This window comes from Candidatus Dormiibacterota bacterium (assembly GCA_035544955.1).
Classification (GTDB): Bacteria; Chloroflexota; Dormibacteria; order CF-121; family CF-121; genus CF-13.
In genome coordinates, this window is sequence record DASZZN010000014.1 from 56,316 (window position 1) to 113,505 (window position 57,190).

Sequence of the window (57,190 nt, forward strand, 5' to 3'; positions counted from 1 at the left end):
AATCCTGGAGCTGGTGGGGACCTCGAAGCAGAGTTGGAGCGACGCCGCGCGCGAGGCGGTAAACGAGGCAGCCAAGACGGTGCGCGGTATCGAGACGGTGGAGGTCGTGTCGTCGAAGGCGGTCGTCCAGAACAACCGCCTCACGGAGTATCACGTGCAGGTCCGGATCGGCTTCCGCATCGAGCGCGCAGCCGCCAGCACCTCGAAGAAAAAGGCGTAGGGCCTCCGCCGGCCATGCTGCGAAGCCTATTCGGCTCAAAGGCGCAGGCACGCGTCTTCATGCCTCCCGGCCTGACTCTGCCGGCCAGCACGGTCCAGGCCCACCAGCGACGGCATCCGGCAGCGCTGGGCCAGGCCAAGGCCGGGCAGACGCAAAATTTCATCGTCTTCTCTGATGGAACCGCGGATGGCGATGCCGCCGCGCAAGCGATGCTCGGCAGCGCCGAGGCCGACTACGCGGCGACCCAGGTGTGGTTCGGCGGGCTCACGCCACCGAGCCTGCCGTTTTATGTCTACGCCGATCCCAACGCCGGCGGTGCCTATCACATAACCTGTGCCGGCACGGATGTCCACGTGCTCTCAGACCCCGTGCGCGCGCCCGGCTTCCTGACGGCGGAGATCGTCGAGGTTTTCGAGGCGGCCATCAACAACGGCTGGGACTGCGCCGTGACCAACGGCGAATCGCTGTCGCGCGTGCTGGCATTCGAGCGCCATCCAGAGATCGCGGCGGAGTTCAATCCGACCGAACAGGACTGGTGGGCGCAGGGGCACCGCGATTACGTCAACGACAACTCCGCCGGCGACACCGACCAGATCGCGGCCGGCTGCGGTGACCTCTTCCTCTACTACCTGCACTCCCAGCTGACGTTCGATTGGACGTCCGTCTGCGGGTCGGGCGGCCCCACACTGGGTGCGACCTACCAGTCGTTGACCGGCTACGATCCGCAGCAGGGGTTCAACGACTTCATCGCCGCACTGACAAAGATCGACCAGGGCGGGACGCTCGGGCTGCCCCCCTCCGGGAACCCCTTTCCCATCAAGACCTAACTCAGTACGGCAGTTCGTCTTCGGCCATCCCGAAGTGGTGGCCGACCTCGTGCCGCATCGTTTCGCGCACCTCTTCCGCCAACTCCCGATCGTTGGTGACGACGTTCTCGTGATTGCGCTGGTAGAGCACGATCCGCTCTGGCAGGCCGTGTTCGAGCACGGTCGCGCCCTCGTAGAGGCCGACCAGGTCCGGATCTTCCCCCTCACGGACGGCGTCGATGTCGGGCAGATCATCGACCACGATCATGGTGTTGGACATCTGCGTCTGGAAGGTTTCCGGGATGCCGGCTAGCGCCTTCTCGGCGAGACGGGCAAAGTGGTCGCGCGAGACGCGGTGCGGAATCCCGTAATGTTGCGGACGCAGCGCCGCCGCGCGCGCAAAGGCCGTGCTGGCGTCGCCATCATCGAGCCAGACACGAATCCGCCCGAGGAGGTTCCAGGTCGCGGCGTCCTCCTCGCCCGCGAGCGCCTGCTGCGCGAAATCCGCTGCTTGGGGCATGTCGCCGGCGCGGTAGGCGAGGCGGGCGGCGAGCCGGAGCCAGTCCACGTCCACCCGCTCCCGCAGGGCGCGGAGCTCTTGGAGCGCGTCGGAAAACCTTTCGGCAATTGTTTCGATCGCGCCATCCGCGTCACCGTCGCGAGCCTGTTGTAGACCTTTCACCACCCGGTCTCGCAGGCTCGGCGCGCCGCCGCGGAACCAGCGGCTAAGCGGCATCTTTGTTACGGAGGGCAGCCTGCAAGCCTACCTTCGGGACCCCGTTACATCGGCAATGGGCCAGCAGACAACGATGAATGCCCACGACTTCGAGAACCATGTGCTCAAGCGCCTGACCGCGCTGCGCCCGGGTTGGACAGTCAAGAAGGGGCCGGAGCCGTTTCAGCTGACCATCCGCCGCGTTCGCGAAGGCGACCTGCGCTTCAACCTCGACAGCTTTTACCAGCAGTACCGCGAACAACCGAGCGCGCTCGACCGGCTCTTCGCGGCGCGCCTGCGCCGGCTCGACCAGGAGTGCGACAGCGAGGCGCTCTTCGGCGCTCCCCTGATCCTGCCGGTGCTGCGGCCCGCCAGTTTTCTCGAGTCGGCCGGCGGCCCGGTCGTCTACCGCAGGATGCTCAACGACATGGTCGTCACCTACGCCGCCCACTACGCACAGGGCATGCGCTACCTGCTGCCCCAGGACCTGGCGGCCTGGAACGTCGGCCGGGACCACGTCGAAGTCATCGCGCTGGGCAACCTGGCGCTCATGTTCCGCAACGGTATGAAGTTCACCGGCCTGGAAACCGACAAAGAGGGCCGTTCGAAGATGCTGATGTTGAGTTATGTCGACCCTCGGCCGTACGGGGCGGCGCTCATGCTCCTCCCGGAGGTCTGGGCGTGGTTGGAGGAGATGCTGGAAGATGTGCCGGTCGTCGGGGTGCCGGAGCGCGGGTCGCTGATCGCCGCCGGCCAGCAGGCGCAGTTGATGGGACGGCTCCGCCACGACGTCCAGGAACGTCACCGTGAAGCCGCCTTCCCGGTGTCCGACCACCTGTTCTGCGTCGAGAGCGGACGCATCCGGCAGTACGCCCGCTAGCGTGCTCGCGCGGCGCCGGCCGCCACTACGCATACCCCGGGAAGCCCGGGTGCGGATCGGGATGTTCCCGCGGCCGCAGCAGGACCGCCAGGATCAGTCCGCTGGCGAATCCACCGATATGGGCGAAGTAGGCTACGCCACCGCCGGTGACGCCGAGGCCCAGGAAAGCATCGAACAATTGCAGCGCGATCCAGTACCCGATGACGAGATAGGCGGAAATCGTTATGAAGAAAAAAGGCACGATGAACGTGAGGACGCGGGCCCGCGGGAAGTAGAGGACATAGGCCGCGAGGATGCCGGAGATCGCGCCGCTCGCACCCAGCATCGGCACGGTTGACGTCGGGGTGAGATAGACCTGCAGCAAGCTGCCGGCAATCCCCGAGGCGAAATAGATGACCAGGAACTTGATCTCGCCCAGCTTGTCTTCGACATTGTTGCCGAAGATCCACAGGAACAGCATGTTACCGCCCACGTGCAGCAGGCTGGCATGCAGAAACATCGACGTGATCAGCGTGCCAAGGTGCCGACCGGCGGTGATGTCGGCCGGGGTGACGGCGTACTGCGCAATCGCGTTCTCGTTCATCACCGGGTTTTGCGCAAGGTAGAAGTAGACCGCGAAATTGATCAGGATCAGTCCCCAGGTCAGCAGGGACGGCCGGCGGGTCGGGTTGTAGTCCCGGAGGGGGATCACGAGGCCAGCGCCCGCGGCATGAGCTTGGCGTCCTCCAGCAGGCGCCGGAGGGTCGGAAGCTCGGTCGTGGCCAGCGGGGGAAGCGGCACGCGCGGGTCGCCGTGGTCATATCCCAGCAGGCGCAGCGCGGCCTTCAGCCCGGGAACGCCGTAGCCGCCGCTCAATGCCTCGCCGAGCGGCGCGATGGTGCGCTGCAGCTGGCGTGCCTGGTCGATGTGGCGCTCGCGCCACGCCTTGCGGATGCCGGCGGAGGCGTGCGGGGCCAGGTTGGCGAGCGCGGCGATCGCGCCGTCCGCCCCCGCCTCGAGGGCGTCCAGCAGCTTCTCGCCCGCGCCGGCGAGCAGGATGAAATCGGGCCCGAGCTGCTCGCGCAGTCGGGGCAGTCGTGCGATGTCACCGGACGAGTCCTTGATCCCCGCAATGTTGGCGTGTCCGGCCAGCCTCACGATCCATTCGGCGCCGAGGTCGTAGCCCATGTGGACCGGAACGTTGTAGATCAGGATCGGGATCGGGCTCGCCTCGGCCACGGCGTGGTAGTGGGCGCGCAGCGCCTCCACCGTGAGCTGCCGCCGGAAGTAGCTAGGGGCAATCACGAGCGCGGCTTCCGCCCCTCCCGCGGCGGCCGCCCGAGTCCGTTCGATGGTCGCCCGCGTCGATTCCGCGCCCGTCCCGGCGATGAGGCGCAGCGGCGGCGGCAGGGCGCTGCGCACGTTTCCGATCGCCTGCAGCCGTTCGGCCTCGGTCAACTGCGCCGCCTCGCCGTTCGATCCTAGCGCGACCACGCCATCGAGGCCGCCGTCGTTCAGGAACTCCAGGAACCCGGCCGGCGGCGGCCGCAGCGCGCCGTCCGGCGCGAAGGCCGTGGCGATCGGTGGGAAGATGCCAGCAAGCCAGCGTGCGCCCATCTGGCGATTCTATGGACTGCGGGGCCCCAACCGTGGACGGCCGCTTGTTACGCAGCCGCGACGGCATTGTCGCTGCGCGCCGACCCGTCCCGACGGGCCTGTTAACAAACCGCTGATAGCCTCACGACAACGTGTTCGACACGCATGCCGTGGCGTCGCGCCGCTTGACACGTCGTTCCTTCCTCGACCGCGGGCTCCGCGTCGGCCTCGGCCTGACGGGTGGCCTCACGCTTGCGTCGGTGCTCGACGCCTGCGGGACCGGACCCGGGAGTACGGCCCCCACGCCGCCGCCTGGCGCGACGGTGATCCGGGCGCTGCTCTTCGACCAGGTCGGCTACGACGCGACCGTGCTGCAATCGCTGGCGAACAAGTTCCGGACCCTCCACGACAACAAGGTGTTCGTCTCGATCGAGACGGCGCATTACCGCGAGCTCTACGAGAGCATCCTCGCGGCCGGCTTGTCGAAGCCGGCTCCATACGATGTCGTCGGCCTCGACCAGGTCTGGGTACCGGAGTTTGCGAACCGCAAGCAACTCCTCAGCCTGAAGGACCAGATCCCGGATGATGCCCGCTCCGACATCATGCCCAGCCTGCTCGACGCCTTCTCCTTCAAGGGTGTGAACTGGGCGATGCCACACGTGCTCAACATCCAGAGCCTCTACTACAACAAGAGCCAGCTGCGCGCCGCGGGTTTCAACGACCCGCCCAAAACCCTGGAGGACTGGTACACGCAAATGACGGCGTTGCGCCACCGCGTCGTGCCCTACACGGACTCCTGGGCGCAGGATGAGGGCCTCGTCTCGGACTTCGTCCGGATCACGGCGCAGTTTGGCGGCGACCTCTTCGATGTCAGTGGAAAGCCGTTGTTGCTCCAGCAACCGGCGCAACGCGCCGCGGCCTTCATGCGGCAACTGATCGACGAACACCTGGTGCGCACCGACATCGCGGCCAGCAACGAACCGGACGCCATGCGAGCCTTCCTCTCTGGTGGGGTCGCCTTCACGACGAACTGGAACTTCGTGTGGGGGGCGATGAACGATCCGCTCTATTCGCAGATCGTCGGGCAAGGCTCGGTCGCGCCCATCCCCGCCGCCGCCTCAAGCGGACAGAGTGCCGCCTCGGTGAGTGGCTTCCTCGGCCTGTCGGTGCTGGCCAACAGCGCCCACCCCGACCTGGCGGTCGCCTGGATGCGCTATCTGACCAGCCCGGAAGTCCAGGCACAACAGACCGCCGAGCTGCCGATCTGGACCTCGCTGCAGAACTCCGCTGACCTGCGGAAAGCGAATCCGCAAATCGGCGTCTTCCTCACCAACCTGGCCAACGCCCGCCCGCGGCCGAAGCTGGGGCACTATGTCGAGGCGTCGTCGGTCCTGCAGCGCCACCTTCACGACCTGGTGCTCGGCAGCGCCAGCCCGACGACCGCCATGGCGCAGGCTCAGGCCGAGCTGCTCGCCCTGCAGGCCCGGTTCTCGAGCTAAGCCCCTCGCATCGGGCTACGATGGAACGCGCATGCCGCAGGACAGCGCCGTCTATCGGATCGGATTGATCGAAGCCATCATCCTGCTGCTGCTGCTCGTCCTCACCTTTGGCGCGATCACCATCATGGCTCGCGAGCGGTGGCTCGCGCTCGGCGTGGCGGAAGCGCTGCTGGCGCGCCTGGCCGTGTCGGCGGTGGTGGCCTCGATCGCGGTGACCGGGCTCAGCGGCGTGGTGCTCAACCTCGTCCAGGGCATCGCCCTCTCCGACCCGAACCTCGCGGTGTCCGCGGCGCGCAATCAGGCGGTGGTGGGTATCACGCTGGCGCTGGCCCTGACGGCCGCGAGCATCCTCCGGATCGAGATGTATCATCGGCGGCTCGCCAACCCACCCGTCCAGGAAGAGGACGCCGACTGGAAGGTCGAGCCACCCGACATCGCCGGCCGCCGCTAAAGGTCCCTCCCCCTCGGGGGGAGGGTAGGGTGGGGGCTACGAGCTGCTCGGGCTGGGCGTCACTACGATTTGCGAGGCCGGGATCTCTCCATCCAGCAGATTCCACCTGGTGAGGATCGTGCGATACGTCCCGTCCTTGTAGATGGCCATCATGGCCTGCTGCATCGCCTTGAGGAGTTCGCCGTTCTTGGGATCGATCGCGATCCCCTCCGGATTCGTCTTGAACGGCGCGCCGGCCTGCTCCAGCTGGTCGGGGGTCTGCTTGACGAAGTAGGCCGCCACTGGCGAATCATCGAGCGCGGCCTCCACCCCGTGCTGCTTGAGAATCAGCACCGCCTGGAGGTCGGTCGGGTACACCTGTTTGCTGATCTTGCTGTCCTTGCATACGCCACCATTCGCCTCGTCGATGGAGGTCTCCTCCGGGCTCTGCACCTGGACGGAGACTTTCTTGCCGCAGAGGTCACTCAGGCCGGTGATCGCCGAGGGGTTGCCCTTTCGCACCAGGATCGCCTGCCCGGCGCGGAAGTAGGCAACGAGGGCAACCTGCCGCTGGACATCGGGGGTGATCTGCAAGGCCGAGATGATGGCGTCGCCCTTCTTGGCCAGCAGGGCCGGGACGAGTTGCGGCGTATCGGTTGTCTGGATGGTGGCCGTCATCCCCATCCTGGCAGCGACGGCCTGCGCGATCTCGATGTCGAACCCGACCGCCTGTTGGGTGGAGGCATCGATCGATTCCTGCGGCGGGTAGGTGGTGTCCGAAAGAAACGTGATGGTGCCGGGCCGGACCAGGTTGGTCGGGGGCGTGATGGCGGGCGGCGTCGGACTGGCAATTGCCAGCGCCGTCGTCGAGGGCGACGCTTTGGCGACCCCAGGGCTGGGGAGACTGCAGGCACCGAGCGTCATGGCGAGGAATGCGCTCAGCGCGAGACGTCTCTGCAGCGCGGCCGTCATCTCCCCGCTCCTCGCCCGAACGGGGTTATTGTCCTGGCCAAAATTAGCGACCCAATTCTACGACCGCCGTCCCCGCCCGGCGCATCAGCCTTATGCTGAGCCCCTTGCCAGTCACACTCGACGGCCAGTCGCTGAGCCCTGCCGATGTGGTGGCGGTGGCTCGCCATGGCGAGCGTGTCAGCCTGGGGCCGCAGGCGAAGACCCGGCTCCAGCAAGCCCGACGGCTGGTCGATCGCCTGGTCGCCGAAGATCGGGTGGTTTACGGGCTGACCACGGGGGTGGGCGCGCTCAAGAACGTGCGCATCCCGCCGGCCGACAGCCGCCAGCTCCAGCGCAACCTGTTCATGAGCCACGCCGTCGGCGTCGGCCCGCCCCTACCCGAGGAGCTCGTCCGCGCTGGGATCCTGGTCCGGGTCAACCAGTTCTGCCAGGGGACCTCGGGGGTCAGCCCGGTGGTCGCCGAGCGGCTGGTGGATCTGCTGAACCACGACATCTGTCCCTGGGTGCCGGAGAAGGGGTCGCTGGGGGCCAGCGGCGATCTCGCCCCCTCGGCGCACGTCGGCCTGGTGCTGATCGGGGCGGGAGACGTTCTATGGAAAGGCGAGCGGCGCAGTGGTGGCGAGGCGCTCCGCGCGGCCGGCCTCGAGCCCGTTGAGCTGCACGCCAAGGACGCGCTGAGCGTCCTCAACGGCACCCACTTTATGACCGGAGCCGCCAGCCTGGTGCTGCACGATGCGCAGCGACTCCTCCTGACCGCCGACGTCGTGGCGGCGCTCAGTGTTGAGGCGCTGCGTGGTTCGCGCACCGCGTTCGATCCCCGCATCCACGCGGCGCGCCCACATCCCGGCCAGGTCGCGTCAGCCGCCCGCATCTTTGCCCTGACGGAAGGCAGTGGGATCGCCGAATCGCATGTCCTCTGCGACCGGGTTCAGGACGCCTACTCCTTGCGCTGCGCCGCCCAGGTGCACGGCGCCTGCCACGACGCGATCGACTACCTGAGCCGAGTCCTTACGGTTGAGCTCAATGCCGGCACCGACAATCCGCTTGTCTTCGCCGACGACGAGGCCGTGCTCTCCGGAGGCAACTTCCACGGGGAGCCGCTGGCGCTCGCGCTCGACACCACCAACCTCGGCTTGAGCGAGATCGGCAGTATCTCCGAGCGGCGCCTGTTCCGGATGCTCACCGGGTTCCTCTCCGAGTTGCCCCCGTTCCTCACCCGCCACTCCGGCCTCGACTCAGGCTACATGCTGCTGCAGTACACCGCCGCCGCGCTGGCCACCGACAATCAACTGCTCGCCACGCCGGCGAGCGTCCATTCCTTGCCGACGTCGGCCGACCAGGAAGACCACAACAGCATGGGCTGGCACAGTGCCCAGCGCGCGCGCCAGGTCGCGACCAACGTCGAGGCCATCCTCGGGCTCGAGGCGCTCGGCGCGGCGCAGGGCATCGACCTGCTGGCGCCCCTGAAACCCGGACGCCTGACGGGCGAGGCGCAGGCGGCGATCCGGGAGAAGGTGCCGACACTCGACCACGACCGCGTGCTCGAGCCCGAGATCCAGGCCGCCATCGGTCTGGTCCGCAGCGGCAAGCTGGCGGCAATCGCCAAAAGGGCATGAGCGTTTCCGCACCGATCCGCGCTGCGCGCGGCACCCTGTTGACTGCTCGCGGCTGGCAGCAGGAGGCGGCGCTGCGCATGCTGTGCAACAACCTGGACCCTGAGGTCGCCGAGCGCCCGGAAGACCTGGTCGTCTATGGCGGCACGGGCAAGGCGGCCCGCGACTGGCCGTCGTTCCACGCCATCGTCGCGGCCCTGCGCCGGCTCAAGGACGATGAGACGCTGCTTATCCAGTCCGGGAAAGCGGTGGGCATCTTTCGAACGCACGAGTACGCCCCGCGCGTGCTCCTCGCGAACAGCCTGCTGGTGCCGCGTTGGGCCACGTGGGAGCATTTCTGGGAGCTCGAGCGTCTCGGCCTGATCATGTACGGGCAGATGACCGCCGGCAGCTGGATCTACATCGGCAGCCAGGGGATCCTCCAGGGAACGTACGAAACCTTTGGCGCGCTGGCGGCCAAGCGATTCGATGGCACGCTCCGTGGACGAATCGTGTTGACCAGCGGGCTCGGCGGCATGGGCGGCGCGCAGCCGCTGGCCGTGACGATGCACGAGGGCATCGCGCTCTGTGTCGAGGTGGACGCGGCTCGAATCGAGCGCCGGCTGAAGACTCGCTACCTCGATAAGGCGACGGCGAAGCTCGATGAGGCCATCGCCTGGGCGGAAGAGGCCCGCCACAAGAAGTCATCGACGTCGATCGGCGTGGTGGGCAATGCCGCCGAGGTCTACGCGGAGCTCCTGCGCCGAGGCTTCGAGCCCGATGTCGTCACCGACCAGACATCGGCCCATGACCCGTTGCGCGGCTATATCCCGGCGCCACTCAGCGTCGACGAAGCGGCCGATCTGCGAGCGCGCGATCCGCAGGAATATCTGGAGATGGTGAAGCACTCGGTGCGCGAACACGTCGGGGCGATGCTCGGTTTCCAGCGCAAGGGCATCGAGACCTTCGATTACGGCAACAACCTGCGGGGTCTCGCGCTCGAGGCGGGCGTCACCAACGCCTTCGACATCCCCGGCTTCGTGCCGGCCTACATCCGCCCGCTGTTCTGCGAGGGAAAGGGCCCATTCCGCTGGGTGGCGTTGAGCGGCGACCCGGAAGACATCTATCGCACCGACCGCGCCGTCATGGAGGCGCTGCCGGACAACGAGCATCTGCACCGCTGGCTGCGGCTTGCCCGCGAGCGCGTCCAGTTCCAGGGCCTACCCGCCCGCATCTGCTGGCTCGGCTACGGCGAGCGCGCCAAGGTCGGCCTGCGCTTCAACGAGATGGTGAAGTCCGGCGAGGTTGGCGCACCGATCGTGATTGGCCGCGATCACCTCGACGCCGGCTCGGTGGCGTCGCCCTATCGCGAGACCGAGGCCATGCGCGACGGCAGCGATGCGATCGCGGACTGGCCGGTCCTCAACGCGCTGGTGAACACGGCCGCGGGCGCGAGCTGGGTTTCGGTGCACCACGGCGGCGGAGTGGGGATGGGCAACTCCATCCATGCGGGCATGGTGGTCGTCGCCGACGGGACGCCCGCGATGCGGGACCGCCTGGAGCGGGTGCTGACGACGGACCCAGGAATGGGCGTCATCCGCCACGCGGACGCCGGCTACGAGACGGCGATCGACTTCGCCGCCGCCCACGGGATCGACCGGGCGACGTGATCGACGTGACACCCACGACGCGCCGTTGATCCGCGCCGACTTCGCCCTGCGGCACGCCGGCCAGCTGGCCACCATGGTGCCGGTCAAGGATGATCCGCTCGGCCGGATCATGGATGGCGCGCTGGCCGCGCGTGGCGGGCGCGTCGTCTGGATCGGCGAAGACCGCGACCTCGAGTCGCAGGTTGCCCTCGACGGTGACCTGCTCGACGCGGCCGGCGCCTGCGTCATCCCTGGGTTGGTCGACGCCCACACGCATCCGGTGTTCGCCGGGTCGCGTGCCGATGAGTTTGCGGAGCGAGTCAGTGGCGTCCCCTACCAGGCGCAGCAATCGGGCGAGCGCGGGATCGCGCGAACGATCCGGGCGACGCGCGAGGCGCATGTCTCGACGCTGATCGAGCTGGCCGCGGCCCGGGCCAACCGGTTTCTCGCCAACGGCACCACCACGATCGAGGGCAAGACCGGCTACGGGCTCGATCTCGACAACGAGGCCAGGTCGCTCGAGGTCCTGCGGCAGGTCGGCGAGCAGACGCGGTTACGGGTGGTGCCCACCTTTCTCGGAGCCCATGCCGTGCCGCCCGGCGTCGACCGCCGCGCCTACCTGCATTCGGTGATCGACGAAATGCTTCCCGCCTTCAAGCAATGGGCCGTCTTCTGCGACGCCTGGTGTGAGGCCACCGCGTTCACGCCAGCGGAGACCCGGGCCGTGCTCTCGCGCGCCAAGGCGCTCGGCTACGAGATTCGCATCCACGCGGCGCAGCTCGCGCCGGGTGAAGGACCGGACATCGCCGCCGAGCTGGGGGCGTGCAGTGCCGACCACCTCGAGTTCGCCACACCGGCGCAGATCAAGGCGCTGGCGCAGGCGGGCACCGTGGCCGTGCTCTGCCCAGGAGCCAACTTCACTACCCACGGACCACCTCCACCGATCAAGGCCATGCGCGAGGCGAAGTTGTCGATCGCGATCGCCTCGGATCTCAACCCCGGCACGAGCAACTCCGAAAGCCTGCCGCTGGCGATGGCGCTCGCTTGCGTCCAGTGGGGAATGACGCCACTGGAGGTGCTGACCGGCGCGACGGTGCATGCGGCGCACTCGCTGAAGCTGGACGGGCTCGCCGGCTGTTTGCGGCCAGGAAGTTTTGCGGACTGCGCCGTCGTCGACGTCGAAACCCCGGAAGCCATTCCCTACTATGTCGGCGTGAATCGCGTCATCCGGACGGTCGTGGGAGGTGCGGTCTGGGAGCCCTTGTAGAGTGCGTCCCGAATTTTTCTGAGGGCCGGCGGCTCGATGTCATCACCGCGATCGCCGATGCGATCCGAGATGCGGGCGCCCGCGTGATCGACGTTCAGGCCGACGCCGCCCACAACCGGATGGTGGTCACCTTCGTGGCCGAGCCGTCGCTGGCGATTGACGCGGCGATGGCTGGCGCCACCGTCGCGACGCAACGGATCGACCTGCGCCACCACCGCGGCGAGCATCCGCGAATGGGCGCGACCGACGTCGTCCCCTTCGTCCCGTTCGCCGACCTGCCGATGAGCCTGTGTGTCGACCTTGCGCACACGTTCGGGGCGCGCCTCTGGAAGGAGCTCCACGTCCCTGTCTACTACTACGGCGAAGCCGCACGGCGCGTCGAGCGCCGCGAGCTGGAGAAGGTCCGGCTCGGCGGCTTCGAGGACCTCGTCAGCCATATCAAGGACTTCGAGCGCGCGCCGGACGAGGGTCCCCTGGAAGTCCACCCGAGCGCCGGTGCGACCGCCGTGGGCGCGCGCATTCCGCTGATCGCCTACAACGTCAATCTCAAGACCGCGGACCTGCAGGTCGCTAAGGACATTGCGAAAACGATTCGCGCCTCATCGGGTGGTTTGCCCAATGTCAAGGCGCTCGGCTTCGAGCTCGCCGACCGCGGCCTGGTTCAGGTGTCGATGAACCTGACCGATTACCGCGTCACGAACATCTGGAAAGTCTTCACCGTCATTCGCGACGAGGCCCGGCGTCGCGGGGTCGAGGTCGAGGCATCGGAGATCGTTGGCACCATTCCGCTGGACGCCGCGGTCGGCGTCATCAAGGAGGCGGTTATCGAGCCGGCGTTTCGCATGGACCAGATCCTCGAGAAGCGCGTGTGGGCCGCGGAATGACCGCGGTCAAAGACCAAACGATTGGTGACTACCTGCGGGCGCTGGCATCGACGGCCGCCGTGCCCGGTGGCGGAAGCGCGGCGGCGTTGGCGGCCGCCATGGGTGCGGCGCTGGTGAGCATGGTGGCGAAGCTCAGCGCGAAGAAGGCGAAGGGGAACGAGGACCGGGTGCTCCTGGAGGGCCTCGTGCCAGAACTCGACCAGCTCTCCACGCGCTTGCTGCAGCTGAGCCAGGACGACGTCGACGCCTACCGTGCGGTGATCGATACGCGAAAATCGGGCGCGCAGGGCGACGCGTTGGCGCGCGCCTACGAGCGGGCCGCTGAGGTGCCATTAGCGTCCGCAACGGCAGCGGCGCGCGGCCTGGCACTGGTGCCCGAGGTCAGCAAGCGAGCGTGGGAAATGACGGCCTCGGACCTGGCGGTCGGCAGTGAGCTGTTGGAGACCGGCTTTGCCGGCGCGCTCGGGAACGTCGCCATCAACCTCCCCGAGCTGCGTGGCGAAGCCGCCGCTCGCATCGAGCGCGCCTACCTCGAGCTACGGACCCTGAAAGCGCAGTAAGCTGGCGCCAGGAATTTTTCGGGGGTGACGCATTTGGGCAATCGAGCGACGGTGCAAAGGGTGGCGTTTGTCTTCGGTGCCATTTACCTCGCGGTCGGCATCATTGGGTTCCTGCCGTTTTTAGGCGGCTCCGTGACCATGACGAATAGCAAGCTCCTCGGACTTTTCAACATCAACCTGCTGCACAACCTGGTCCATGTCGTGATCGGCATCGCCGGGCTCGCCGCGGTCACCAGTCTCCCGAACTCAAGACGGTTCTGCCAGGTCGTCGGCGTGGTCCTGCTGCTGCTCGGGGTGCTCGGTGTCTTTGTCGCCAATCCGCTCGGACTCCTCTACATCGGTCAGCTCGACATCCCGCTCCACCTGGTGACCGGTGCGGTGCTCGCCTATTTCGGCTTCGCGGCACCTGTCTCGACCAGGAGCGCGTAGCGCCGAGTCGGGCCTATGAGGCCCCTGAAATGACGCGATCAAATTTGCTTTCTGTCTTGGCCGAGATTCGAGAGAGGTTAGCGGCCGCAAGCCCGGCCCCTTGGACCGTAGAAACCGATTCGAACGGCGTCAAACACATACGGGTCGGCGCTGAACAAAGTAGCGCTCAACTCTCGGTGAAGCGAGACCAAGAGCCCGGCGACGACGCCGATGTGGAATTTATCGCTATGTCCCGTAACGTCTTGCCTCGCCTCGTCAGCGCCCTTGACGGAAAACAAAGGTCGGTGACCATTGAGGAATTGGACATGATTGACGCTGTCGCGAACCGGGCTACCCCAGGTCCGTGGACAGCTTTCAATGAGGAAGTCCAACCAATCGGCGGGCCAAGCATGATATGGGTGGGCGGGGACGACGATCCCGACATGTACTTGTGGTTGGGTACCAAAATTGCTTCGCCTGGTGATGTCAACTTCGTGGCTCATGCTCGCGAGGATGTGCCTACTCTCGTGGAGGCGATTAGGGCTCGGCTCCATGGCACAAGCGAGCAGAACTTTCGGCAATAGGTGCCTTCGCGTACTGGGCTGGGCTGCAAGCGGCCCCGCTTCCGCAGGGGTCCGTTAGGCGGTATCGCCGATAAACTCAAGTCATGGCGGCGCAGTTTCCGTCCTTCGAGAGCCGAACGGTGACGATGGACGGGGTCAATATCCACTACGTCTGTGGCGGCAGCGGCTCGCCGCTGGTGCTGATTCACGGCCTCGGCAGCTCAGCGGCGGTTGAGTTCTATTACAATCTCGAGCCGCTCGCGGCGCATCATCGGGTGCTTGCGATCGACCTGCCGGGCTTCGGCAAGTCCGACAAACCCATGCTCGAGTACACGATCGACCTCTTCGTCAAGGCGGTCCGAGATCTGATGACGTCCGAAGGCCTCGAGCGGGCCGCCGTGATGGGCGTCTCGATGGGCGGGCGCGTCGCGTTGGGCCTGGCCCTCGATTCACCAGAGCTGGTCGAGCGACTCGTGCTGGTCGATGCGCTCGGGGTCGGTCCGCCGCGGCGCGTGCTCGCTTACCGCGTCTTGCTGACAAAGGGTCTTGGAGAGCTCACCCTCCGCGGAACGGCGCGGGCCTTGCGACGGATGAATCCGGCGACCATCCGCCGATTCTGGGGATGGTATCTGCGTCGGCCCGACCGGGTCGAGACCACCTGGAGCGATGAGCGGATCGCCAACCACGGCACGCTGCTGTCGACGCCGGAGTATCGCGCCGCCTACCTCTCAGCCCTCCGCTCGATCGCCGGGGTGACGCAGCTTCGGGGTGGCATTGGCGTCGAGGACCGGCTCTCCGAGCTGCGCATGCCGACGCTCCTGATCTGGGGCCGGCACGACCACATCTTTCCGGTGCGCCATGCCGAGGCGGCGAAAGACAAGCTTCCCCGCGGAAGGGTCGTTGTCTTCGATGACAGTGGACACACCCCGCAGATGGAAGAGCCAGACCGGTTCAACCGGCTCGTCCTCGACTTTCTCACCGAACCGGCCGACCGGTCGGGTGAGGGGGTCGCGTAGGATGGTCCATCCATGCCGATAACCGATCTAAAGCCCCGGCGCCGTGAGGATCTGCGAAACGTGGCGATCATCGCGCACGTCGATCACGGCAAAACCACACTCGTTGACGCGCTGCTGAAGCAGTCGCACGTGTTCGCCGCCCACGAACAGGTGGGCGAGCTGATCATGGACTCCAACGTGCTCGAGCGAGAGAAGGGCATCACCATCCTCGCCAAGAACACCTCGATTCGCTACCACGGCGTGAAGATCAACATCATCGACACGCCTGGTCATGCCGACTTCGGTGGCGAGGTCGAACGGGTGCTGGGCATGGCGGAGGGTTGCCTGCTGCTCGTCGACGCACTCGAGGGGCCAATGCCGCAAACCCGGGTCGTGCTGCGGCAGGCGATGGAGCTCGGCCTGATGCCGATCATCGTCGTGAACAAGATCGACCGCGTCAACGCGCGGCCCGCGGAAACCGTCGAGGCGACCCATGATCTTCTCCTCGAGCTGGCGAAGCACTCCGATCAGCTCAGCGCCCCGGTCATCTATACGAACGCCCGCACCGGGACGGCGACGGTCGACCTGCGCCACCCCGGAACGACCCTCGAGCCTCTGCTCGATGCCCTGCTGAAGCACATTCCACCTCCACTCGGCGATGCGGAAGGGCCGCTCCAACTCATGGTGAGCAATCTCGATCACGATAACCACATCGGGCGGCTCGCGATCGGCCGGATCACACGGGGGACGATCCGGCCGGGTCAGGATGTGGTCCGCATCAGCGAGACCGGGATCGGGCAACGCCAGAAAATCACGACCTTGCTGACGGTTGAGGCGCTGCAACGGCGCCCAGCCGAATCCGCGTCAGCGGGCGAGATCGTCTACCTCTCGGGTCTTCCCGACATCGCGGTAGGCGACACGGTGGCCGATCCCGAGCATCCGGAACCCTTGCCCCGGCTCGAGGTCAGCGAGCCGACGCTGCGCATGCAGTTCTCCGTCAACCAGTCGCCCTTTGCCGGTCGCGAAGCGACCACGAGCAGCACCTCTCGCCAGCTGCGAGCCCGCCTGGAGCGCGAACTGCAGACAAACGTGGCGCTCAAGGTCGCCGACGGGGCGACGGCTGACATCTTCGAGGTGAGCGGCCGCGGCGAGTTGCATCTCGCCATCCTCATCGAGACCATGCGCCGCGAGGGCTACGAGTTCGAGGTCTCGCGCCCAGCCGTCATCACGCGCGAGATCAACGGGGAACGGCACGAGCCGGTCGAGGAATGCGTCATCGACTGCAGCCTCGACGCGGTGGGTTCGATCACCGAGGCGCTGGGCTCGCGCGGCGCGCAGTTGCAGACGATGCGCACCGATGCCGGCAGCGGTGCCCGGTTGACCTACCTCGCGCCCACCCGGGCGCTGATCGGCCTGCGCAGTCTGATCCTGACGCTGACCCGGGGGACCGGGGTGATGTCGACCCGCCTGGTTCGCTGGGAGAAATGGCGTGCCCTGCCGCCAAGGACGCGCAACGGCGTGTTGACGGCGAGCCAGACGGGCATGGCCGTCGCCTACGGGTTACAGGGCGTCCAGGAACGCGGTCAGCCCTTCATCGGCCCCGGGACGCAGGTCTACGAGGGCATGATCATCGGGCTCAACCGCCGGGGTGGCGACATCGACGTCAACGCCACCAAGCAGAAGCAGAAGACGAACATGCGGGCCTCCACCGAGGACGCCACGGTGAAGCTGGTGCCGCCCCGCGAGATGTCACTCGAGGAGTGCCTCGATTTCATCGAGGACGACGAGCTGGTCGAGGTGACGCCCAAGGGCATCCGGATGCGAAAGCGCCTGCTCAGCGCGGGTGACCGCATCAAGCTGCGCAAGCGCGAACTGGCCAGCTAGGCGAGCGGGTGGCCCATCCGGGCGGCGTAGTAGGCGAGCACCCACTGGAAGAGCAAAACGAGGCCCCATATAAGTAGGATGGCGCCCGCCAGTCCCAGCGCCGCTGGCCAGAGCCGCTTCAGCCGGTAGCGGGCGAACTGGGGAAAAGTCGCCCAGAAGGCGGTGGATAGGAGGGCGTCCCGATGGGCCTGGCGAAGCGCGATTCGAAGCAGGACGATGCCGGCGAGGGAGAGCCACAACGCGAGGATCAGCATCGGGCTGGTACGGGCATATGTTGTGGCCAGCGCTGTCTGAAAACCCTACCGGCTGTGGTAAACTGCTTGACAGGCTACATCCTACGGCATACGATGTGGGCCGCTCTCCACCCCATCCCACCCCATCTCATTCCCACCCTACGGAGGTTTCATCGATGGCCCGATCGACCCAAAAAACGTCAACTGAGCGACCCAACGTGACTGCGGCGGCCCCCGCCAGCGCCTCGAAGCGCAACCGAAACGGCCTCTCCTGGAAGCGGTACTTCACCCGCCCGGGTGTGGCGCCGTTCGACGAGGTCCAGTGGGAAATACGCGAGGCGTCCATCACCAACGAAAAGGGTGAGGTCGTCTTCGAGCAGCACGACGTGGAGATCCCGACGACCTGGTCGGCGACCGCCACCAACGTCGTCGTCTCGAAGTACTTCCGTGGGGTAATTGGCACGCCCGAACGCGAGCGCAGCGTCAAGCAGTTGATCGGCCGCGTGGTGCGCACCATCCATGGGTGGGCGAACAAGCAGGGATACTTCGCGACGCCGGAGGCCGCGGAGATCTTCCGCGATGAACTGACCCATCTGTTGGTGCACCAGAAGGCCGCCTTCAACAGCCCGGTCTGGTTCAACGCCGGCATCGAGCAACGTCCTCAACTTTCGGCTTGCTTCATCAACAAAATCGAGGACCGGATGGAGTCGATTCTCACCTTGGCCAAGACCGAGGGGATGCTCTTCAAGTACGGCTCGGGCACCGGCACCAACCTCTCGCCACTTCGCTCCTCGCGTGAGCTGCTCGCGGGTGGCGGAACGGCATCCGGCCCTGTCTCCTTCATGAAGGGCTTCGACGCCTTCGCCGGCGTGATCAAGTCCGGCGGCAAGACACGACGGGCGGCCAAGATGGTCATCCTCAACGTCGACCATCCCGACATCGTCGAGTTCATCAACTGCAAGGTCGAGGAGGAGCGCAAGGCCTGGACCCTGATCGAAGGCGGCTACGACTCGTCCTTCAACGGCCCTGCCTACAGCTCGATCTTCTTCCAGAACTCCAACAACAGCGTCCGGGTCAAGGATGACTTCATGAAGGCCGTGGAGGAGGACGCCGATTGGCACACCTTCGCCATCACGACCGGCCAGATCATGGACACCTACAAGGCGCGTGACCTGATGCGGATGATGGCCGATGCGGCGTGGGCCTGCGGCGATCCCGGACTGCAGTACGACACGACGGTGAACCACTGGCACACCAGCCCGAACACGGACCGGATCAACGCCTCCAACCCCTGCTCGGAGTACATGTTCCTCGACAACACCTCGTGCAACCTCGCCTCCATCAACCTGATGAAGTTCCTCGACGAGCGCGGCGAGTTCGACGTCGAGTCCTATCGCGAAGCCTGCCGGGTGCTGATCACCGCCCAGGAGATCCTGGTCGACAACGCCAGCTACCCGACCGAGGCGATCACCCAGAACAGCAGGGACTTCCGGCCGCTCGGCCTCGGCTACGCCAACCTGGGCGCCCTGCTGATGGCGTCAGGCTTGCCCTACGACAGTGATGCCGGTCGCGACGTGGCAGCCGCCCTCACCGCGGTGATGACCGGCGAGGCGTATGCCCAGTCGGCTCGCATCGCGCAGAAGAAAGGCCCCTTCAACGGCTTCGCGGTCAACCGCGAGCCCATGCTGCGCGTCATGGACCAGCACCGGAGCTCGGTCGACCACATCAACCCGGCGCATGTGCCGCTGCCACTGCTGAGCGCGGCGCGGGATGCGTGGGACAAGGCCTGCCAGCTGGGCGACCTCTATGGCTACCGCAACGCCCAGGCGACCGTGATCGCGCCCACGGGCACGATCGGATTCATGATGGATTGCGACACCACCGGCATCGAGCCCGACATCGCCCTGGTCAAGTACAAGAAGCTGGTCGGCGGCGGCATGCTCAAGATCGTCAACCAGACCGTGCCGATCGCCCTGCGCCGGATCGGCTATCCCGAGGCCCAGGTGTCCGAGATCCTCCAGTACATCGACGAAAACGACACCATCGAGGGTGCCCCGCACCTTCGGCCGGACGACCTGGCGGTCTTCGACTGCGCCTTCAAGCCGGCCAAGGGCTCCCGCACGATCCACTACATGGGGCACGTCAAGATGATGGCGGCGGCGCAACCCTTCATCTCCGGCGCGATCTCCAAGACCGTCAACATGCCCGAGCAGGCGACGCCCGAGGACATCATGGAGGTCTACCTGGAGGGATGGCGCATGGGCCTCAAGGCGATCGCCATCTATCGCGACGGCTCCAAGCGCTCCCAGCCGCTCAACACGGCGCTGGACGACAAGAAGAAGGCCCGAACGATCGCCGCGATCGCCACGGAGGCCCCCAGCGAGCCGGCGCGTGCCGTACGCCGCAAGCTGCTGGACGAGCGCCGGGCGATCACCCACAAGTTCGACATCCAGGGCCACGAGGGCTACATCACGGTCGGCATCTACGAGGACGGCACGCCCGGCGAGATCTTCCTGGTGATGTCCAAGGAAGGCAGCACCATCTCCGGGCTGATGGATGCCTTCGCGACCAGCATCTCGCTGGCGCTCCAGTACGGTGTCCCGCTGGAAGTGCTGGTGAAGAAGTTCGCACACACCCGGTTCGAGCCCTCGGGCTTCACGAAGAACCCCGAAATCCCGATCGCGAAGTCGATCACCGACTACATCTTCCGCTGGCTCGCCTCGAAGTTCCTGAGTGGCACGCAGCAAGAAGCGATCGGCATCGTACGCCGCGAGCCGATCGTCGAGATCCAGGCGACCGTCCCGGCCCCAGCACCGATCAAGCCGGCAACGGTCGATTCGAGCCCGATCAAGATCAGTTTCGTGGGCCAGGAGGATGCGCCGGCGTGCTCGGACTGCGGCTCGATCATGATTCGCAACGGGACATGCTACAAGTGCCTCAACTGCGGCGGCACTTCGGGTTGCTCTTAGCCAATAAAGAGGAGGAGACCCGCGTGGTCTCTTCCTCTCAACCCTCGATCACACTGCAAACGCATCCGTTGTGGTCGCATGAAGGTCCGCAATGTCCGTGCGGAGGCGCGACCGACTGGGATGGACGCAAATTTCGGTGTCGTGGGTGCGGTCTCTATTACGAAACCTGCTGTGATGGCGGTCGCTGTTCATGATCGCGGAAAAATTCTGAAAATTTCTCTTCATTGACCCGCGCGGACCCGCACGCGGCCCGTTATTGCCGCCGCTCGCGAAAAAAATTGGGCCGAGAGTATGCAAAGCGGCTCAATTCATGCTATGGTCGCTCTACATGAGCGCTGAGCCGCGCTCTGATCGTCGCGTTGATCAGGGCGAGGACCTGAAGAAGGGCAACAGTCAAAGAACTCCGTCGGCCACATCGATGATCATCGACGCGTGGTCTCACGGATCCCGAGGGTTGATCGCGACACGCCGTCGCTCCTCTCGTTTTTCTCTCTCCACTTTGCTTCCGGTACCCGGCCTCGCCGGCGCCCGCGCGTCCACGGACCCCGTGGCGCTCACGCGCGTTTGGCGGCGGCGTCTAAGCGGCCGACCGGGAGAATCTTGCTAAGAAGGAGGTGAGCCCGGATGGCCGCAAATTCCGCTGTCGCGGCTGCGGCCTTTACTACGAAACCTGCGGCGACGATAGTCGCTGTCCATGACCCTGGAAAAATTCTGAAAAATTCTCTTCGCTCACCGCGTGCGGCCCGTCATTGCCGCCGCTCGCGAAAAAAATTGGGCCGAGAGTATGCAAAGCGGCTCGATTCATGCTATGGTCGCACTTAATGAGCGCCGAGTCGCGCTTTGATCGTCGCGTTGATCAGGGCGAGGACCTGAAGAAGGGCAACACTCAAAGAACTCCGCGGTCCAGGTCGATGGTTGTCGACGCATGGCCTCACGGATCCCGAGGGTCGATCGCGACGCGCCGTCGCTCCCCTCATTTCTCTCTCTCCACTTTGCTTCCGGTACCCGGCCTCGCCGGCGCCCGCGCGTCCACGTTACCCGTGGCGCTCACGCGCGTTTGGCGGCGGCGTCACAGCGGCCGACCGGGAGAATCTTGCTAAGAAGGAGGTGAGCCCGGATGGCCGCAAAGAAGAAAGCAGGCGGAAAGAAGAAAGCCGCGAAGAAGTCGTCGAAGAAGAAGTAGGTTAGCTTTTGAAGCTGACTTCAATACAGCCGGTGCCTTCGGGCGCCGGCTGTAGCATTTGTGGGCGATGATCGATCTCGAGCGCGCCCGCCACTTCCTCAAGGTGCGTCACGACGGCATCCTGGCCACCATCAAGCGTGATGGCCGCCCCCAGCTCTCCAACATCTTGTATTTCATGGATGACGATGGCCGGGTGAAGGTCTCGGTCACCCAAACCCGCGCCAAGACGCACAACCTTCGTCGCGATCCACGGGCCAGCCTGCACGTCCAGGGCCGTGACCGCTACGAATACCTGGTGGCGGAGGGGACGGCGCAGTTTATCGAGGGCGACGAGCTCCCGGAGGCGCTCCGCCACTACTATCGCAAGGTCCGCGGCGAACACCCCGACTGGGCCGAATACGACGCCGCCATGATCGCGGAGCAGCGCCTGCTGCTCTCCATCTCGGTCGAGCGCGCCTACGGCCAGCTGCGCTAGCGGACGGCCAGACAGGTGACGGTCTTGAAGACTCCGTCGATCTTCTGGATTTTTTCCACGATCACCGATCCGATGCCGGCCACGTCGGGGGCCTCGACCGCGGCAATCACGTCGTATTCCCCGGTAATGGCGTCGGCCAGCTCGATGCCCTTGACGCCCTGAAGAGACCTGGCCACCTCGATCGCCTTTCCCGCCGACGCGTTGATGAGCACATACGCCCGCATAGCACCCTCCTGGACGAATTTGGACCTCAGAATACGGGTTTGGTCGCCGGTAAGATGTCCATCATGACGTCCATGACGGCAGTGGTGAAAGCCGCTGCCGGTCCGGGCGCCGAGATCGGCCAGGTCGAAATCCCCGAACCGAAGGGCCAGGACGTCTTGATCGAGGTCGCCGCCTCCTCCATTTGCGGAACCGATGTCCACATCTTCGACTGGAACGAGTGGGCGCAACGCCATATCCACCCCCCGAGGGTCTTCGGTCACGAGATGTCCGGCCGCATCGTGGCCACCGGGCCCGAGGTCAAGAACCTGAAGCCGGGGACCTTTGTCGCGGCCGAGACACACGTGGTCGACCACACCTGCCGCCAGTGCCAGCGCGGGCTCTACCACCTGTGCGAGAACGTCCGGGTGCTCGGCGTCGATCGGGACGGGTCGTTCGCCCGCTACGTGTTACTGCCCGCGGAGAACTGCTGGCGCAACGCGCCGGGGCTGAGCCCGGAAGTCGCGGCACTTCAGGAACCGTTCGGGAATGCGGTGCACGCCGCCACCGTGGGTCCGCTGAAGGAGAACGCGGTTGCCATCTTCGGGCTCGGCCCAATCGGGCTCTGCGCCGTCGGGATCGCGCGGGCCGAGGGGGCGGCGGCGGTCTACGGCATCGAGCCGAACCCCTACCGGCGTGAGCTGGCGGAGCGGATGGGCGCCACCGCCGTCTTCGCTCCTTCCGCGACGACGGCGGAGGACGTCCGCAAAGCCAACGGCGGGGTCGGTGTCGACGTCGTGCTCGAGATGTCGGGTCACCCGGTGGCGGTCGAACAGGGGCTGCAGGTTCTCCACAACGGTGGATGGATCAGCTTGCTCGGCATCGGCGACCGGCCGGTCACACTCGATCTCAACGACCGCGTGATCACCAAGAGCATCACGATTTACGGCATCTTCGGCCGGCGCATTTGGGAGACGTGGGAACGTACCTCGATGTATCTCAGTACCGGCAAGGTCGACGTGTCGCAGCTCATCACCCACCGCTACCCGCTCGACGACTTCCAGGAGGCGATGGCGCAAACGAAGAGCGGCCGGGCGGGCAAAGTCGTGCTGCTGCCCAATGGCGGCTAGGAGGACCACATGATCACAGAAAAGAAAACGCAGTTCCTGGTTGAGGAGCTCGACCAGCTCCGTCAGCAAGGGTTGTTCCGTCCGCTGCGGGTACTGGGCTCAGCCCAGGACACCGAGGTGGTCGTGGACGGGAAGCACGTGCTCAACCTCTCGTCCAACAACTACCTCGGACTGACGACCCACCCGCGGTTGAAGGCGGCCATGATCGAGGCGACCGAACAATGGGGTGCCGGCTCGGGCGCGGTGCGGACCATCGCCGGCACGATGACGATTCATGAGGACCTCGAGCGTCGGCTTGCGGAGTTCAAGCATACGGAGGCGTCGCTCGTCTTTCAGTCGGGCTTCACCGCCAACCTCGGCGTCCTCCAGTCGCTGGTGAAGGAGGGCGATGTCATCATCAGTGACGAGCTGAACCACGCCTCGATCATCGACGGCATCCGCCTCTCCAAAGCGGAACGCTCGATCTTCAAGCACAAGGACATGGACGACCTCGAGCGCCATCTCGAGAAGCACCGCGACAAGCGGGTCAAGCTGGTTGTCACCGACGGCGTCTTCAGCATGGACGGCGACATCGCGCCGCTGCCGGCGATCGTCGAGCGTGCCGAGCGGTTCGGCGCGCTGGTGATGGTCGACGACGCGCACGCCAGCGGTGTCCTGGGCGAGAACGGTCGCGGCTCGGTCAACCATTTCGGCCTCGACGGCCGCGTCGACCTCCAGATGGGGACGCTGTCCAAGGCGGTCGGCGTGCTGGGTGGCTACGTCGCCGGCCCCCAGGTCGTCCGCGACTTCCTGATCCACCGAGCGCGGCCGTTCCTCTTCAGCACCTCGCACCCACCTGGTGTGGCGGCTGCCTGCATCGCGGCCATCGATGTTCTCAAGGCCGAGCCGGAGCGGATCGACCGGTTGTGGAAGAACACGACTCGTTTCAAGGAGGGCCTCAAGCGGCTCGGTTTCGAAACCGGCACCAGCGAGACGCCCATCACGCCGGTGATGGTCGGCAAGGGCGCGGTCGCGATGGAGTTTTCCGACCGCCTCTTCAAGCTCGGCGTCTTCGCCCAGGGCATCGGCTTCCCGACCGTCCCCGAGGGACGGGCCCGGATCCGCACGATCGTCACCAGCGTGCATACGGATGCCCAGCTCGATCGGGCGCTGGAAGCCTTCGCCAAGGGCGGGAAGGAACTGGGCCTTATCGCGTAACCTTCACCACGGAAGGTACATATATGGGTAGGTCAGCCGCGTGACCGAGCGTTCGGCGGCGGAGCTGCAAGACGAGGCGCGCCTGATCGAAGCCGCCAAGCAGGACCGCAAGGCGTTTGCCGTCCTGTACGACCGCTACTTCGATCAGATCTACTCGTACTGCTACTACCACTCCGGCCGGCGCGAGGAGGCGGAGGACCTGGCGAGCGAGACGTTCCAGCGGGCGCTGGAAGGCCTCGAGAATTTCGAATGGCGAGGAATCCCATATTCAGCATGGCTCTACAAAGTCGCGTCAAATTTGATGTCGAAGCGGCGGCGCCGGCCGCCCTGGATCGAGCTGCCCGACCCGATCGCGGGAAGCGGCGAGAACGATCCCGAGCGGCTCTGGCTGCGCCGGGAGCAGGGCGATGAGCTCCATAAGGCCGTGCAAAAGTTGCCCCTCGACCAGCGCGAGGCGGTCCTCCTCAAGTTCGAAGGCCGGCTCAAGAACAAGGAGATTGGTGTGATCATGAGCCGCAGCGAGGGCGCCGTGAAACTGTTGCTCTTCCGCGCCGTCCATGGCCTGCGCCGCCGACTCAGCGAACAGGAGAAGAACCGATGAATCCACGGCCGGAAGACGTCGACGCCCTGGCTCGCGCCATCGACCGGGTGGTCTTCGCCGAGACGGGGGGTACGCGCGCGACGGAGACGCAATCGGCATCGCTGGCCCTCATCTCCTACCTCAACGACAGTTTCCCGCGCGTGGCGGTGGCCGGCGGTCGCCGCGAACGGCTGCAGCGCCGGCTGATCCGGGCGCTCGGCATTCCCAGCGAGCCCACGCCGAACGGCTGGGTCCGTCTCGAAGCGGAAATGAACCGCCGCCTGGGGAACCTCGATCCCCGATGGACGCCAGTGGTGGGAGGCGCCGCCCTGGTGATTCTCGGCGTCGTCGGCTTCGCCGTCTGGCGCCGGAAGCCGGCGATCGCGTCCCTTCGCTAAAGCGAAACCCAGGGCAGCTTCCGCCGTTACATGCTCAGCCATGCGCAGCTGGACGACCCGCGCCAACCAAGGGGCCACCCTTATGCTGCTCCTGCTGGTTCCAGCCGTTCTGGCCGGCACCGAACTTCGGCCGGCAGCGCCGCAGCCCGCCGCGGCGATCGCGCCGGGCTTTGAGTCGGACAAATTGGACGACCTCAACGGCACGATCGCGGCCCGCACGGCAAAGCCGGCATCGGCGCCGCTCATCCTCGCCGAGCTGTCCCCGAAGAAAGCCCCGGTCCCCTCCGGGCCGGTGACCTATGTCCCCATCCTCTACTACCACTACATCCGGATCAATCCGAATCCGCGCGACCGCGTCGGCTTCGGCCTGTCGACGCCGCCGGCGATGTTCCGGGCCCAGATGCAGTACCTCGCCGACCATGGGTTCCACGTCATCTCGCTGCGCGATGCCGTGGTGGCCATCAAGAACCACAGCGGTCTCCCATCCCACCCGGTCGTTTTGACGTTCGATGATGGCTACGCCGACTTCTTCACGGCGGCGGTTCCGGTCCTGCAGAGCCATGGCTTCACCGCGACGAGCTTCGTGGTCAGCGGCCGCATGGGATGGGGCGGATACATGACGCCGAGCCAGGTGGTGGCCGCCGACAGCATGGGATTCACCATCGGTGCGCACACCGTCGACCACGTGGCGCTGGCGGCGCAGCCGCCGGCCCGGGCGACCTGGGAGATGAAGCAGAGCAAGCTAACACTTGAGGGACTGCTCGGGCACCCGGTCGCCGACTTCGCCTATCCCTACGGGAGCTTCAACGCGTACGACGTGGCGCAGGCGAAGACCCTTGGCTTCGAGACCGCCGTTTCGACCATGTCCGGGTCGCTGCACTCGGCCGGCCAGCTGTTCCTCCTCCCCCGGATGCGCATTGGCGGCGGCCTGCCACTCAGCACATTCGCAACCGTCGTGGGCGGTCCGCCACCAACCGCGTCGGAGCTACGCGCGCTGTGAGTCGGGACGAGGAACTCTCCCCTAGGGAAGCGGCGCGTCTCCGAGCGCGCGAACGGAAGGCCCGGCCGCCGAAGATGGTGGTCGACAACGCGGGCGTCAAGCGGATCCAACTGGCGCTCCGTGATCGGTCGGCCACGAAGAAGACCAAAAAGCCCAACAAGTAAAGTTAGGTCGTGACTCCGATACGCAAAGCCGTTTTTCCCGCCGCGGGGTTGGGCACGCGCTTCCTGCCGGCGACCAAGGCGCAGCCCAAAGAGATGTTGCCGATCGTCGACAAACCGATCATTCAGTACGGCGTCGAGGAAGCGGTGGCCGCCGGCATCGACCAGATCATCGTCGTCACAGGCAGGGACAAGCGCGCCATCGTCGATCACTTCGATATCTCCTTCGAGCTCGAGCACTACCTGAAGGATCGCGGCAAGACCCGCGAGCTGCAGCTGGTCCGCAAGATATCGGACATGGTCGACATCACCTACATTCATCAGAAAGAGCCATTGGGGCTCGGCCACGCGGTGCTGATGGCGAAGGACGTCGTCGGCAATGAGCCGTTCGCCGTCTTCCTCGCCGACGACATCATCCGCGCGCAGACTCCAGCCATCAAACAGATGCTGGATGTCTACGCGCAGCACGAGGTCTCCGTGCTGGCGCTCCAGCGGGTCGCCGACGACCAGGTCTCACGCTATGGGGTGGTCAAGGTCGCCAAAAGCGACGGCCGGATCCACGAGGTCGTCGACATGGTGGAGAAGCCAGAGCCCGGGAAGGCTCCCTCGAACCTCGCGATCCTCGGCCGCTACGTGCTCAAGCCATCGATCTTCGGCATCCTGGAGACCACCCATGAGGGGGTCGGCGGCGAAATCCAGCTCACCGATGCCCTGCGCGCCATGGCCCAGCAAGAGAAGATGCTGGGGCTTGAATTCGAGGGGACCTACCACGACGTCGGCACGGTCAGCGGCTTCCTGAAGACCTCGATCACCTTCGCCCTGGAACGCCCGGGGCTGCGAGACGAGCTGCTGCGCTACCTGGGGACCCTCGACGGGCTGAAGCCCTCCTAGCCACAATCCCTCCCCTTCGGGGGAGGGCAGGGTGGGGGCCTTTGGCGTTGGCCAAACTCCTAGGAGAACCGGCGCAAGCGGGCCTATAATGAGGGGTCTGTTGAATAGCTTCAGCTACGGTTTTGGGTCCAGAGATGGCAGTTTCAGGGAGACGCAGATCCGACGAGGACCGGGTCGTTCGGTATTTGAATACCGAGGGCGACTTCGAGGTCGAGGTGTCGCACACATTGAACAAGTGGTGCGTCACCGTCTTTCAGTTGCCCTCGAAGCAGGTCGTGGCCCAGGACTTTTTCCCCGAGCGCTGGAAGGCGCTGGCGCGGGCGCAGGACTTCGTGCGCATCCTTAACACGCGCAACAAACCCCAACCGGAGACGGACGAAGAGCCCTGATCCGTAACTCGTCGCGGGCCTTCTGGCTCCATGAATGGGGTGCGCTTGCCTTCGTGGTGACGGTCATCATTGGCCTGGTCGTGGTACCGGCCGCGCTGCTCCTCGCCGGCGGAAGCAAGGCGGCGTCGCCCACCAACCTGACCCTGCTGGCCCCGACGCCCGCTCCCAGCTTCTGCGTCGCAGCGGCGACGCCGACACCGTCCGGCTCGGCGAGTCCCAAGGCCAGCCCGACGCCGACTCCGACCCCCACCCCGTCGCCGACCCCGTCGGCGTCGGCCAGCCCGTCGGGCACCGCGATCGCCAGCGCGTCGGCGACGCCATGTCCATCGCCGTCCGCGACGGCGACGCCATCACCGTCGCCGAGCGGCACCGTGAAGCCCTCGGCCTCTCCCTAAACTTCGCACCAGAGGAGGGACGAATGAAGGCGATCGTCTACGACAAGTACGGCTCGGCCGATGTTCTCGAGCTCAAGGAGGTTCCCAAGCCCGACGTCGAGGGGGACCAAGTCCTCGTCCGAGTTCGCGCCGCGTCCGCAAATCCCTACGACTGGCACTTCATGAGGGGCGTTCCGTACATCGCCCGACTGATGGCAACCGGAGTGCGCAAGCCGAAGCAGTCGCGGCTCGGAAGCGACGTGGCGGGGGAGGTCGAGGCGGTCGGCGACGCGGTGACCCGGTTCCGACCGGGCGACGAGGTCTTCGGTTTTGTCGGAGCCGGCGGCTTTGCCGAGTTCGTGTCGGCCCCGGAAAAACTCCTGGCGTTGAAGCCCGCCAACCTGAGCTTCGAGCAGGCGGCGACGGTCCCTCTCGCGGCAGTGACCGCGTTGCAAGGCCTTCGTGATGCCGGAGAGATCAAGTCGGGGCAGAAGGTCCTGATCGTCGGAGCGTCGGGAGGGGTCGGGACGTTCGCCGTGCAAATCGCGAAGTGGTACAGCGCGGATGTGGCTGGCGTGTGCAGTACGAGGAATCTGGAGATGGTCCGCTCGATCGGCGCCGACCGCGCCATCGACTACACCCGAGAGGACTTCACCAAGAGCGGTCAACAGTACGACCTGATCTTTCAGCTCGCGGGCACCGCCACCCCATCGGCCTGCCGGCACGCCCTAACGCCGAAGGGCCGGCTCGTCCTCAGCAGCGGAGACTCCCCCGGTCGCGTCATCGGGCCGGTCGGCCGCATCATCAAGGCTCTCCTGCTGTCGCCCTTCGTCGGCCAGACGCTACGTCCGTTCGTCGCGAAGTCAAGTAGCGATGACCTGGAGTTCCTTCGGGGAATCATCGAGGCCGGCAAGGTCACACCCGTCATCGACCGGACCTATCCGCTCAGCGAATCGGCCGAGGCCATCCGCTATCTCGAGACCGGGCATGCTCGAGGCAAGGTCGTCATCAGCGTGTCGCCTAACGGCCACGTCAAAGGGAGCGAGCCGGCGTAAGGCCTACGTGTCGCGGTCGGTGTCGTCCAAAACGATGGAGCCGTTGCGGGCCACGATCTGCGCGCGGCGGAGTTCGAGCTCGGCCATGACGCGGCTGTTGTCGAGGACCGCCAGCACGATGTTGTCGCGAAGGGCGAGCTCGCCGATCCGCACGCAGTCTTTCAAGAATGGGAAGACGAGTGGCCGCACCAGGTTTACGATGTACCGGGACTCCGTATCGGCATCATCGGGGCCATCCGTCAGGCTCTCGTCGCGGAACGCAAGGATGAACAGCTCGTCGTTGAGCGGAATCAGGTCGGTCCAGCTGTAGGCTTCGCCGGGGGCGTCCGGGATCAGGCTCCGCTTCTGCCGGAAGAGCTCCAGCCGGGATTGCAGGCGGCGCATCGGCCCTGACGGGCCTTCGATGAAGAAGGGGACGTCCTTGAGCGGCGCCTGGGACGGCTGGGCTGGGTAGCGGGTGGAGAAGCCAACGTCGGCCCGGCCGAGGAAAGGATTCGGCACCTTGATCACGAGCTCCTGAAGCATTCGCTCAAGTCTCCTTCTGCCCTTGATTATACCGGCGCTATCACGTTCAACGGAAATTCGCGACGGCTCTTGCTGCTTTTTCCCGGCAATGCGCGAGTACGCCTTCCGCGTCCCTGGTATTCAGGACGCGATCGGGTGTCAGGCCGGCCCTGCGCCCGATCGCACAGCCATAGCGGACGTAGTCGAATTCGGCGGGGTAGTGGGCGTCGTTGTCGATCGCCAGCAGCGCCCCCGCCTCCCGGGCTATGCGAGCCCAGCTGTCGTTGAGATCGAGGCGAAACGGACTGCTGTTGATTTCCAGGGCTGTCCCGGTCTTGACGGCTTCCGCGATCACCGCCTCCACGTCGAGGCTGGTTTCACCGCGGCGGTCGAGACGTCGCGAGGTTGGGTGGGCGAAAACGTCCACGTGCGGCGATCGTAGCGCGCTGAGGACCCGTTGTGTGATGACATCTTTGGGCTGGTCGAGCGCGGTATGGACCGACGCGACCACAACGTCGAGGGAGGCCAGGGTCTGGTCGGGAAGGTCGAGGCTGCCATCGGGCAGGATGTCGACCTCGGCCCCGTTCAAGACCCGCGCCAGGCCAGGTCGGGCGTTGACGGTCGCGATCTCCGCGGCCCGTGCTCGAAAGCGCTCAGGCGTGAGGCCCTGGGCGATCTGCAAGGACTGGGTGTGGTCGGTCAACACGATATAGGCGTAACCGCGCTCCTTCGCGGCTCGGGCCATCTCGGCGATCTCATTGCGCCCGTCGCTCCAGTTGCTGTGGGTGTGCAGGTCGCCGCGCAGGTCCTTCTGCTGTACCAGCGTCGGCAGCTGACCCTTGGCCGCCAGTTCGATCTCGCCCCCTCCCTCTCGCAGTTCGGGCGGGATCCAGGCGCAGCCGACTGCGGCGTAGACCTCCTCTTCCGTTGCGCCGGCGATGACCTTGCCCGTCCGTTCAGCGCGGGATCGCAGCTGCTCAATGTGAGCCTGCGACCCGGTGAAGGTAACCCAGGCAGCTCCGAAGGTGTCCGGCTTGACCGCGCGCAGGTCGACCTTCATGCCGGAGCGCACCCGGATGCTGGTCGTGGTACCGTCCCGCGCGATCACCTCGTTCACCTGCGGCAATCGGGCGAACTCACCGCCCATCGCCTCGGGGTGGTCGCTCGCGACCAGCAGGTCGAGGTCGCCGACCGTTTCGCTGGCACGTCGTGCGCTGCCCGCGATCTCGGCCCTTGTCACGCCCGGCAGGGCGCGCAGCGTGATGAGGAGGGAGTCGGCCAGGATCCAGGCTTCGGGGAAGAAGATGCGGCCCTCCGTCCGCTTGAGCATGGCGATGCCCTTGAGGATGTTTTCTTCGGTCTTCGCCTTGATGCCTCGCACCGCGAGCAGCCGGTGGGTGCGGGCGGCGTCCTCCAGGGCGTCGAGGCTGAGAATCCCCAGCGCGTCATAGATGTCTTTGGCGGTGCGAGGGCCCAGGCCAGGAACCCGAGTCAGCTCCAGCAGCGCCGGGGGCACCTCGGCCTCGAGCCGCGTCAGGAATTCCAGCTTGCCGGTGGTGACGTACTCCACGATCTTTTTCTCGATCGCCTCGCCGATGCCGGGGACGTCCTTAAGCCGGCCCTCCTTGATCATGTCCTCGACTTCGGTGGTGAGGTTGTCGACCTGGCGGACGGCTTCCCGGTAGGCGCGGATCTTGAAGAAGTTCTCGCCTCGAATCTCGAGCAGGTCTGCGACCCGGTTGAGCATTGCCGCGACGTCCGCATTCCGCACGTCAGTAACCTAGCAGGCGATGCTGCTCGATGGCATTGGCGTTCTCGATCTCTCCCGGCTGCTGCCGGGCGCCTACTGCACGCAGTTGCTGCAGGGGCAGGGCGCGCAGGTGACAAAGATCGAGCCACCAACCGGCGACCCTATCCGGGCGCTCCCAGGCGGCGACGCCTACTTCGACGCACTGCACCGCGGCCAGCGTCTGCTCACGCTCGACCTGCGGACCGAGGAGGGTCGCGACGCGCTCCGGCGGCATGTCGTCGACGCCGACGTCCTGGTCGAAGGTTTCCGCCCGGGCGTGATGGAACGGATGCACCTTGGCTACGCGGCACTGGCGGCCATCAATCCCAAGCTGGTCTACTGTGCGATCACGGGCTACGGATCGGGCGGACCGATGTCCGGTCGCGCCGGCCACGACCTCAACTACCTGGCACGCAGCGGAGCCCTTTCCCTGATGCCGCTCCGCGACGGCACCCCGGCCATCCCCGGCCTTCAGGTGGCCGACCTGGCCGGCGGGCTCGAGGCCGCGTTTTCCATCGCCACCGCGCTCTTTGCTCGGACGCGGACCGGAAATGGCAGCCGGGTGGAGATCTCGATGACGGACCTGATGCGGAGCTGGACCGCCTTACCGCGGGCGGCTCGGCGCGCGGGCCTCCCCGGCCTCCCGCTCACCGGCGAATTGCCCTGCTACCACGTCTACGCGGTGGCCGACGGATTCCTGACCGTCGCGGCGCTCGAGTCCGACTTCTGGGCGGCCTTCTGCCGTGCGATCGAGCGACAGGACTTGAGCGACCGCCAGTTCGATCCGGCAGCGATCGAGGCGGTCCAGGCGACCCTCCGCCCCGCGACGCGCGCCGAATGGATGGCTCGCTTTGGTGACCAGGATGTGTGCGTCGAACCTGCCCTTCGGCTCGAGGAGTCGGAGGCGGACTGAGGCGGTCCGTTAACGACCGCCCCAGCCCGAGCCGTCAGTTAATCGTCTTCGCCGACGCTGGTGATTGTTCCGAAGAGTCCGTGCTGCTCCTCGCCGATACCGGCGGCGAAGTACAGCGTGTTGGTGGGCGCGAGCGCGCCGCCGCCGGTGCTGCCGTTGCCGAAGCGGATGCCCCAGAGACCGTCGATCTGGATCGGTGCGCCGGCTTCATTCCGGAGCGTTCCGATCAGCCGGCCTGAGCGCGGGCTGTAGGCGTTGATATGCCCGTCGCCGAAGTTGCCGACCAGCAACGCCTCGCTGAACGGCCCGAAGTTCTCCGGTGCCAGGGCGAGGCCCCATGGCGAGTTCAGGGCGCCCTGCCGGATCAGCCGGCGCAGCAGGTGGCCGTTCAGGTCGAACACGTTCACGAAGCCGTTGCCAGGGCCGGAGAGGTCGTCGTGCTTGTCCGGCTTCTGCTTGGCGTAGGTGACATACAGCCGGCCGCCCAGCTCCTGGATATTGAAGGGGGCAAAGCCTGCCGGGATCCGCTTGTCCGTGAACGACCCGCTCACGGTGACGAGTTTGTAGTTCGCGTCGAACACCTCGATCGTCCCGAACCGGAAGTTGGTCGCGTAGATGTGGTTGCCGGAAATCGCCAGGCCCTTGTACACGGCGCCCAGCCCCACGGTCGAGCGGTCGCGCCGGACGATGCCCTTGTGCAAGTCGATAGCCGGGTTCCAGCCGACGATGGTGCCGTCCTCGGTGGCGAACAGGAAGCGATCACCCTTGAAGTTCGCCGAGGGGTTGAAGACCGTCCCGGTCGGGGCTCCGCCGTCCGCCCCGCTGGGCTGCGGGATCTTGACGACGAGCGGCACGGGCGTTCCCGCGCCGTTGTAGAGCGTTGCCACACCGGCGTTGTTGTCCGAGACCCACATCGGGCTCGTCGGGCTGGCCGAGACTCCCCATGGGTTGACCAGGTTGGGATCAACGGTCGCCGCCATTCCCGGGAGGTCGGACACGAGATTGGTCTGGTGATAGGCGCCTTCGGCTCTATCCCCGGCGTTGGCCGCGACGCCTGGTATGGCGATCGACAGCCCGGTCGCCAGGCTGAGCGCGGCGGTCAGCAGTCTCCGTGCGTGCATGGGCGAGTCCTCCTTGCTAGTCCCCGTTTGGCGGGCGTTTAAGCCTTCTTAGACTGTTACGGAAGGCGTTACGGCCGGCCCCTTTCGGTCGAATTTTTACGGACTTCTTGCCCCACTCTCACCGACTTCTAATATGGCTTGGGCACCATAGAGGGGCGTCAAACCCCTAGGAAGGAGAGGTCACGTATGAAGCTGAATCGTTGGGTCGTGCTGCCGGCGGCCGGCCTGGCTGCCGTGATCATCGGCGTCGCCGCCGTTGAAGCCGCGCCGTCCCCGTCTGCGTCGCCAAACGCCTCGAAGAACTACGCCCAGACCTTTGTCGACAAGCTGGCCGCGATCCTGCACCTGACGCCAACTCAGACACAGGATGCGCTCAAGCAAGCCCAGCTGCAGACCGTCGACCAGATGCTGGCCGACGGCCAGATCACCAAGCAGCAGGCGGATGCGATGAAGGCCCGCATCAATGCCGGTCAGGGGCTCGGAGCGGTTGGTGGCTTTGGCCGCCGCGGCGGCGGGTTCAAGGCTGATCGGACCCTGATGAACAGTCTCATGACCGCCGAGCTCAACGCGGCCGCGTCGGCGCTGCACATGAGCCCGACCGACCTCCAGAACGCGCTCCGCTCCGGGAAGTCGCTGAGCGCGCTGGAGGCACAACAGAAGGTCAGCGACAGCGCGGTCAAGGCGGCGATGAAGAACGCGGCCAAGGGCGTCCTCGACAATGCTGTCAAGGCCGGGACGCTCACGCAGCCGCAGGCCGATGCGATCCTCTCGAAAGTCGGTTCGGGACTACCGGGACTGAAGTCCCGGGCCCAGAAGCCAGAGCAGGAGGACGAGACCGCACCGGGCGGTTCGGCGCCGAGCACGCCAACACCGACACCGACGCCGAGCCAGTCGCAATCGCCCGCGGTTTACTACTCGGGAACGATCTAGCGCAACGACTTCGCCACGAGGCGGGCACCAGCCGGCGACGGTCTGGTTGCCCGCTTCGTCGTTGTAGGGTTGCGCGCCTAAGCTGGATCTCGGGAGGAGTGGCTTATCGCGAGCCACTGACTGTGAACTGGCTCCAATTCTTCGTGGCCGCGCTGGAGTTGCCGCCGGATCCCAGGGAGCGTCACTTCTGGGGTCGGCTGGCGGTGCTGCAGCTGATCTATTCTCTCGCCGGCCTGGTGTTCGGGCTGGCCTGCATCGTGGGTGGCATCCTGCTCTTCTTCCACGGCGTGGCCGGCTCGAGCAGCTGGGTTGGCGAATTCATCGGCGTCCAGAGCAAGCTCTCGGATGCCGCGCCAGGCACGGTGCTGTTCGTGGTCGGCCTGGCGGTCGTGTGGCTGACGCGCTTCACCGTCCGCGTCAAGCAGCCGATCGACATCGAACTCCGAGCCCGGGTCGAGGCCGCTGAACAGCTCCAGCACGAGCGGCAGGAGCACGAGCGGCGCGAGCATGAGCGGCGCCGGAAGGCCGGCTGATCCTACGTCGGGCGGGCGTACCGCCGGTAGATCGCCTCGACCTGGCGCTGGGTGCTCTCTCGACTGCCGCTGTTATCGATCACAACATCGGCCTGGGCCCCCTTCTCATCGAGCGGCATCTGGGCGGCGATCCGCTGGCGAGCTTCATCCTCGGTGAGCCTGTCCCGCTCGAGAAGGCGGCGCAGCTGCGTCTCGGGATCGACCCATACGACGATCACTGCCTCGACGGTGCGGGTCCGGTCGTTCTCGTAGAGCAGCGGGATGTCGGCGATCAGGACACCCGGTCGTGAGGCGCGTGCCGAAATTTCAGCGGCCATTCGTTCCTGGATGCGGGGGTGCGTAATGGCGTTGAGCCTGCCGCGGGCGACCGGGTCCGCAAAGATGATCCGGGCGAGCTTGCCGCGGTCGAGACGCCCGTCCGGCAAGAGAATGTCCCGGCCGAAGGCCGTCGCGATTTCCTCGAGCGCGGGTTGTCCCGGTTCGACGACGTCCCGAGCCAGGTGATCGGCATCGATCACGTCGGCCCCGAGTCGGGCGAACATCGACGCCACCATCGACTTGCCGGAACCGATCCCCCCGGTAAGGCCCAGGACTTTCATGAGACCGTACGATTACCAGAGATGGCGCTGATCAAGTCGATCGCCGTGCTGGCCGTCTTGCTCGCCGCGATCGCCTATTTCTCCATCCGGGCGCGCCAACTCTATCGAATCTTGCGCCTGGGTCCCACCGAGAACCGCCTTGACCGTGTCCCCGAGCGCATTCGCGGTGTGCTGAGCTACGTCGGCCTTCACACTCGAATGTTCCGTAACCTCTACTCGGGCACGCTTCACCTTTTCATTTTTTACGGGTTCGTCGTGCTCCTCACGGCCATTGTCCAGGCCTTCGGCGAGGGCGTCTTCCCGGGCTTCAGCCTGGCGGTGATCGGCGGGACGACCTGGATCGCCTTCCTGCAGGACGTGTTCGCCGTCCTGGTGCTGGTGGGCGTGTTGATGGCGCTGGTGAACCGCCTGATCATCCGGCCGCGCCAGTTCCACGAGAGCAACGAGATCGACGCCCTGATCATCCTCGGGCTGATCGCCACCATCATGGTCGGGATGCTGGGCCAGAACTCGGCCCGCGTCGCGCAGGGCGGCGACCCGTCGGCTTCCTGGCGTCCGGTGTCCTCGCTGATCGCGCGCGCCTTCGAAAGCTTCGGCTGGCAGGGCAGCGCGGCGATTCCGGCGCACGAGGTCTTCTACTGGATGCACGTCCTCGCGGTGCTGGCCTTCCTGGTCTACATCCCGAGCTCGAAGCACCTGCACATCATCGTCGCCATCCCCAACGTGTTCTTCCGCAAGCTGCCGCCCAAGGCGGGCGCGGCGCTCGCACCGATCGATCTCGAGCACGCCGAGCACTACGGCGTCAGCGCGGTCACGCAGTGGTCGTGGAAGAACCTGCTGGATCTCTACTCCTGCACGGAGTGCGGCCGCTGCCAGGAGCAATGTCCGGCCTTCCTCACCGGCAAGCCGCTCAACCCCAAGATGATCATCGTCGATGCCCGGGAGAACCTTTTCAAGACCGTCCGGGACGCGCCGCCCGAGCAACGTCGCGCGCCCCAACAGACGCAGAAACTAATCGGCGAGGCGATCAAGGAGGACGAGATCTGGTCCTGCGTGGCGTGCGGTGCCTGCCAGCAGGAATGTCCGGTGTTGATCGAGCACGTGCCCAAGATCATCGACATGCGCCGGAGTCTCGTGCTGGAGGAGAGCAAATTTCCCAAGGAGGCGCAGGGCGCCCTGCGCAGCATCGAGACCCAGGGCAACCCGTACGGCCTGCCGCGCGCCCAGCGCTCCGACTGGGCGCAGGGCCTCGGCGTCAAGACCATCGACGAAAAGCCGGACGCGGAGTTTCTGTACTTTGTTGGCTGCGCCGCGTCCTACGACGAGGCCAACCGGGCGGTGGCGCGAGCCTTCGTCGGCTTATTGCAAAAGGCCGGCGTCGACTTTGCCATCCTTGGCCAGCGCGAGACCTGCAACGGCGACCCGGCGCGGCGCATCGGCAACGAGTACCTCTACCAGACCCAGGCGCAGCAGAACATCGAGGCGATGAACGCCGTCAAGGTGAGGAAAGTGATCGCTACCTGTCCGCACTGCTTCAACACCATCAAGAACGAGTTCCCCCAGTTCGGCGGCAGCTACGAAGTCGTCCATCACACCCAGTTGCTGGCCAGCCTGATCAAAGACGGCCGGCTCAAGCCCAGCAAGGCGATCGACGGGAAGTTCACTTACCACGACTCCTGCTACCTCGGGCGCTGGAATGACATCTACGACCCGCCCCGCGCGGTCGTCGAATCGATCCCGGGCGCCGAGCTCGTCGAGATCGAACGCCATCACAAGCGTGGCTTCTGCTGTGGCGCCGGCGGTGGCCGGATGTGGATGGAGGAGAAGATCGGCAAGCGCATCAACCACGAGCGCGTCGAGCAGACGCTGCGGACCCAAGCCCCGCGCGTGGCGACGGCCTGTCCGTTCTGCCTGACGATGTTCCGTGACGGGATTTCCGCGAAGAGCGCGCAGGCGCAGCTCCAGGTGCAGGATCTCGCCCAATATTTGGCCGACGCGATGGACGGGGTAATCCCGAAGGCCTGAGGGTCCAAGCGCTCTGCTGGCCAAGCAGCACCCCCGCCCTGCAGCTGCGCTTCTCTTTGGAGGTGCAGCGTTAGGCGTCATTGCCCTTCACCTTGCAACCAATGGCACGCTGGGCTTCCATACCGATGAGCTTTACTACCTCGATTGCGGTCGCCATCCGGCGTTTGGCTACGTTGACTTCCCGCCCGTCGTCCCACTCCTCGCGCGGCTAGAGACCGGACTCCTCGGCGTCACTCCCTGGGCCCTCCGCCTGCTCCCGTCGCTGCTGGGCGGTTTTCTCGTTGCCCTCTCCGGCGCCTATGTCCGCCGGCTGGGCGGTTCGCTGCGGCTCCAGGGTCTGGCGCTGCTGACGGCGATTGCGGCGCCTTACCTGCTCGGTTCGAACTGGGTCTTCCAGACCGTGACCTTCGATCAGGTGACATGGATGGTCGCCCTCTACTGGTTTCTCTGCCTCGTTCTCGACCGGCGGCCTCGGTACTGGATCTATCTGGGCATCACGCTCGGGATCGGGCTCGAGGTGAAGTACACGGTCGTTGGTCTCATCCTCGGCATCGCCATCGCGATCCTTCTGACTCCCTCGTTGCGGATGCAGCTGCGATCGAAATACCCCTGGATCGCGGCCGCGAGCGCGCTCCTCATCTTGGCCCCAAATCTCGTCTGGCAGGTCGTCGAGGGCTTCCCCTCGCTCACCTACATCACCAACCATGGAGGGAGCGGCGGCGGCCCCGTCATTTACCTCATCGAGATCGCCGTGTACTTCTTCTTTCTTCTTCCTTTATGGCTCGCTGGCATGATTTCGTTGTTCCGCAGTCGGCTGCTGCGTCCAATCGGAATTGCCTGTGCCGTTCCGCTGCTCCTTTTCCTCTTCGTCGGGAAGTCCTACTACGCGGCCGGGACGGTTCCGATCGCGGTGGCGCAAGGACTGATGGCGGTCTCCCACATCAGGCGGCCACGGCTTCGCTCCGGCCTCGAGATCGCTGTCGTCGTGGCGAGCCTGCTCGAATTCGCCACGTTCTTTCAGCTCGTAGTCCCGGTCACGCCGCCAGATCGGCTTCACGCCGCCGGTCTCGATTCCAAGAACCCGGTCTTTGCCGACAGCGTGGGGTGGGCCGACATCGCGAACCAGGTGACCAAGATCTATCGCGATCTCCCTGCATCCGAGCGCAGCAACACGGTCATCATCTCGGCCTACTACGGCGTTCCGGGAGCGCTCCAGATCTATGGCGATCCCAAGGTCCTTCCCCCCGTCGTCAGTCCACAGCTCAGTGACTTCTACTGGCTACCGAACAACCTCACGGCCATTGACGCGCTCATGGTGGATTACCAACCGTCCGACGTGGGGTGGATGTGTACGTCACCAACGCTCATCGCACACCTCACCGTGCCGTACAACGTCAAGGGTCTGGAGCAAGGCGCACCGGTTACCTTCTGCCATCTCAAGGCTCCCGTCCCAAAGATCTGGCGACAGCTTCGCAACTTCTCTTGATCGATTGACTTCGGTTGCTGAGTGCGGTACTGTACGGAGGCTATGAGGCACCGCTATCTCACAGGCACCCCCACGACCTTCAGGGGCGGAGCCTGCCCACGGGCCTCACAGTATTGAAAGCCAAGTAATTTAGATCCCGACTCGAGCGCTTTCGACCGTGCGGCCCAGAGGCCCACGGTTTTTTGTTGTTTATCGCAATTCATCGAGGAGTTGAGATCATGGCGATCCACAAAAGCGAATTGAATACGGCGGCGGTCGAGGTCGAGGGCATCTCGAAGCGCTTCGGCGAGGCCAGCCGTCCGCATCGGCTGATGCCATGGCGCAAGGCGAAAAAGCCGAAGCTGGCGCTCGACAATGTGTCCTTGCATGTTCCGGCCGGCCGGATCACAGGCATCCTGGGCGCCAACGGAAGCGGGAAGTCGACGCTGATCCGGATCCTGGCCACGCTGCTCACCCCCGATGAGGGGACTGCGTCAGTCTTCGGTTACGACGTGGTGTCGCAGCCGGACGCCGTGCGCCGCCACATCAACCGTGTCTCGGTCGAGGCCTCCTTCTTCAAGGAGATGAGCCCCTGGGAGAACATGCTCTACGCCGCGCGCCTCTACGGCAGCGGCGGCGAGGGCACGCGGGCCCGGGTGGAGGCGATGTTGGAGCGGCTCGGACTGCCGCTCGACACACTCGACAAGCCGATGAAGCAGCTCTCGCGTGGCCAGCAGCAGAAGGTCGCCATTGCGCGCAGCTTCCTGACAACTCCGTCGCTGCTGCTGATGGACGAGCCGACCACCGGGCTGGATCCTCGGTCCAAGCGTGAGGTCCAGGAACTGGTGCGATCGATCCGGCGGGATCGCGCGGCCACCGTCCTGCTCTGTACTCACGACCTGCAGGAAGCGGAGGTGCTCTGCGACCGCGTCGTCGTCATCGACCAGGGCCGGGTGCTGGCGGACGGCACCCCCGCCGAGCTGATTCGCATGCATGCCGGCAAGGCCGACGGCAGCCTGGAGGATGCCTTCATGGCGCTGACCGGCAAGCGGCTCGAGGAAGACGAAGAGGAGAAGGAAGAATGACCGGAAATGCGCTTCGCTGGGAGCTCAACGCGTTCGTCGGCTTTATCGAGAGGCAGAAGAACCTCTACCGCCGCTACTGGGCGTGGGAGGCGGTTTGGCTGCTCTACAACCTGGTCAGTGTGCTCAGCATCGGCTACCTCGCGGCGGGGCTGTCGACGCTTGGTCTGGAGCAGGGGCAGGCGAACCTGCATCAGACGCAGCTCTACCTGCTGGTGGGGGCGCTGCTCTGGACCTACCTTTCGCTCGTGTTCTTCGAAATCTCCTTCGCCATTACCTGGGAACGGTGGGAGGGAACGATCGAGTACACGTTCATGGCACCGATCAAGCGGCTGACCCACCTGCTGGGTGTCTCCGCCGCCTCGCTGCTCTACGGGATGGCCCGGACGGCGGTGATCGGCGTCGCGCTGCTCTTTCTGTTCAAGATCGACCTGTCGCATGCCAACTGGCTGACGGCGCTAGCGATCTGCGCGGCCGCGACGCTGCCGCTGCTGGGCCTGGGGATCTTCACCTCGATCCTGCCGCTCCTGTCGCCGGAGAAGGGCGAGCAGATGGCGTTTGCGGTCCAGGGCGTACTGCTGCTCATCTCCGGCGTCTACTACCCGATCACGGTGCTACCGGTGCCCCTGCGTCTGGGGGGCCTCCTCTCGCCGCTGACCTACACGCTGGACGGGGTCCGCGAGTCGCTGCTCCACGGGCTCTCGCTGGCCGGGGCGCTGCCCGACATCGGCATCTTGGTGCTGATGGGCGTCATCCTGGTTCCCTCCTCCGTTTTCTTCTTCCGGCGAGCGGAGATCCGCGCCAAACGGCTGGGGCTGTTGAAGCGAAGCGGCTAACCCTATTCCTGCGATCATTCGATTGCGGTGAAGGGGCTAGCCGTCTGGCTTGGAGCGCAACAACGGCGGAATCTCGCGATCACCCTCGCCCTTGCCCTCGCGCCGGCGCTCGTTATCGGGCTCATCGCCTTCCAGCTGCTGCGGCCACTGCCCGACATCGCGGCGACAACGTTCCTTCCCGCGACAAGCCGCCTCGGCGCGGTCCCGCCACCGCTGCCGTGGCCGACGACCGGTAGCGCCGCCGTGGCGGTGACTGGGCTCGGCACGATTGGCACCCATGGTCCGCAAACTTCACTCCCGCTAGCAAGCACGGCCAAGGTCATGACCGCCCTGGTTGTCCTGGCAGATCGTCCGCTGAGACTCACAGAGCAAGGCCCAACGGTCCCGGTCAGCGCTGCCGACGTTGCGACCTATGTGGCTGAGAAGAATCAGGGACAGTCCGTTTTTCCCGTCGCCGCCGGGGAAAAGCTCAGCGAATACCAGGCCTTACAGGCCTTGCTTGTCCCGTCTGGCAACAACATCGCCGAGCTTCTCGCCGCTTGGGACGCCGGCTCGGTCGGAGCGTTTGTCGACAAGATGAACGCACGGGCGGCCACCCTCCAGCTGCTCCACACACATTACGTGGATGCGAGTGGCCTTTCTCCACAGTCCGTTGGCACACCAGAGGAACTGATCGCGCTCGCCGAAGCGGCGCTGCAAGACCCCGTGTTCGCCGAGATCGTGGCCCAGCCGGAGGCGACCCTGCCCGTCGCGGGTCGCGTTTTCAACGTCGATGCCGTGGTCGGACAGGACGGTATTGTCGGGGTCAAGACAGGCTCGAGCGGGGCGGCGGGCGCGTGCTTCGTCTTTGCCGCCGATGTCCGAGCGGATGGTCAGCCGGCGCGGCTATTCGGTGCCATCTTGGGACTGCCCACGCTCGATGACGCCTTTACATCGGCGACGAGCCTGGTGCAGGCTGTCGGCTCCGCTCTTCATTATCGGTCGGTTCTTTCGACAAATCAGGTGATCGCCGAATACGCGGCGCCCTGGGGCGACTCCGCCACTGTGTTCGCCGAACAGGACGTGAATTGGATCGCCTACGACGGCATGGTGCTCCGCCAGCGCACCGACATAATCAGGGTCAGAGCTCCATTGCCTTCGGGTTCTCGCGTTGGAACCTTGACGCTCGAGCTTGGCGAGCAGCGAACCCAACTTCCGCTCAAGACGACCGAACCCATCTTCCAGCCAGACTCCGTCTGGCGTCTCACCCGGGTCCGACTCGATCGACTGTTCCAGTAGACCTGCGATGCTTATCGGCATGTCAAAAATCTATACGCCCGTACTGCACCCCCGGATCGAAGCGCGCAAAAAGCAACGACCCGTCAAAGTCAGCGACCTCATGGCGAAAGGCGCGGCCGGCCCGATCACGCGCTTCAACACCTGGTTGGCGGTCAAGGTGACCAACGGCGTCGGCACAATGTGGTGCGCCTACGCTTTCGCGGCGCTGGCGCTCATCTCGCTGCCCGCCGCGATAGCGTCGGGGAACCCAGTCCTCATCGTCTCCTGGATAAGCCAGACATTTCTGCAGCTAGTGCTGCTGAGCATCATCATCGTCGGCCAGAACGTGCTCGCCGCCGCCAGCGACAAACGGGCCGAGGCCACCTTTGAGGATGCCGACGCGGTGCTGCACACCGCGTTGCAGATCCAGGACCATCTCGTGGCACAGGATGCCGAGATCGAGAAGATCCTCGCCCACCTCAGGCGCTTGAAGGCAACCTGACGTGGCCTGATTCCCTAGGAGGCCGGCTGCCGCACACTTCGTCCGGGCGCCACGTTTCCCTCGGTGATGGCTTCCCTGCCGGAGCCGAATCCGAGTCTGGCCATTCAGGCGCTCCGGTTGGATGGCATTCCGACCTTCGTCGCTCCCTCGGGACCCATGCCACTCCGGGCCTGCCTGATCTTCCGCATCGGAATGGCCGACGAGAGCCTGAGCCGACATGGCATCACGCACCTGGTCGAGCACCTCGCCCTGGAGGGTCTGGGCGAACAACCCTATAAGTACAACGGGATGGTCGACGGCCTGTTCACCCGCTTCTACGTGGCTGGCCGCGCGGGTGAGATCGTCGAGTTCATGGAGCGGGTCGTCAGCAGGCTCGCCGACCTTCCGCGTGAACGACTGGTTGCTGAAGCCGGCGTGCTCCGAACCGAGGCCACACGTGGGCCGACCGGCTGGCTGCAAGCGATGCTCAATTATCGATACGGCTCCAGTGGGTGGGGCCTCGCCGGGCTCGATCAATTCGGGCTCTGCAGCCCAGATCCCGAAGAGATTCAGGAGTGGGCACGGACGCGGTTCACGGCCGAGAACGCCGCCTTGTGGGTCAATGGCCCGCTGCCCGCCGACTTGCGCATCGGCCTTCCTTCGGGCTCACGGATTCTTGGGAAAGGCTTGCCGGCGGCCGCGGTCCGCTTGCCGGCATCGGTGGCCCAATCAGCGGCCGGCGTCGGAGTATCGATGACCGGCGAGCGATCGACCGCATTGGGGATCATGGCACAGGTCGCTCGACGGCGGGCCCACACACAACTGCGCGAGGGTGGCGTCAGTTATTCCGTGCAGTTGTCCTATCAGCCCCTCGACAAGGATTGGGCTCATTTCGCACTCTGGGCCGACGCACTCCCGGAGAACGTCGACCGGGTCGGCATCGAACTGCTCAAGATTCTGGACGGGCTGGCGGAAACCGGACCCCGGCAGGAGGAACTCGACCGCAGCCTGGATGAATTCGAGCGCTCGGAGGACGAGGCGGAGTCGGTCCTTCAATGGCTGGACAGCTCGGCCTCCAACGAGCTACTTGGCTCGCCGCTCTATACGCCAGCCCGCTTGAAGGCGGAGAATCGAGCGCTCACCCCTGAGGCTGGCCGCCAGGCGATGGCCCAGGCCATGCAAACGCTGCTGGTGATGGCGCCGTCGGAATTCAAGCTCTCACCCGCACGCTTTACGCCAGTTCCGATCTGGAGCAGTGAACGCCTGACAGGTGTGACGGTTGGCCTGCGACTCGGCCTCAGCACTGTCGGACGAGACATGCGGTTGAGCGTCGGGGATGAGGGTGTCACCCTTGCCATGGATGCAAGCCGCCAGGTCACCGTTTGGTTTGATCACTGCGCGGCGATGTTGCAATGGACCGATGGAAGCCGGACTCTCCACGGCAACGATGGCTTCCGGCTTCACATCTGCCCCCGGGACTGGCACGACGGCGAGCAACTGGTTCGCTGGATCGACCGCCACGTCCCAAAAGAGAAACTCGTGACAATGGGCAAGCGACCGAGCCCGGATCCTGAGGTCCTGGTTCGTGAGCCTGTTTACAAATTCGCGACCGATTACTTCGCGGCCGCCACGGCGGGCATCTGGGTCCTGGTCGGGCTGGGAGGCTACCTTTGGCCCACCACGGAGCCCGGGGCGCATGCCCTCACGATTTCGCTCGGCGTCTGGGGACTCTACCTCACGTACCGGCTCTATTCCCGCCTGTCAGCGGCCCGTGTCCGTCGCGTCTAGTAGATGAAGCCCAGGACGCCACGCATCGAGGTCACCGTTCGGTAGTCGACGCGGTTCCAGCCACCACCCGGAACGCCCCACCAGTTCATCTCCGAGACCACGAATGAGCCGTCGGGGTTGACCGACTCGACATAGCCCACGTGGCCCTGCGGCGACGTGCCGCTGATGCCCATCACCATGACGGCGCCGGCCCGCGGTGTGGGTCCCTCGACGAAGCCGAACGCCCGTGCGTTCCACCACCACTCGTAGCCATTTCCCCGCCAGGGGATGGTGCGCTTGTGCGCCACCCACCAGGTGCAATAGCCATAGCTAAAGCCATTGCCGCCACCCGAGACGGGACGCACCGCCGGTGCTTGGTGGGCGCTCCCCATTGGCCGCGCGGCCAGCGGCGCCCGCTGCTGGGTCGTGACGACTTGGGTTGCCTCCGGTGTGGCGAGGACATAGATCATGACGGCCGCGCGAGCCTGGTGCGGCCTGGGTAGGTCCATCTGTTCGATGGGCGTCGAAAGCGGGACCAACGTGGCGGCGGCGGCGGCCGTGATCGGCCGTTGCGGCAGGGACGCCAGCGCGCCGAAGCCAAATGCGAAGATCGCTCCTCCCCCGACCGTTAGACGCAAGGTCACACCAACGGTGCGATTCACGGTCCAACCTCCTTCCCTCAGTTGGATCAGATGCGCCGCCTACGCCTGGCCGTAGAGGACGCCGAGTAAAGAGAGGGAGTCGGACCGTTACGTAACTAGCCGTGGCAAACCTTACTACAAAGGGTCCATGACTTGTCAAGCTGGCCAGGAAATCACGCGGCTTAGAATCAACGCCATGCTGAGCCGGATCGACCATGTCGGGATCGCCGTCCGTGATCTCGACGAGGCGATTCGGATCTACGAGCGCCGCCTGGGATTACGCTCGACGGGACGCGAGCGGCTCGAGCGCGAGGGCATCGAGGTCGCGATGATCCCGATCGGGGAGAGCCGGATCGAGCTGATCATGCCGCTCAATCCGGACTCGAGTGTGGAAAAGTTCCTTCAGAATCGGGGCGAAGCCGTTCACCACGTCGCCTACGCAACCGACGATGTCGGGGCTTCCCTCGAGCAGGCGGCCAGCGGCGGCGCCCAGCTGCTCGATGCCGAGGCGCGGCCGGGGGCCCACGGCACCCGGATCGGGTTCGTCCATCCGAAGAGCGTCTGCGGAGTTCTGACCGAGTTCGTGGAAGCGGATGGCCAGACCGGCACCTAAGCCCGCCTCCGAACAACCGTCCGAGCCCGTTACCGACAGCGGCCTGCCGCTCAAGCCGGTCTACCAGGCGGCCGACGCCGGGCCGGAGGCACCGCCGCCGGGGCAGTACCCCTTCACCCGTGGCATCTATCCCGAGATGTATCGCCGCCGCCCCTGGACGATTCGCCAGTACGCCGGCTTCGGGAGCGCCGCCGAGACCAACCGCCGCTTCCGCTATCTGCTCGAGCAAGGCCAGACCGGGCTCTCGGTCGCCTTCGATCTGCCGACGCAGATCGGCCATGATGCCGACGCGCCGATGGCGAGGGGCGAGGTCGGCAAGGTCGGTGTGTCGATCTCCTCGCTCAAGGACATGGAAACGCTGCTCGACGGGATCCCGCTGGACAAAGTCAGCACCTCGATGACGATCAATGCCCCGGCCGCGATCCTGTTGCTTCTCTACGAGCTCGTCGCCGAGCAGCAGGGCATGCCGGGCAACCGGCTGAACGGCACCGTCCAGAACGACATCCTCAAGGAGTACGCCGCCCGAGGCACCTACGTCTTTCCGCCGCGTCCGTCGATGCGTCTCACCACAGACCTCTTCGCCTATTGCAAGGAGCGGCTCCCCAACTGGAACACGATCTCGATCTCCGGCTATCACTTGCGCGAGGCGGGCGCGACGGCGGTCCAGGAGCTTGGGTTCACCATGGCGCATGCGGTCGCCTACGTCGACGCGGCCCGGGCCGCGGGGCTGGCGGTCGTGGACTTTGCGCCGCGCCTCTCCTTCTTCTTCGCCGTCTTCTCCGATTTCTTCGAAGAAGTGGCGAAGTTCCGGGCCGCCCGCCGGCTGTGGGCGCGCCTGATGAAGGAGCGGTACGGCGTCAACGACGCGCGGGCGCAGACGCTCCGCTTCCACACCCAGACGGGGGGCAGCACGCTGACGGCGCAGCAGCCGCACAACAACATCGTTCGGGTGGCGCTGCAGGCGATGAGCGCGGTGCTGGGCGGCACGCAGAGTCTGCATGCCAACTCATTCGACGAGGCGCTGGGGCTCCCGTCGGAGATGGCCGCGACCCTCTCGGTGCGGACCCAGCAGATCATCGCCCACGAGACCAACGTCGCGAGTGTCGCGGACCCGATGGGCGGCAGTTACCTCGTGGAGGCGCTCACCCGCGAACTGGATGCTGGGGCGATGGCCCTGATCGCCGAGGTCGACCGCCGCGGCGGCGCGATTGCGGCGATCGAGACCGGGTTCACCCAGGACGCCATCCAGGAAAGCGCCTACCGGTTTCAGCAGGCCGTCGAAACCGGGCGCCGCGTGGTGGTCGGCGTCAACCGCTTCCAGGGCGACGACGAGGTGGTGGAGATCGTCAAAATCAGCCCTCAGCACGAGCGCGAGCAGATCGCGGCGCTGACGCGGCTGCGCGCGGAGCGCGATGCCAGAAAGGTCGATTCATGCCTCCAGGAGGTACGCCGGGCGGCGGAGGGTACACAGAACCTGTTGCCGCCGATGCGGGAAGCGTTTCGAGCCTATGCCACCATAGGAGAGGTGTGCGGAGTGCTGCGCGACGTGTTCGGTGAGTACCGGCCGGGGTCGCGCAGCTAAGTTATGGCCACGCGAGCTCCAAAGGACGCCACGCCCTCACCCTCCGAGCGCCAGATCAACGTCCTTCGCAAGCGGAAATATGACGCCATGCATCGCGGCGGCGACCCGGATGATAAGCAGCACCCGAAAGGGAAGCTGACCGCCCGCGAGCGAATCGAGCTGCTGGTCGACCCGGGGACGTTCACCGAGCTCGACGCCTTCGCCGTCCATCGCACCGAAGCCTTCGGAATGGGGGAGAAGAAGATCGCCGGCGACGGCGTCGTCACCGGCTACGGGGCGGTCGACGGCCGGGAGCTGTTCATCTTCTCGCACGACGCGAGCGTCTTCGGTGGCTCGCTGGGCGAGGTGTTCGCCGAAAAGGTCTGCAAGGTCATGGACCTCGCCGTCCGCGCCGGCCGGCCCTGCGTCGGCATCAACGACTCTGGCGGTGCGCGCATCCAGGAAGGGGTCGTCAGCCTGGCCGGCTATGCGGACATCTTCCTCCGCAACGTCCAGTCGTCCGGCGTGGTGCCGCAGATCTCGGTGATTGCCGGACCCTGCACCGGGGGCGCCGTCTACTCGCCCGCGATCACGGATTTCGTCTTCATGGTCGAGCACCTTGGCTACATGTTCATCACCGGGCCCGAAGTGGTCCGGGTGACGACCGGCGAGACGGTCGGCTTCGACGAGCTTGGTGGCGCCGAGGTTCACAACATCAAGAGTGGGGTCGCGCACTTCCTGGACGAGTCCGAGAACGAGGCCTTCAGCAGCGTCCGCCGGCTGCTCTCTTACCTGCCGGGAAGCAATCGCGAGCGGCCGCCCGCCACGACGCCGGCGGATGATCCGCAGCGGCGTGACCGGATGCTGCAGTCGCTCATTCCGGAAAACCCGAATCAGCCCTATGACATGAAGGCGGCGATCACGGCGGTGGTTGATCAGGGCAGCTTCATGGAGGTCCAGGAGCACTTTGCCCAGAACCTCGTGATCGGCTTTGCGCGGCTCGATGGGGAAGTGGTCGGGATCGTCGGCAACCAGCCGCGCATCCTCGCCGGCGCGCTCGACATCAATGCCTCCGTCAAGGGCGCGCGCTTCGTCCGCTTCTGCGACGCCTTCAACACCCCGCTCGTCACCTTCGTCGACGTGCCGGGCTTCCTCCCGGGAACGGCCCAGGAGTACAACGGCATCATTCGGCATGGCGCCAAGCTGCTCTACGCCTTTGCCGAGGCGACGGTGCCGAAGCTCACCGTGATCACCCGCAAGGCCTATGGCGGCGCCTACGACGTCATGTCGTCGAAGCACATCGGCGGCGATTTCAACTACGCCTGGCCGGCGGCGGAGATCGCGGTGATGGGACCCCAGGCCGCGGTCAACATCATCTTCAAGCGGGAGATCGCGGCCGCCAAGGATCCGGCAAAGAAGGCAGAGCAGCTGGTCGACGACTACAAGGAAAAGTTCGCCAACCCCTACATCGCCGCCGAGCGCGGCTTCCTCGATGACGTCATCGAGCCCCAGGACACGCGACCCACATTGATCCGGTCACTCCACCTGCTCAAGGACAAGCAGGTGGAGCGGCCGCACCGCCGTCACGGAAACATCCCGCTATGAAATTCCTCGAGTACCAGGTAAAGGAGCGTTTCCGGGCCGCCGGGGTTCCCGTGCCCGACGGTCGCGTGGTCCGCACCGCTGACGAGGCGGCGCTCGCCGCTGGCGCGCTCGGCCCGATCGCCGTCAAGGCGCAGGTCCCCGTCGGGGGACGCGGAAAGGCGGGAGGGATCAAGCTCGCCAGCACACCGGCCGACGCCAAGCGCGTCGCCGGCGAGATCCTGGGCATGACGATCAAGGGCTACATCGTCAAGGAGGTCTTGTGCGAGACCGCACAGGAGATCACCCGCGAGCTCTACCTGGGACTGACGCTCGATCGCGATGCCCGCAAGCCGGTGCTGATTCTCAGCGCCCAGGGTGGCATGGAGATCGAAGAGGTGGCCGAGACCCATCCCGAGGCGATCGCCAAGCTCCATCCGGACCCGTGGCGGGGGCCATTACCGTTTGAGGTACGCGACCTCATCTTTCGGGCCGGGCTCGGTCCGCTGCAGGCCCAGCTAACGCCGCTGGTCGTGAAGCTGTACGCGCTGGCCCGGACCTATGACGCGCTCACAATCGAAATCAACCCGCTGGCGCTCACGCGCGATGGAGGCCTGGTGGCGGCAGATGGCAAGCTCGAGATCGACGAGAATGCGATGTTCCGTCACAAAGACCTGCACGGGGCCGATGACACTGAGGAGGATCCGCTGGAAGCCGAGGCCAAACGGCGCAAGCTCACCTACGTGCGTCTCGACGGCTCCATTGGCGTCATCGGCAACGGCGCCGGGCTGGTGATGAACACGCTCGACCTGGTGCAGCGCGAAGGCGGCCGGGCCGCCAACTTCCTCGACATCGGGGGCGGGGCGAAGGCCGAGGTGGTGCACAGCGCGCTGGAATTGCTGGCGAGCGACCCCCAGGTCAAAGGCATCCTGATCAACATCTTCGGTGGCATCACCCGCGGCGACGAGGTGGCCCACGGCATCATCGATGCCACGCGCGATCTCCGCCTCACCTTGCCGCTCGTTGTGCGCATGACCGGCACGCGCGAAGAGGAAGGCCGCCGCCTCCTCGAGGAGGCGGGCATTACGCCGGCGGTCAGTGCGACGGCCGCCGCCCGGAGGATCGTCGAGCTGTCGAGGGGGTCCGCGGCATGAGCATTCTCCTCACGCGCGAGAGCCGCGTCATCGTGCAGGGCCTGACCGGTCGCGAAGGCAGCTTTCATACCGAGCAGATGAAGGCATACGGGACCAATGTCGTCGCTGGTGTGAGCCCGGGCAAGGGTGGGACCACGCATCTCGGCATCCCGGTGTTTGATACCGTCGCGGAGGCCAAGCTCGAGACCGGGGCCGACGTCACCGGCATCTTCGTGCCGGCACCCTTCGCGGCAGACGCCATCATGGAGGCCGCCGCTGCCGGCGTCGGGCTGATCGTCTGCATTACGGAGGGCATTCCGCTCTATGACATGGTCCGCGCGCGCGCCTTTGTGGCAGATGCCGGCGTGAAGCTCATAGGACCGAACTGCCCCGGACTGGCAACGTCCGGTGAGGCGAAGGTCGGCATCATCCCCAACCACATCACCAGCGTGGGATCCGTCGGCATCGTCTCACGCAGCGGAACGCTGACCTATGAAGTCATCCAGGGGCTGAGCCAGGCGGGCGTGGGGCAGACCACCTCGGTGGGGATTGGCGGCGATCCAATCCTCGGACTCTCCTTCACCGAGGTGCTGCGGCTCTTCAAGGATGATCCCGCAACGCGCGCCGTCGTGGTGATCGGCGAGATCGGCGGCAGCGATGAGGAGGCCGCGGCCGAGCAAGTGATCGGCCAGGGTTTCGGAAAACCGGTCATCGGCTTCATCAGCGGGCGCACCGCTCCACCAGGAAAGCGCATGGGTCACGCCGGCGCCATCATCTCCGGAAACACCGGCACCGCGGCCTCGAAGCTGCAGGCCTTGAAGCGGGCGGGTGCGCAGGTGTGCGACACCATTGAGGAGGTGGTGGCGGCCGCCGGGGCCGCCGTGGGCCAACCGTCAAGCGCCGCGCACCGCTAAGCCGCCGGCGGCGAAACGGGCCTCAACCGGCGGCCCGTGCTCCGCGCCGCCGCCGTTTTCGCCGCTTACGCCGGGCGGGCCTCCTGCTAATGCTCGTCGTGGTCGTCCTCACTGTGATCGCCTACCTCCCGGCGGGCAGCATGACGGCGTCCGTCCCCCCGCCGCGCTACGGCGATGGATCGCAAGTCTGGCTACGGACGGCCAATGGACAGATCGTCGATGGCCTCGGGCGCAAGGTGTTGCTGCGCGGTTTCAACGACGACGCGCTGGTTTCCTATCCAAACGATCCGCCCGCGCCCCTGGACGAGATGGATGCGACGTTGATGGCGCAGGCGGGCTTCGACGTCGTCCGCCTCGGGATCGACTGGTCGCGGCTCGAGCCGGACCGCGGCCGCATCAACCAGGCCTATCTCGATCGGGTCGCCGGCGCGGTGGCCATGCTGAACCGGCACGGCCTCTGGGTCATCCTCGATATGCATTTTCGCCTTGGATGGAGCCCACGCTTCGGCTACTCCGGCGCGCCGGCATGGGCGACGATCGGCATTCCCAACTGGAATCCGTTGCATCAATCCTGGAGCCCGGCGCTCTCGCCCGCCGCTTTTACGTCCGACACCTATTTCTGGCTGACGTCCGATTGGAAAAGGGACTTCTACATGACCTGGCAGGCGGTCGCGGCCCGCTTCAGGGACAACGCCGGGGTCGCCGGGTACGACATCTTCAATGAGGCGCACCCGCTGCCCATCCCGCCTCGCATCTTCGAGAAGTCCTATCTCTGGCCGATGTTCAAGGAGGCGATCGAGGCGATCGGTACCGTCGACTCGAACCACCTCTTCTTCGTCGAGGGCATCCTGCTGCTCTCGCTGAACACGGTGGTCGTCCACCTCAAGGCGCCGAATGTCGTGTATGGCACCCACGTCTACGAGGGCTCCCTCGTCCCGCCCCAGTGGAACGGCGACCCTAGCTATCTCCGCCAGCGGTTTCAGCAGCGCGTCAGGGAAGCGGCTCAGGTGCCCGCGCCCCTTTGGGTCGGTGAGATCGGCTACGACCTGGGCGCGACGGGGGCGACCTCCTATGCGGACGCGGCCCTCGATGAAGCCGACGACCTCGGGATCGGCTGGGCCTGGTGGCAGTGGCGCGAGAGCCGGTGGTGGGGCATGGTGGACCGGGCCGGCCAGCTCGTGAACACCGAGGTGCTGCGCCACCTCGCCCGCCCCTACATGATCGCCGCGCCGACGGGCGTTCATGCCGGCCGCGGCGATGGTCTACGCGGGACGCTCACGATCCGGGTGGACGCGGGGCACGCGGATCAGCCCGTCGCGATCGGGTGGTCGGCGCTCACGCTGACGGGACCGATCGTCGGCGGCACCTGCGTCAATAGTTCCCATTGGGACGCGACAACGGGGAGGTTGACGCTTCAACTCGAAGCAGGTGTGGGATGTCAGGTAACGCTGCGGACCGCATAGCGCACGCGCCGGTCTGGGTTCGGTACGGCCTGATTCGTGGATTCATTGCCTTTGCGTCGACCCTTGCCGCCAACCTGGCGATCACGCTACTCCGGCCGGCCGACCTCTGCCGTGCGGGGCCGGGCCCGCATTCTCATCGCCCTCTCATCCCCGTACGGACGTCCATGTCGGACCCACCACCTCCCAGAGGTGGTCAGCAAAGGCCCGATGCTGCGCCGGACCTGGATGAAGGCCGTCGCCGGCGAGCCAGCCATCGCCGCGGTTGGTTTCCCGGCTGATCGCGCTGATGTCCGCGTACTGGAAACCGCGAGAGGCGGCTTCTGAACGGGCGATGTCGTTGATGGCATCGATTCGCGCCCGCAGGTGACTGGGCGTGCCGAAGGGCGCTGCGCCTGGAAGCGGCGAGAAGTCCGGGACGGAGACAGCCATAACTCGTGCTGAGCGCAATCCAAGGCTCTTGACGGTTTCATAGATCTGCGTCAACCTCGCGCGGTAGGTCGCATCGTCAGATCCCTGCACGACGTCGTTGGCCCCGATCAGAATGCTGACGAGCTCCGGTGCTGACCTCCGCGCGACCGGCAACTCTTCACGGATCAGATCGGTCGTGGTGTATCCATTGACCCCGAGATTGATGAGTACGACGTCGATGCTCAGCAGCTGCCTCAGGCGCCCGGCCAGCAGGCTCGGGAAGTTCTGCGCCTCATGCTCGAGCCCCGTCCCGATTGTGTAGCTATCGCCGAGTGCCAGGTATCGGATAGATTCCACAAGGCGATGTTAGGACCCGTGCCTGGATCGGTCGAGCCCTCGTATGCCGCGTTGCTCCGGGTGCCGGGCTTCGCTCGCGTGGTGCTGGGGACGCTCCTGGCACGTCTCGGCGGGCAGATGTGGGAGATCGTTCTGGTGCTGTTCGTCCTGCAGCGGTATCAATCGCCGAGCCTGGCGGGCCTGACCGTTCTGCTCGCGATCGTTCCGGGGCTTGCGTTGAGTCCAATTGCCGGCGCGCTGCTCGACCGCCAGGGACGCCTTCGGCTGATGATCCTCGACTACGCGGTGACGGCCGTTCTCATGGCCACGATCGTCGTCCTGTCGCTCGGGCACCGGCTGCCGCCGCCGCTGCTGCTGATCATCGTGTCCGTGCTTGGCGTGAGCAACATCCTGAGCATCACCGGCGCTCGCTCGCTCTTTCCACTCATGCTGCCGCGAGCGCTCTGGGACCGCGCGAATGGGCTCGATACCAGCATGTATTCACTCACGGCGGTCATCGGTCCGGCGATCGCGGGCGTCGTCGTAGCGCGGTTCGGTCCAGAGGCCGCGTTGCTCGCGACCGCGAGCGTGGCGGCGATCGCGTCGGTCTCGCTGATCGGCGTCCACGAACCGATCGCCCGCACGGAGTCCGGGGGATCGTTGATTGGCGACGCATGGGCGGCGCTCCTCTACGTCGTTCGCCACCGCAGCCTGCGCGGCCTCGCGATCGCCTTGTTCATCTGCAACCTCGGATACGGCGTCGTCCCGGTCGGCATCCCCGTTCTCGTGCTGCGGCAGCTGCACGGCAACGCTGCGAACGTGGGGCAGGTGTTCGCGGTCTTCGGCCTAGCCGGCCTGGTAGCGGGCTTACTGATCGGCCGCATCAGCACCGAGGGACGCGAGCGACGGCTGATCGCCGCGTGCATGGCGATCCAGGTACCCGCGCTGGCGGTGCTGGCGTTCGCGACCTCGTTGCCCGTGGTGTTCGCCGTCGCCGTCGTCGAGGGCGTGGCCGGATCGGTCATCAACGTCGGGATCTTCGCGCTTCGTCAGCGGCGCACGGACCCTGCCTGGTTCGGCCGCGCCTTTGCTGTATCGATGAGCCTCAACTTTGCAGGGATCCCGATCGGATCCGCGCTCTCCGGCCCGTTGCTCGAGCACTCGATCGCCCTGCCCCTGCTGCTCGGCGCTGCCATCAACGTCGTCGCGGTGGCTGCCGCCCTTACGCTTATCCCGGCGCGACAGCCGGCCGAAGCCCGGTAAAGGACTCGCCCAGCACGCTCAGCAGGAAGGCGAGAGCTTCCTCGTCGTGCGCCGTCGAGACAAAGGACGCTTCGAACTGTGCGGGCGGAATCAAGACCCCTTTCTTCAGGAGACGCTGGAACCAGCTGGCAAAAAACGCCGTGTCGGCCTGCTTGGCCCCGGCGTAGTCGCGAACGGCCTGGTCGGTGAAGAAGGGTGTCAGCATCGACCCCACTCGGTTGACGGTTAGCGAGATCCCGGCTGCGGCCGCAGACGACTGCAGCCCGGCGGCGACGCGAGCTCCCGCGCCCTCCAACCGCCGGTAGGCGTGGTCGTCGAGTGCGTCCAGCGTGGCAAGCCCGGCCACCACGGCGAGCGGATTGCCGGAGAGCGTCCCGGCCTGGTAGACGGGCCCGGCCGGTGCGACCTGGTCCATGACCTCCCGGCGGCCGCCGTAGGCGCCGATGGGAAGACCACCGCCAAGGACCTTTCCCAGGCAGGTCAGATCCGGTGTCACGCCGTACAGTTCCTGCGCGCCACCCCGGGCGACGCGAAATCCCGTGATGACCTCATCGAAGATCAGCAGGCTGCCATCGTTCGTGGTGAGCTTTCGCAATCCTGCAAGAAAGCCTGGCGACGGTGGCACGACGCCCATATTGCCCGCAACCGGTTCGACGATGATCGCCGCAACCTGGCCTGGCCAGCGGTTCATGGCCGCCTCGACCTCATCGAGCGCGTTGTAGCTGACGACCAGGGTGTCCCCCGCGGCTCCGGGCGTGATCCCCGGCGTGCCGGGGATACCGAGCGTGGCGACGCCCGAGCCCGCCTCGACCAGCAACGCATCGGCGTGCCCGTGGTACCCGCCGGCAAACTTGATCAGCTTGGACCGGCGCGTCACCGCGCGCGCGAGCCGGACGGCGGACATCGCCGCCTCGGTCCCCGAATTGACCAGTCGCAGCATCTCGATGGCCGGCATCCGCTCCGATACCGCCGCTGCCAAACGTACCTCGCCCTCGGTCGGGGCGCCGAACGTCCAGCCACGCTCGAGCTGGGCGCGCAGCGCCTCGAGGACGGCGGTCGGCCGGTGGCCAAGGATGAGTGGTCCCCAGGAGCAGACGAGGTCCAGGTAGCGATGGCCGTCGACATCAAAAATCCACGGGCCCTGGCCGCGGGCGATGAACGGTGGGTTGCCCCCGACGGCGCGATAGGCGCGCACCGGGCTGTTGACGCCGCCCGGGATCAGGCGCTGTGCCTCCTCGAAGAGCGCGGCCGACCGATCGATGCCTACGATGGGTTCCGGTCGAGCTCGAAGGCGTCGTTGATGACGGCGGCTTCCAGGGTCGGGTCGGGGCTCTCGCGGAGCGCGCGGATTGGGCCGTGGAGAAACTTGGCGGTCAGGGCATCGGCGAGGTCGCGCATGGCCTCGCGCGTCTCCACCTCGCTCGCCGGGACCCGCGCCAGATGACGCTCGAGCACACCATCGCGCAAGCGCTCCACGCGACTCACCAGCGCTTGCACCGTCGGCGCCGACTCGCGAGCATCCAGGGCCTGCCCCGTCGCTCGCACCTCTTCCGCAACGATCTCCTCGGCGGCGGGAACGAAGGCCTCGCGTGCTTCGCGGTTGGTCTCGGCGACGCGTTGAAGGTCATCGATGTTCAGGAGGTGGACACCGGCAACGCCGGCAGCGTCGGGATCGACATCGCGCGGGACCGCCATGTCGACGATCAGCAGCGGGCGGCCGCCACGACGCTCCTGGAACGTCGTGACCCGGCCGGCGTCGAGCAGATGGTGCGGGGCGCTGCTCGACGAGACGATGATGTCGACCGAGCCGATGATCTCTTCGATCCCATCGAACGGAACCGCCGCCGCGCCGCCAGTCTGTGCGACCTCGTCGGCACGTTCGAATCGCCTCGAGGCGAGATAGACGCTGCCGATCCGTTGGTTGCGCAAGAGGCGCAACGTCACTTCGCTCATCTCGCCGGCGCCGAGCAGCAGCACATTCCGGCCGGCGAGGCCGCCAAGGACGTCCTGCGTCGCCGCCACTGCGGCATGGCCCACCGATACCGGCCGCCGCCCAAGCCCCGTTTCGTGGCGGATGCGCTTGGCGGCCCGCAGCGCGCCTCGGATGATGATCTCCAGCTGGGCGTCGAGCGCACCGGCCTGCCGGGCCAGCGACAGCGCCCGCTTGAGCTGTCCGAGCACCTGCGCCTCGCCGATCATCAGCGAGTCGAGACCGCCGGCCACCCGGAACAGGTGATCCATCGCATCGTCGCCCGTGAGCCGATACGCGTAGCGCTGCCAGGCCTCGAAGGGCAGCTGGTGCGGCCACAGGCCAAACGACTCGAAGAGCCGATCCGGAGTGTCGTTGGCAGAGGCGATCGCGTAGAGCTCGGTCCGGTTGCAGGTTGATAGCAGAACGCCGCTCTCGATCAGATCGTGATCGATGAGACGGCGAACGCACTCGCCGACCCCGGTCTCAGGAATGAAGACCTGCTCCCGGACGTCGAGCGGTGCTGACTTATGACTCAGGCCAAGAACGACAAACTTCACGGGACCCACGCCTAATGGTACGTGCAGGGGCCGTCGCTCAGACCGGGAAGACGCCGTGCTTGCGCTCCACCCGCGGGCGCTGGCTGGTCGCATAGGCGGCGAAGCGATCGACGAGCTCGGTCCGGAGCTCCGTGGGCGCCACGACCGCGTCGACGATCAGGTCCGACGCCAGCCGGTAGAGGTCGATGTCCTCTCGATACTCTTCCTGGAGCTTCTGAACGTACGCCGGGCGCTCGGCCTCCGGCAGCTCCTGGATCTTGTTGTAGAAGACGGCGTTGACGGCGGCGCTCGGGCCCATCACGCCGATCATC

At 66.0% G+C, this 57,190-nt stretch carries 57 protein-coding genes (2 of these 57 only partly in view); 42 read left to right on the plus strand and 15 right to left on the minus strand.

The features are described from left to right. Both VHK65_05530 and VHK65_05535 read left to right on the plus strand, forming a co-directional pair. Window positions 1-220, plus strand: partial view of a dodecin family protein gene (locus VHK65_05530; protein HVS05611.1) — the 3' portion only. The gene continues 14 nt to the left of window position 1, outside the view; the window shows 220 of its 234 coding nt (coding positions 15-234); its start codon lies off the left edge, out of view; it ends in the stop codon at window positions 218-220. Window positions 221-234: 14 nt separating this feature from the next. Further along, window positions 235-1,047 carry a hypothetical protein gene (locus VHK65_05535; GenBank protein ID HVS05612.1) on the plus strand — a complete coding sequence of 271 codons (813 nt, stop codon included), beginning with the start codon at window positions 235-237 and terminating at the stop codon, window positions 1,045-1,047. 1 nt (window position 1,048) lies between these two features. On the opposite strand, the gene VHK65_05540 is transcribed toward VHK65_05535, so the two are convergent. Further along, window positions 1,049-1,762: a metallopeptidase family protein gene (locus VHK65_05540; GenBank protein HVS05613.1), complete on the minus strand. Its 714-nt coding sequence runs from the start codon at window positions 1,760-1,762 to the stop codon at window positions 1,049-1,051. Between the two features lie 55 nt (window positions 1,763-1,817). On the opposite strand from VHK65_05540, the gene VHK65_05545 reads away from it, so the two are divergent. Continuing rightward, entirely contained in the window at window positions 1,818-2,621 is an 804-nt protein-coding gene (locus VHK65_05545; GenBank protein HVS05614.1) for a hypothetical protein, read from the plus strand. A gap of 25 nt (window positions 2,622-2,646) precedes the next feature. On the opposite strand, the gene VHK65_05550 is transcribed toward VHK65_05545, so the two are convergent. Further along, window positions 2,647-3,312: a rhomboid family intramembrane serine protease gene (locus VHK65_05550; protein HVS05615.1), complete on the minus strand. Its 666-nt coding sequence runs from the start codon at window positions 3,310-3,312 to the stop codon at window positions 2,647-2,649. Continuing rightward, the gene (locus VHK65_05555) at window positions 3,309-4,217 is read right to left on the minus strand and encodes a dihydrodipicolinate synthase family protein (GenBank protein HVS05616.1); all 909 of its coding nucleotides are present in this window, start codon (window positions 4,215-4,217) and stop codon (window positions 3,309-3,311) included. The genes VHK65_05550 and VHK65_05555 overlap by 4 nt, the downstream gene beginning before the upstream one ends. A gap of 131 nt (window positions 4,218-4,348) precedes the next feature. Here VHK65_05555 and VHK65_05560 point away from each other — a divergent pair, with 131 nt between their 5' ends. Both VHK65_05560 and VHK65_05565 read left to right on the plus strand, forming a co-directional pair. Next, window positions 4,349-5,695 (plus strand): extracellular solute-binding protein, encoded by a 1,347-nt coding sequence (locus tag VHK65_05560; GenBank protein HVS05617.1) that lies wholly within the window; start codon window positions 4,349-4,351, stop codon window positions 5,693-5,695. A 31-nt stretch (window positions 5,696-5,726) separates the two neighbouring features. After that, window positions 5,727-6,146: a hypothetical protein gene (locus VHK65_05565; protein HVS05618.1), complete on the plus strand. Its 420-nt coding sequence runs from the start codon at window positions 5,727-5,729 to the stop codon at window positions 6,144-6,146. Between the two features lie 36 nt (window positions 6,147-6,182). Here the strand turns inward: VHK65_05565 and VHK65_05570 are convergent, their stop codons facing one another. Continuing rightward, complete coding sequence (locus VHK65_05570) at window positions 6,183-7,097, minus strand: ABC transporter substrate-binding protein (protein HVS05619.1); 915 nt, start codon at window positions 7,095-7,097, stop codon at window positions 6,183-6,185. Window positions 7,098-7,201: 104 nt separating this feature from the next. Here VHK65_05570 and hutH point away from each other — a divergent pair, with 104 nt between their 5' ends. From hutH to typA, 8 genes are all read left to right on the plus strand, one after another. Then, on the plus strand, window positions 7,202-8,713 hold the full coding sequence (gene hutH, locus VHK65_05575) for a histidine ammonia-lyase (GenBank protein HVS05620.1): 1,512 nt from the start codon (window positions 7,202-7,204) through the stop codon (window positions 8,711-8,713). Continuing rightward, complete coding sequence (gene hutU / locus VHK65_05580) at window positions 8,710-10,359, plus strand: urocanate hydratase (GenBank protein HVS05621.1); 1,650 nt, start codon at window positions 8,710-8,712, stop codon at window positions 10,357-10,359. The genes hutH and hutU overlap by 4 nt, the downstream gene beginning before the upstream one ends. Window positions 10,360-10,384: 25 nt before the next feature. Then, window positions 10,385-11,605 (plus strand): imidazolonepropionase, encoded by a 1,221-nt coding sequence (hutI, locus tag VHK65_05585; protein ID HVS05622.1) that lies wholly within the window; start codon window positions 10,385-10,387, stop codon window positions 11,603-11,605. Between the two features lie 50 nt (window positions 11,606-11,655). Next, complete coding sequence (gene ftcD, locus VHK65_05590) at window positions 11,656-12,489, plus strand: glutamate formimidoyltransferase (GenBank protein HVS05623.1); 834 nt, start codon at window positions 11,656-11,658, stop codon at window positions 12,487-12,489. Then, window positions 12,486-13,049: a cyclodeaminase/cyclohydrolase family protein gene (locus tag VHK65_05595; GenBank protein ID HVS05624.1), complete on the plus strand. Its 564-nt coding sequence runs from the start codon at window positions 12,486-12,488 to the stop codon at window positions 13,047-13,049. Before ftcD ends, VHK65_05595 begins: the two co-directional genes overlap by 4 nt. A gap of 24 nt (window positions 13,050-13,073) precedes the next feature. Beyond that, window positions 13,074-13,478: a DUF4383 domain-containing protein gene (locus VHK65_05600; protein ID HVS05625.1), complete on the plus strand. Its 405-nt coding sequence runs from the start codon at window positions 13,074-13,076 to the stop codon at window positions 13,476-13,478. A gap of 646 nt (window positions 13,479-14,124) precedes the next feature. Continuing rightward, on the plus strand, window positions 14,125-15,036 hold the full coding sequence (locus tag VHK65_05605; GenBank protein HVS05626.1) for an alpha/beta hydrolase: 912 nt from the start codon (window positions 14,125-14,127) through the stop codon (window positions 15,034-15,036). Between the two features lie 12 nt (window positions 15,037-15,048). Beyond that, on the plus strand, window positions 15,049-16,899 hold the full coding sequence (gene typA, locus VHK65_05610; GenBank protein ID HVS05627.1) for a translational GTPase TypA: 1,851 nt from the start codon (window positions 15,049-15,051) through the stop codon (window positions 16,897-16,899). Here the strand turns inward: typA and VHK65_05615 are convergent. Next, window positions 16,896-17,153 (minus strand): hypothetical protein, encoded by a 258-nt coding sequence (locus tag VHK65_05615; GenBank protein ID HVS05628.1) that lies wholly within the window; start codon window positions 17,151-17,153, stop codon window positions 16,896-16,898. The two genes, typA and VHK65_05615, sit on opposite strands and share 4 nt — an antisense overlap. A 197-nt stretch (window positions 17,154-17,350) precedes the next feature. On the opposite strand from VHK65_05615, the gene VHK65_05620 reads away from it, so the two are divergent. Beyond that, window positions 17,351-20,101 carry a vitamin B12-dependent ribonucleotide reductase gene (locus tag VHK65_05620; protein HVS05629.1) on the plus strand — a complete coding sequence of 917 codons (2,751 nt, stop codon included), beginning with the start codon at window positions 17,351-17,353 and terminating at the stop codon, window positions 20,099-20,101. 1,250 nt (window positions 20,102-21,351) lie between these two features. After that, entirely contained in the window at window positions 21,352-21,759 is a 408-nt protein-coding gene (locus tag VHK65_05625; GenBank protein ID HVS05630.1) for a PPOX class F420-dependent oxidoreductase, read from the plus strand. Here VHK65_05625 and VHK65_05630 read toward each other — a convergent pair. Continuing rightward, window positions 21,756-21,983 carry an Lrp/AsnC ligand binding domain-containing protein gene (locus VHK65_05630; GenBank protein ID HVS05631.1) on the minus strand — a complete coding sequence of 76 codons (228 nt, stop codon included), beginning with the start codon at window positions 21,981-21,983 and terminating at the stop codon, window positions 21,756-21,758. The genes VHK65_05625 and VHK65_05630 overlap by 4 nt on opposite strands. 63 nt (window positions 21,984-22,046) lie before the next feature. Between VHK65_05630 and tdh the strand changes: the two genes are divergently transcribed. From tdh to VHK65_05680, 10 genes are all read left to right on the plus strand, one after another. Continuing rightward, window positions 22,047-23,090, plus strand: coding sequence for an L-threonine 3-dehydrogenase (tdh, locus tag VHK65_05635; protein ID HVS05632.1), 1,044 nt, complete (start codon window positions 22,047-22,049; stop codon window positions 23,088-23,090). A gap of 9 nt (window positions 23,091-23,099) precedes the next feature. Next, window positions 23,100-24,287, plus strand: a complete 1,188-nt coding sequence (locus VHK65_05640) for a glycine C-acetyltransferase (GenBank protein HVS05633.1) — start codon at window positions 23,100-23,102, stop codon at window positions 24,285-24,287. A gap of 40 nt (window positions 24,288-24,327) precedes the next feature. Then, the gene (locus VHK65_05645) at window positions 24,328-24,888 is read left to right on the plus strand and encodes a sigma-70 family RNA polymerase sigma factor (GenBank protein HVS05634.1); all 561 of its coding nucleotides are present in this window, start codon (window positions 24,328-24,330) and stop codon (window positions 24,886-24,888) included. Next, a complete protein-coding gene (locus VHK65_05650) occupies window positions 24,885-25,265 on the plus strand; it encodes a hypothetical protein (GenBank protein HVS05635.1) in 381 nt (126 codons plus the stop codon). The genes VHK65_05645 and VHK65_05650 overlap by 4 nt, the downstream gene beginning before the upstream one ends. A 40-nt stretch (window positions 25,266-25,305) precedes the next feature. Beyond that, on the plus strand, window positions 25,306-26,265 hold the full coding sequence (locus VHK65_05655) for a polysaccharide deacetylase family protein (GenBank protein HVS05636.1): 960 nt from the start codon (window positions 25,306-25,308) through the stop codon (window positions 26,263-26,265). Then, on the plus strand, window positions 26,262-26,429 hold the full coding sequence (locus tag VHK65_05660; protein HVS05637.1) for a hypothetical protein: 168 nt from the start codon (window positions 26,262-26,264) through the stop codon (window positions 26,427-26,429). The genes VHK65_05655 and VHK65_05660 overlap by 4 nt, the downstream gene beginning before the upstream one ends. A gap of 9 nt (window positions 26,430-26,438) precedes the next feature. Next, entirely contained in the window at window positions 26,439-27,317 is an 879-nt protein-coding gene (gene galU, locus VHK65_05665; protein ID HVS05638.1) for a UTP--glucose-1-phosphate uridylyltransferase GalU, read from the plus strand. Window positions 27,318-27,451: 134 nt separating this feature from the next. Further along, on the plus strand, window positions 27,452-27,706 hold the full coding sequence (locus VHK65_05670) for a hypothetical protein (GenBank protein HVS05639.1): 255 nt from the start codon (window positions 27,452-27,454) through the stop codon (window positions 27,704-27,706). A 56-nt stretch (window positions 27,707-27,762) separates the two neighbouring features. Further along, window positions 27,763-28,101, plus strand: coding sequence for a hypothetical protein (locus tag VHK65_05675; protein ID HVS05640.1), 339 nt, complete (start codon window positions 27,763-27,765; stop codon window positions 28,099-28,101). A 23-nt stretch (window positions 28,102-28,124) separates the two neighbouring features. Beyond that, window positions 28,125-29,135 (plus strand): NAD(P)-dependent alcohol dehydrogenase, encoded by a 1,011-nt coding sequence (locus tag VHK65_05680; protein HVS05641.1) that lies wholly within the window; start codon window positions 28,125-28,127, stop codon window positions 29,133-29,135. 3 nt (window positions 29,136-29,138) lie between these two features. Here VHK65_05680 and VHK65_05685 read toward each other — a convergent pair whose 3' ends face one another. After that, window positions 29,139-29,660 carry a hypothetical protein gene (locus VHK65_05685; protein HVS05642.1) on the minus strand — a complete coding sequence of 174 codons (522 nt, stop codon included), beginning with the start codon at window positions 29,658-29,660 and terminating at the stop codon, window positions 29,139-29,141. A gap of 46 nt (window positions 29,661-29,706) precedes the next feature. Next, a complete protein-coding gene (polX, locus tag VHK65_05690; GenBank protein HVS05643.1) occupies window positions 29,707-31,410 on the minus strand; it encodes a DNA polymerase/3'-5' exonuclease PolX in 1,704 nt (567 codons plus the stop codon). 19 nt (window positions 31,411-31,429) lie between these two features. Here polX and VHK65_05695 point away from each other — a divergent pair, with 19 nt between their 5' ends. After that, window positions 31,430-32,341 (plus strand): CoA transferase, encoded by a 912-nt coding sequence (locus tag VHK65_05695; protein HVS05644.1) that lies wholly within the window; start codon window positions 31,430-31,432, stop codon window positions 32,339-32,341. 38 nt (window positions 32,342-32,379) lie between these two features. On the opposite strand, the gene VHK65_05700 is transcribed toward VHK65_05695, so the two are convergent. Then, window positions 32,380-33,462: a TIGR03118 family protein gene (locus tag VHK65_05700; protein ID HVS05645.1), complete on the minus strand. Its 1,083-nt coding sequence runs from the start codon at window positions 33,460-33,462 to the stop codon at window positions 32,380-32,382. Window positions 33,463-33,648: 186 nt separating this feature from the next. On the opposite strand from VHK65_05700, the gene VHK65_05705 reads away from it, so the two are divergent. Next, window positions 33,649-34,392, plus strand: coding sequence for a hypothetical protein (locus VHK65_05705; GenBank protein HVS05646.1), 744 nt, complete (start codon window positions 33,649-33,651; stop codon window positions 34,390-34,392). Between the two features lie 122 nt (window positions 34,393-34,514). Beyond that, the gene (locus tag VHK65_05710) at window positions 34,515-34,925 is read left to right on the plus strand and encodes a hypothetical protein (GenBank protein ID HVS05647.1); all 411 of its coding nucleotides are present in this window, start codon (window positions 34,515-34,517) and stop codon (window positions 34,923-34,925) included. Between the two features lie 2 nt (window positions 34,926-34,927). Here the strand turns inward: VHK65_05710 and coaE are convergent, their stop codons facing one another. Next, a complete protein-coding gene (coaE, locus tag VHK65_05715; GenBank protein HVS05648.1) occupies window positions 34,928-35,524 on the minus strand; it encodes a dephospho-CoA kinase in 597 nt (198 codons plus the stop codon). A 21-nt stretch (window positions 35,525-35,545) separates the two neighbouring features. Here coaE and VHK65_05720 point away from each other — a divergent pair, with 21 nt between their 5' ends. From VHK65_05720 to VHK65_05750, 7 genes are all read left to right on the plus strand, one after another. Continuing rightward, complete coding sequence (locus tag VHK65_05720; protein ID HVS05649.1) at window positions 35,546-37,549, plus strand: (Fe-S)-binding protein; 2,004 nt, start codon at window positions 35,546-35,548, stop codon at window positions 37,547-37,549. Window positions 37,550-37,658: 109 nt separating this feature from the next. After that, window positions 37,659-39,035, plus strand: a complete 1,377-nt coding sequence (locus tag VHK65_05725) for a glycosyltransferase family 39 protein (protein HVS05650.1) — start codon at window positions 37,659-37,661, stop codon at window positions 39,033-39,035. A 218-nt stretch (window positions 39,036-39,253) separates the two neighbouring features. Beyond that, window positions 39,254-40,099 carry an ABC transporter ATP-binding protein gene (locus VHK65_05730; GenBank protein ID HVS05651.1) on the plus strand — a complete coding sequence of 282 codons (846 nt, stop codon included), beginning with the start codon at window positions 39,254-39,256 and terminating at the stop codon, window positions 40,097-40,099. Next, the gene (locus VHK65_05735) at window positions 40,096-40,932 is read left to right on the plus strand and encodes an ABC transporter permease (protein ID HVS05652.1); all 837 of its coding nucleotides are present in this window, start codon (window positions 40,096-40,098) and stop codon (window positions 40,930-40,932) included. Before VHK65_05730 ends, VHK65_05735 begins: the two co-directional genes overlap by 4 nt. A gap of 27 nt (window positions 40,933-40,959) precedes the next feature. Beyond that, window positions 40,960-42,210 (plus strand): D-alanyl-D-alanine carboxypeptidase, encoded by a 1,251-nt coding sequence (locus VHK65_05740; GenBank protein ID HVS05653.1) that lies wholly within the window; start codon window positions 40,960-40,962, stop codon window positions 42,208-42,210. A gap of 19 nt (window positions 42,211-42,229) precedes the next feature. Continuing rightward, entirely contained in the window at window positions 42,230-42,691 is a 462-nt protein-coding gene (locus VHK65_05745; GenBank protein ID HVS05654.1) for a hypothetical protein, read from the plus strand. 66 nt (window positions 42,692-42,757) lie between these two features. Continuing rightward, window positions 42,758-44,458: a hypothetical protein gene (locus tag VHK65_05750; protein ID HVS05655.1), complete on the plus strand. Its 1,701-nt coding sequence runs from the start codon at window positions 42,758-42,760 to the stop codon at window positions 44,456-44,458. On the opposite strand, the gene VHK65_05755 is transcribed toward VHK65_05750, so the two are convergent. Next, window positions 44,455-45,099: a CHAP domain-containing protein gene (locus tag VHK65_05755; protein ID HVS05656.1), complete on the minus strand. Its 645-nt coding sequence runs from the start codon at window positions 45,097-45,099 to the stop codon at window positions 44,455-44,457. The genes VHK65_05750 and VHK65_05755 overlap by 4 nt on opposite strands. 175 nt (window positions 45,100-45,274) lie before the next feature. Between VHK65_05755 and mce the strand changes: the two genes are divergently transcribed. The 6 genes from mce (at window position 45,275) to VHK65_05785 (ending at window position 52,343) form a co-directional block, all read left to right on the plus strand. Further along, window positions 45,275-45,691 (plus strand): methylmalonyl-CoA epimerase, encoded by a 417-nt coding sequence (gene mce / locus VHK65_05760; GenBank protein ID HVS05657.1) that lies wholly within the window; start codon window positions 45,275-45,277, stop codon window positions 45,689-45,691. Continuing rightward, entirely contained in the window at window positions 45,672-47,273 is a 1,602-nt protein-coding gene (locus VHK65_05765; GenBank protein HVS05658.1) for a methylmalonyl-CoA mutase family protein, read from the plus strand. The genes mce and VHK65_05765 overlap by 20 nt, the downstream gene beginning before the upstream one ends. An 87-nt stretch (window positions 47,274-47,360) precedes the next feature. Continuing rightward, a complete protein-coding gene (locus VHK65_05770) occupies window positions 47,361-48,857 on the plus strand; it encodes an acyl-CoA carboxylase subunit beta (GenBank protein ID HVS05659.1) in 1,497 nt (498 codons plus the stop codon). Beyond that, window positions 48,854-49,987: an ADP-forming succinate--CoA ligase subunit beta gene (gene sucC, locus VHK65_05775; protein ID HVS05660.1), complete on the plus strand. Its 1,134-nt coding sequence runs from the start codon at window positions 48,854-48,856 to the stop codon at window positions 49,985-49,987. The genes VHK65_05770 and sucC overlap by 4 nt, the downstream gene beginning before the upstream one ends. Continuing rightward, the gene (sucD, locus tag VHK65_05780; GenBank protein ID HVS05661.1) at window positions 49,984-50,880 is read left to right on the plus strand and encodes a succinate--CoA ligase subunit alpha; all 897 of its coding nucleotides are present in this window, start codon (window positions 49,984-49,986) and stop codon (window positions 50,878-50,880) included. Before sucC ends, sucD begins: the two co-directional genes overlap by 4 nt. A gap of 98 nt (window positions 50,881-50,978) precedes the next feature. Further along, window positions 50,979-52,343 (plus strand): cellulase family glycosylhydrolase, encoded by a 1,365-nt coding sequence (locus tag VHK65_05785; GenBank protein HVS05662.1) that lies wholly within the window; start codon window positions 50,979-50,981, stop codon window positions 52,341-52,343. Between the two features lie 144 nt (window positions 52,344-52,487). Here VHK65_05785 and VHK65_05790 read toward each other — a convergent pair whose 3' ends face one another. Continuing rightward, window positions 52,488-53,108 carry an SGNH/GDSL hydrolase family protein gene (locus tag VHK65_05790; protein HVS05663.1) on the minus strand — a complete coding sequence of 207 codons (621 nt, stop codon included), beginning with the start codon at window positions 53,106-53,108 and terminating at the stop codon, window positions 52,488-52,490. A gap of 18 nt (window positions 53,109-53,126) precedes the next feature. On the opposite strand from VHK65_05790, the gene VHK65_05795 reads away from it, so the two are divergent. After that, the gene (locus VHK65_05795) at window positions 53,127-54,350 is read left to right on the plus strand and encodes an MFS transporter (protein ID HVS05664.1); all 1,224 of its coding nucleotides are present in this window, start codon (window positions 53,127-53,129) and stop codon (window positions 54,348-54,350) included. Here the strand turns inward: VHK65_05795 and hemL are convergent. The 3 genes in view from hemL to VHK65_05810 are tightly spaced (at most 37 nt apart) and all read right to left on the minus strand, a layout consistent with a single transcriptional unit that may run on beyond the window. Beyond that, window positions 54,316-55,620: a glutamate-1-semialdehyde 2,1-aminomutase gene (gene hemL / locus VHK65_05800; GenBank protein ID HVS05665.1), complete on the minus strand. Its 1,305-nt coding sequence runs from the start codon at window positions 55,618-55,620 to the stop codon at window positions 54,316-54,318. The genes VHK65_05795 and hemL overlap by 35 nt on opposite strands. Continuing rightward, on the minus strand, window positions 55,614-56,879 hold the full coding sequence (gene hemA / locus VHK65_05805; protein HVS05666.1) for a glutamyl-tRNA reductase: 1,266 nt from the start codon (window positions 56,877-56,879) through the stop codon (window positions 55,614-55,616). The genes hemL and hemA overlap by 7 nt, the downstream gene beginning before the upstream one ends. Before the next feature lie 37 nt (window positions 56,880-56,916). After that, window positions 56,917-57,190, minus strand: the 3' end of a protein-coding gene (locus VHK65_05810) for an acyl-CoA carboxylase subunit beta (GenBank protein HVS05667.1). 1,280 nt of this gene lie beyond the right edge of the window; only the last 274 of its 1,554 coding nucleotides appear in the window; the start codon falls outside the window, past its right edge; the stop codon is at window positions 56,917-56,919.

Coding starts and splice junctions, on each gene's coding strand:
- VHK65_05535 (HVS05612.1), top strand. CDS start 235: ATGCTGCGAAGCCTATTCGGCTCAAAGGCGCAGGCACGCGTCTTCATG.
- VHK65_05540 (HVS05613.1), bottom strand. CDS start 1,762: ATGCCGCTTAGCCGCTGGTTCCGCGGCGGCGCGCCGAGCCTGCGAGAC.
- VHK65_05545 (HVS05614.1), top strand. CDS start 1,818: ATGGGCCAGCAGACAACGATGAATGCCCACGACTTCGAGAACCATGTG.
- VHK65_05555 (HVS05616.1), bottom strand. CDS start 4,217: ATGGGCGCACGCTGGCTTGCTGGCATCTTCCCACCGATCGCCACGGCC.
- VHK65_05565 (HVS05618.1), top strand. CDS start 5,727: ATGCCGCAGGACAGCGCCGTCTATCGGATCGGATTGATCGAAGCCATC.
- VHK65_05570 (HVS05619.1), bottom strand. CDS start 7,097: ATGACGGCCGCGCTGCAGAGACGTCTCGCGCTGAGCGCATTCCTCGCC.
- hutU (HVS05621.1), top strand. CDS start 8,710: ATGAGCGTTTCCGCACCGATCCGCGCTGCGCGCGGCACCCTGTTGACT.
- VHK65_05595 (HVS05624.1), top strand. CDS start 12,486: ATGACCGCGGTCAAAGACCAAACGATTGGTGACTACCTGCGGGCGCTG.
- VHK65_05605 (HVS05626.1), top strand. CDS start 14,125: ATGGCGGCGCAGTTTCCGTCCTTCGAGAGCCGAACGGTGACGATGGAC.
- typA (HVS05627.1), top strand. CDS start 15,049: ATGCCGATAACCGATCTAAAGCCCCGGCGCCGTGAGGATCTGCGAAAC.
- VHK65_05615 (HVS05628.1), bottom strand. CDS start 17,153: ATGCTGATCCTCGCGTTGTGGCTCTCCCTCGCCGGCATCGTCCTGCTT.
- VHK65_05625 (HVS05630.1), top strand. CDS start 21,352: ATGATCGATCTCGAGCGCGCCCGCCACTTCCTCAAGGTGCGTCACGAC.
- VHK65_05630 (HVS05631.1), bottom strand. CDS start 21,983: ATGCGGGCGTATGTGCTCATCAACGCGTCGGCGGGAAAGGCGATCGAG.
- tdh (HVS05632.1), top strand. CDS start 22,047: ATGACGTCCATGACGGCAGTGGTGAAAGCCGCTGCCGGTCCGGGCGCC.
- VHK65_05640 (HVS05633.1), top strand. CDS start 23,100: ATGATCACAGAAAAGAAAACGCAGTTCCTGGTTGAGGAGCTCGACCAG.
- VHK65_05650 (HVS05635.1), top strand. CDS start 24,885: ATGAATCCACGGCCGGAAGACGTCGACGCCCTGGCTCGCGCCATCGAC.
- VHK65_05655 (HVS05636.1), top strand. CDS start 25,306: ATGCGCAGCTGGACGACCCGCGCCAACCAAGGGGCCACCCTTATGCTG.
- VHK65_05670 (HVS05639.1), top strand. CDS start 27,452: ATGGCAGTTTCAGGGAGACGCAGATCCGACGAGGACCGGGTCGTTCGG.
- VHK65_05680 (HVS05641.1), top strand. CDS start 28,125: ATGAAGGCGATCGTCTACGACAAGTACGGCTCGGCCGATGTTCTCGAG.
- VHK65_05685 (HVS05642.1), bottom strand. CDS start 29,660: ATGCTTCAGGAGCTCGTGATCAAGGTGCCGAATCCTTTCCTCGGCCGG.
- VHK65_05695 (HVS05644.1), top strand. CDS start 31,430: ATGCTGCTCGATGGCATTGGCGTTCTCGATCTCTCCCGGCTGCTGCCG.
- VHK65_05700 (HVS05645.1), bottom strand. CDS start 33,462: ATGCACGCACGGAGACTGCTGACCGCCGCGCTCAGCCTGGCGACCGGG.
- VHK65_05705 (HVS05646.1), top strand. CDS start 33,649: ATGAAGCTGAATCGTTGGGTCGTGCTGCCGGCGGCCGGCCTGGCTGCC.
- coaE (HVS05648.1), bottom strand. CDS start 35,524: ATGAAAGTCCTGGGCCTTACCGGGGGGATCGGTTCCGGCAAGTCGATG.
- VHK65_05720 (HVS05649.1), top strand. CDS start 35,546: ATGGCGCTGATCAAGTCGATCGCCGTGCTGGCCGTCTTGCTCGCCGCG.
- VHK65_05730 (HVS05651.1), top strand. CDS start 39,254: ATGGCGATCCACAAAAGCGAATTGAATACGGCGGCGGTCGAGGTCGAG.
- VHK65_05735 (HVS05652.1), top strand. CDS start 40,096: ATGACCGGAAATGCGCTTCGCTGGGAGCTCAACGCGTTCGTCGGCTTT.
- VHK65_05745 (HVS05654.1), top strand. CDS start 42,230: ATGTCAAAAATCTATACGCCCGTACTGCACCCCCGGATCGAAGCGCGC.
- VHK65_05750 (HVS05655.1), top strand. CDS start 42,758: ATGGCTTCCCTGCCGGAGCCGAATCCGAGTCTGGCCATTCAGGCGCTC.
- mce (HVS05657.1), top strand. CDS start 45,275: ATGCTGAGCCGGATCGACCATGTCGGGATCGCCGTCCGTGATCTCGAC.
- VHK65_05765 (HVS05658.1), top strand. CDS start 45,672: ATGGCCAGACCGGCACCTAAGCCCGCCTCCGAACAACCGTCCGAGCCC.
- VHK65_05770 (HVS05659.1), top strand. CDS start 47,361: ATGCATCGCGGCGGCGACCCGGATGATAAGCAGCACCCGAAAGGGAAG.
- sucC (HVS05660.1), top strand. CDS start 48,854: ATGAAATTCCTCGAGTACCAGGTAAAGGAGCGTTTCCGGGCCGCCGGG.
- sucD (HVS05661.1), top strand. CDS start 49,984: ATGAGCATTCTCCTCACGCGCGAGAGCCGCGTCATCGTGCAGGGCCTG.